The sequence below is a fragment of the Streptosporangium sp. DT93 genome (assembly GCF_049844535.1).
Lineage (GTDB): Bacteria > Actinomycetota > Actinomycetes > Streptosporangiales > Streptosporangiaceae > Streptosporangium.
The window spans coordinates 171,532-229,202 of sequence record NZ_JBNCLF010000009.1 but is presented as its reverse complement, the minus strand read 5'-3'; the positions used below and the strand labels follow the sequence as shown (position 1 = coordinate 229,202).

The 57,671-nt window shown below is 72.4% G+C and carries 43 protein-coding genes and 1 other RNA gene (2 of these 44 only partly in view); 27 read left to right on the top strand and 17 right to left on the bottom strand.

Annotation, left to right across the window (positions count from 1 at the left end):
• The 3 genes from ACLQ2R_RS21160 to ACLQ2R_RS21150 all read left to right on the top strand — a co-directional run.
• Positions 1-524, top strand: the 3' portion of a protein-coding gene (locus ACLQ2R_RS21160) for an HAD family hydrolase (RefSeq protein WP_425961866.1). It extends 97 nt beyond the left edge of the window; 524 of the gene's 621 nt are visible here — the last part of the coding sequence; its start codon lies beyond the left edge, outside the window; the stop codon is at positions 522-524.
• Between the two features lie 346 nt (positions 525-870).
• Positions 871-1,593: an HAD family hydrolase gene (locus ACLQ2R_RS21155; protein ID WP_425961864.1), complete on the top strand. Its 723-nt coding sequence runs from the start codon at positions 871-873 to the stop codon at positions 1,591-1,593.
• A 100-nt stretch (positions 1,594-1,693) separates the two neighbouring features.
• Positions 1,694-3,808 carry an acetoacetate--CoA ligase gene (locus ACLQ2R_RS21150; RefSeq protein ID WP_425961862.1) on the top strand — a complete coding sequence of 705 codons (2,115 nt, stop codon included), beginning with the start codon at positions 1,694-1,696 and terminating at the stop codon, positions 3,806-3,808.
• A gap of 160 nt (positions 3,809-3,968) precedes the next feature.
• On the opposite strand, the gene ACLQ2R_RS21145 is transcribed toward ACLQ2R_RS21150, so the two are convergent.
• The 5 genes from ACLQ2R_RS21145 to ACLQ2R_RS21125 all read right to left on the bottom strand — a co-directional run bounded on the left by ACLQ2R_RS21145 (position 3,969) and on the right by ACLQ2R_RS21125 (position 10,586).
• On the bottom strand, positions 3,969-5,570 hold the full coding sequence (locus ACLQ2R_RS21145) for an FAD-binding oxidoreductase (RefSeq protein ID WP_425961860.1): 1,602 nt from the start codon (positions 5,568-5,570) through the stop codon (positions 3,969-3,971).
• Positions 5,571-5,799: 229 nt separating this feature from the next.
• A complete protein-coding gene (locus ACLQ2R_RS21140; protein ID WP_425961858.1) occupies positions 5,800-7,401 on the bottom strand; it encodes an NADH-ubiquinone oxidoreductase-F iron-sulfur binding region domain-containing protein in 1,602 nt (533 codons plus the stop codon).
• Positions 7,402-7,450: 49 nt separating this feature from the next.
• Positions 7,451-8,272 (bottom strand): hypothetical protein, encoded by an 822-nt coding sequence (locus tag ACLQ2R_RS21135; protein WP_425961856.1) that lies wholly within the window; start codon positions 8,270-8,272, stop codon positions 7,451-7,453.
• 143 nt (positions 8,273-8,415) lie between these two features.
• Entirely contained in the window at positions 8,416-9,912 is a 1,497-nt protein-coding gene (locus tag ACLQ2R_RS21130) for a DUF1996 domain-containing protein (protein ID WP_425961854.1), read from the bottom strand.
• Entirely contained in the window at positions 9,909-10,586 is a 678-nt protein-coding gene (locus ACLQ2R_RS21125; RefSeq protein WP_425961852.1) for a DUF4142 domain-containing protein, read from the bottom strand. Before ACLQ2R_RS21125 ends, ACLQ2R_RS21130 begins: the two co-directional genes overlap by 4 nt.
• A 247-nt stretch (positions 10,587-10,833) precedes the next feature.
• Here ACLQ2R_RS21125 and ACLQ2R_RS21120 point away from each other — a divergent pair, with 247 nt between their 5' ends.
• The 3 genes from ACLQ2R_RS21120 to ACLQ2R_RS21110 all read left to right on the top strand — a co-directional run bounded on the left by ACLQ2R_RS21120 (position 10,834) and on the right by ACLQ2R_RS21110 (position 17,134).
• Positions 10,834-11,376: a sigma-70 family RNA polymerase sigma factor gene (locus ACLQ2R_RS21120; RefSeq protein ID WP_425961850.1), complete on the top strand. Its 543-nt coding sequence runs from the start codon at positions 10,834-10,836 to the stop codon at positions 11,374-11,376.
• Positions 11,376-11,582, top strand: a complete 207-nt coding sequence (locus tag ACLQ2R_RS21115) for a zf-HC2 domain-containing protein (protein ID WP_386235914.1) — start codon at positions 11,376-11,378, stop codon at positions 11,580-11,582. Before ACLQ2R_RS21120 ends, ACLQ2R_RS21115 begins: the two co-directional genes overlap by 1 nt.
• A gap of 638 nt (positions 11,583-12,220) precedes the next feature.
• Positions 12,221-17,134, top strand: a complete 4,914-nt coding sequence (locus ACLQ2R_RS21110) for an NAD-glutamate dehydrogenase (RefSeq protein WP_425961848.1) — start codon at positions 12,221-12,223, stop codon at positions 17,132-17,134.
• Positions 17,135-17,455: 321 nt separating this feature from the next.
• Here ACLQ2R_RS21110 and ACLQ2R_RS21105 read toward each other — a convergent pair whose 3' ends face one another.
• Positions 17,456-18,577 carry a hypothetical protein gene (locus tag ACLQ2R_RS21105; RefSeq protein ID WP_425961846.1) on the bottom strand — a complete coding sequence of 374 codons (1,122 nt, stop codon included), beginning with the start codon at positions 18,575-18,577 and terminating at the stop codon, positions 17,456-17,458.
• Positions 18,578-18,642: 65 nt separating this feature from the next.
• Here ACLQ2R_RS21105 and prfB point away from each other — a divergent pair, with 65 nt between their 5' ends.
• A complete protein-coding gene (gene prfB / locus ACLQ2R_RS21100) occupies positions 18,643-19,764 on the top strand; it encodes a peptide chain release factor 2 (protein WP_425961844.1) in 1,122 nt (373 codons plus the stop codon).
• Positions 19,765-19,933: 169 nt separating this feature from the next.
• Here prfB and ACLQ2R_RS21095 read toward each other — a convergent pair whose 3' ends face one another.
• On the bottom strand, positions 19,934-20,122 hold the full coding sequence (locus ACLQ2R_RS21095) for a hypothetical protein (RefSeq protein WP_425961843.1): 189 nt from the start codon (positions 20,120-20,122) through the stop codon (positions 19,934-19,936).
• 236 nt (positions 20,123-20,358) lie between these two features.
• On the opposite strand from ACLQ2R_RS21095, the gene ftsE reads away from it, so the two are divergent.
• The 5 genes from ftsE (at position 20,359) to ssrA (ending at position 25,116) form a co-directional block, all read left to right on the top strand.
• Positions 20,359-21,048, top strand: coding sequence for a cell division ATP-binding protein FtsE (gene ftsE / locus ACLQ2R_RS21090; RefSeq protein ID WP_012888192.1), 690 nt, complete (start codon positions 20,359-20,361; stop codon positions 21,046-21,048).
• A 31-nt stretch (positions 21,049-21,079) separates the two neighbouring features.
• Positions 21,080-21,988 carry a permease-like cell division protein FtsX gene (ftsX, locus tag ACLQ2R_RS21085; RefSeq protein WP_425961840.1) on the top strand — a complete coding sequence of 303 codons (909 nt, stop codon included), beginning with the start codon at positions 21,080-21,082 and terminating at the stop codon, positions 21,986-21,988.
• Between the two features lie 196 nt (positions 21,989-22,184).
• A complete protein-coding gene (gene smpB / locus ACLQ2R_RS21080) occupies positions 22,185-22,658 on the top strand; it encodes an SsrA-binding protein SmpB (protein WP_425961838.1) in 474 nt (157 codons plus the stop codon).
• Positions 22,655-24,544 (top strand): penicillin-binding transpeptidase domain-containing protein, encoded by a 1,890-nt coding sequence (locus ACLQ2R_RS21075; RefSeq protein ID WP_425961837.1) that lies wholly within the window; start codon positions 22,655-22,657, stop codon positions 24,542-24,544. Before smpB ends, ACLQ2R_RS21075 begins: the two co-directional genes overlap by 4 nt.
• A 187-nt stretch (positions 24,545-24,731) precedes the next feature.
• Positions 24,732-25,116: a transfer-messenger RNA gene (gene ssrA, locus ACLQ2R_RS21070) on the top strand.
• Positions 25,117-25,301: 185 nt separating this feature from the next.
• Here ssrA and ACLQ2R_RS21065 read toward each other — a convergent pair.
• Positions 25,302-26,639, bottom strand: a complete 1,338-nt coding sequence (locus ACLQ2R_RS21065) for an MFS transporter (protein WP_425961835.1) — start codon at positions 26,637-26,639, stop codon at positions 25,302-25,304.
• Between the two features lie 122 nt (positions 26,640-26,761).
• On the opposite strand from ACLQ2R_RS21065, the gene ACLQ2R_RS21060 reads away from it, so the two are divergent.
• Complete coding sequence (locus ACLQ2R_RS21060) at positions 26,762-27,781, top strand: LysR family transcriptional regulator (protein ID WP_425962003.1); 1,020 nt, start codon at positions 26,762-26,764, stop codon at positions 27,779-27,781.
• Here the strand turns inward: ACLQ2R_RS21060 and ACLQ2R_RS21055 are convergent.
• Positions 27,771-28,136, bottom strand: coding sequence for a hypothetical protein (locus tag ACLQ2R_RS21055; protein WP_425961833.1), 366 nt, complete (start codon positions 28,134-28,136; stop codon positions 27,771-27,773). The two genes, ACLQ2R_RS21060 and ACLQ2R_RS21055, sit on opposite strands and share 11 nt — an antisense overlap.
• A 331-nt stretch (positions 28,137-28,467) precedes the next feature.
• Between ACLQ2R_RS21055 and ACLQ2R_RS21050 the strand changes: the two genes are divergently transcribed.
• On the top strand, positions 28,468-29,436 hold the full coding sequence (locus ACLQ2R_RS21050; protein ID WP_425961831.1) for a hypothetical protein: 969 nt from the start codon (positions 28,468-28,470) through the stop codon (positions 29,434-29,436).
• 98 nt (positions 29,437-29,534) lie between these two features.
• Complete coding sequence (locus tag ACLQ2R_RS21045; RefSeq protein ID WP_425961829.1) at positions 29,535-29,903, top strand: roadblock/LC7 domain-containing protein; 369 nt, start codon at positions 29,535-29,537, stop codon at positions 29,901-29,903.
• A 131-nt stretch (positions 29,904-30,034) separates the two neighbouring features.
• Here the strand turns inward: ACLQ2R_RS21045 and glpK are convergent, their stop codons facing one another.
• From glpK to ACLQ2R_RS21030, 3 genes are all read right to left on the bottom strand, one after another.
• Complete coding sequence (gene glpK / locus ACLQ2R_RS21040; RefSeq protein ID WP_425961827.1) at positions 30,035-31,552, bottom strand: glycerol kinase GlpK; 1,518 nt, start codon at positions 31,550-31,552, stop codon at positions 30,035-30,037.
• Positions 31,553-31,645: 93 nt separating this feature from the next.
• Positions 31,646-32,464 carry an MIP/aquaporin family protein gene (locus ACLQ2R_RS21035; RefSeq protein ID WP_425961825.1) on the bottom strand — a complete coding sequence of 273 codons (819 nt, stop codon included), beginning with the start codon at positions 32,462-32,464 and terminating at the stop codon, positions 31,646-31,648.
• A gap of 327 nt (positions 32,465-32,791) precedes the next feature.
• Positions 32,792-33,184 carry an STAS domain-containing protein gene (locus tag ACLQ2R_RS21030; protein WP_425961824.1) on the bottom strand — a complete coding sequence of 131 codons (393 nt, stop codon included), beginning with the start codon at positions 33,182-33,184 and terminating at the stop codon, positions 32,792-32,794.
• Positions 33,185-33,483: 299 nt separating this feature from the next.
• Here ACLQ2R_RS21030 and ACLQ2R_RS21025 point away from each other — a divergent pair, with 299 nt between their 5' ends.
• On the top strand, positions 33,484-34,239 hold the full coding sequence (locus ACLQ2R_RS21025; RefSeq protein ID WP_425961822.1) for a GAF and ANTAR domain-containing protein: 756 nt from the start codon (positions 33,484-33,486) through the stop codon (positions 34,237-34,239).
• A gap of 71 nt (positions 34,240-34,310) precedes the next feature.
• Here the strand turns inward: ACLQ2R_RS21025 and ACLQ2R_RS21020 are convergent, their stop codons facing one another.
• Both ACLQ2R_RS21020 and ACLQ2R_RS21015 read right to left on the bottom strand, forming a co-directional pair.
• Positions 34,311-35,621 carry a PP2C family protein-serine/threonine phosphatase gene (locus ACLQ2R_RS21020; RefSeq protein WP_425962001.1) on the bottom strand — a complete coding sequence of 437 codons (1,311 nt, stop codon included), beginning with the start codon at positions 35,619-35,621 and terminating at the stop codon, positions 34,311-34,313.
• 168 nt (positions 35,622-35,789) lie between these two features.
• Positions 35,790-36,284: an STAS domain-containing protein gene (locus ACLQ2R_RS21015; protein WP_425961820.1), complete on the bottom strand. Its 495-nt coding sequence runs from the start codon at positions 36,282-36,284 to the stop codon at positions 35,790-35,792.
• A gap of 196 nt (positions 36,285-36,480) precedes the next feature.
• On the opposite strand from ACLQ2R_RS21015, the gene ACLQ2R_RS21010 reads away from it, so the two are divergent.
• Both ACLQ2R_RS21010 and ACLQ2R_RS21005 read left to right on the top strand, forming a co-directional pair.
• Complete coding sequence (locus tag ACLQ2R_RS21010) at positions 36,481-37,221, top strand: GAF and ANTAR domain-containing protein (protein ID WP_425961819.1); 741 nt, start codon at positions 36,481-36,483, stop codon at positions 37,219-37,221.
• A gap of 209 nt (positions 37,222-37,430) precedes the next feature.
• Positions 37,431-38,498 carry a polysaccharide deacetylase family protein gene (locus tag ACLQ2R_RS21005; RefSeq protein ID WP_425961817.1) on the top strand — a complete coding sequence of 356 codons (1,068 nt, stop codon included), beginning with the start codon at positions 37,431-37,433 and terminating at the stop codon, positions 38,496-38,498.
• Positions 38,499-38,595: 97 nt separating this feature from the next.
• Here the strand turns inward: ACLQ2R_RS21005 and ACLQ2R_RS21000 are convergent, their stop codons facing one another.
• Both ACLQ2R_RS21000 and ACLQ2R_RS20995 read right to left on the bottom strand, forming a co-directional pair.
• Positions 38,596-39,663: a S1C family serine protease gene (locus ACLQ2R_RS21000; protein ID WP_425961815.1), complete on the bottom strand. Its 1,068-nt coding sequence runs from the start codon at positions 39,661-39,663 to the stop codon at positions 38,596-38,598.
• A gap of 112 nt (positions 39,664-39,775) precedes the next feature.
• Positions 39,776-41,239 carry an AMP-binding protein gene (locus ACLQ2R_RS20995; protein ID WP_425961813.1) on the bottom strand — a complete coding sequence of 488 codons (1,464 nt, stop codon included), beginning with the start codon at positions 41,237-41,239 and terminating at the stop codon, positions 39,776-39,778.
• 135 nt (positions 41,240-41,374) lie between these two features.
• On the opposite strand from ACLQ2R_RS20995, the gene ACLQ2R_RS20990 reads away from it, so the two are divergent.
• The 8 genes from ACLQ2R_RS20990 to ACLQ2R_RS20955 all read left to right on the top strand — a co-directional run bounded on the left by ACLQ2R_RS20990 (position 41,375) and on the right by ACLQ2R_RS20955 (position 55,727).
• Positions 41,375-42,841 (top strand): hypothetical protein, encoded by a 1,467-nt coding sequence (locus ACLQ2R_RS20990; protein WP_425961812.1) that lies wholly within the window; start codon positions 41,375-41,377, stop codon positions 42,839-42,841.
• Between the two features lie 319 nt (positions 42,842-43,160).
• On the top strand, positions 43,161-45,389 hold the full coding sequence (locus tag ACLQ2R_RS20985; protein WP_425961810.1) for an acyl-CoA dehydrogenase: 2,229 nt from the start codon (positions 43,161-43,163) through the stop codon (positions 45,387-45,389).
• Between the two features lie 152 nt (positions 45,390-45,541).
• Positions 45,542-46,306 (top strand): FkbM family methyltransferase, encoded by a 765-nt coding sequence (locus tag ACLQ2R_RS20980; protein WP_425961809.1) that lies wholly within the window; start codon positions 45,542-45,544, stop codon positions 46,304-46,306.
• 236 nt (positions 46,307-46,542) lie between these two features.
• Complete coding sequence (locus tag ACLQ2R_RS20975) at positions 46,543-48,222, top strand: hypothetical protein (RefSeq protein WP_425961807.1); 1,680 nt, start codon at positions 46,543-46,545, stop codon at positions 48,220-48,222.
• Positions 48,223-48,384: 162 nt separating this feature from the next.
• On the top strand, positions 48,385-48,516 hold the full coding sequence (locus ACLQ2R_RS20970) for a hypothetical protein (RefSeq protein WP_362804353.1): 132 nt from the start codon (positions 48,385-48,387) through the stop codon (positions 48,514-48,516).
• Between the two features lie 228 nt (positions 48,517-48,744).
• A complete protein-coding gene (locus ACLQ2R_RS20965; RefSeq protein ID WP_425961805.1) occupies positions 48,745-50,013 on the top strand; it encodes a glycosyltransferase family 4 protein in 1,269 nt (422 codons plus the stop codon).
• A gap of 6 nt (positions 50,014-50,019) precedes the next feature.
• The gene (locus ACLQ2R_RS20960) at positions 50,020-54,324 is read left to right on the top strand and encodes an alpha-(1->3)-arabinofuranosyltransferase domain-containing protein (RefSeq protein ID WP_425961803.1); all 4,305 of its coding nucleotides are present in this window, start codon (positions 50,020-50,022) and stop codon (positions 54,322-54,324) included.
• A complete protein-coding gene (locus tag ACLQ2R_RS20955; protein ID WP_425961802.1) occupies positions 54,321-55,727 on the top strand; it encodes a DUF3068 domain-containing protein in 1,407 nt (468 codons plus the stop codon). The genes ACLQ2R_RS20960 and ACLQ2R_RS20955 overlap by 4 nt, the downstream gene beginning before the upstream one ends.
• On the opposite strand, the gene ACLQ2R_RS20950 is transcribed toward ACLQ2R_RS20955, so the two are convergent.
• Complete coding sequence (locus ACLQ2R_RS20950) at positions 55,660-56,856, bottom strand: acyltransferase family protein (protein ID WP_425961800.1); 1,197 nt, start codon at positions 56,854-56,856, stop codon at positions 55,660-55,662. The two genes, ACLQ2R_RS20955 and ACLQ2R_RS20950, sit on opposite strands and share 68 nt — an antisense overlap.
• Before the next feature lie 162 nt (positions 56,857-57,018).
• On the opposite strand from ACLQ2R_RS20950, the gene ACLQ2R_RS20945 reads away from it, so the two are divergent.
• Positions 57,019-57,671, top strand: the 5' portion of a protein-coding gene (locus ACLQ2R_RS20945; RefSeq protein WP_425961799.1) for a DUF3068 domain-containing protein. Its footprint extends 265 nt past the window's final position; 653 of the gene's 918 nt are visible here — the first part of the coding sequence; the start codon lies at positions 57,019-57,021; its stop codon lies beyond the right edge, outside the window.

The following is a 57,671-nucleotide window of genomic DNA, read 5'->3' as shown; positions in this document are numbered from 1 at the left end:
CCGACCGCTTCCGTGCCGTGTACACGCGCCCGATCTGGGCCGCCTACGAGCGCATGCTCGGGCGCCCCCTCCGCGAGGGCGAGTGGGAGGTCCTCGACCTGGGCTTCCACGACGCCTACCACCGCCTGATGCTGGAGTGCGGGCTGGCCGAGGACGCGCTCTCCGCCCTGGACGCCTGGAAGGCCGCGGGCGGCCGGCAGTCACTGCTGTCCATGTGGGAGCACGAGCGGCTGGTGCCCAAGATCACCGAGCTCGGCATCGACCGTCACTTCACCCGGATCGACGGCCTGCGCGGCGTCACCGGGGGGCACAAGGCCGAGTGGATGGTGGCCCACCTCGCCGCGCTCGGCGTCGACCCGGCCGACGTCCTGGTGATCGGCGACAGCCTGGACGACGCGCACGCCGCCCGGCACGTCGGCGCGCGGGCGGTGCTCTACACCGGCGGCATGACCGGCAGGGCCGACCTGATGGCGTGCGGGGTGCCGGTCGTCGACACCCTCACGGACGCCCTGAACCACGCCTGACACCCGGTCCGGAGCCCGCGACCTGCCCCGCCCCGGTCTCACCCGGCCTGTTCCCGCTCCGGTCCGGTCCTGCTCCGGCTCCGACCCGGGCCGGTCCCGCCTCGATCCCGATTCCACCTCGGACCCGATCCCGGTCTCGCTCCGGCCCGGTCCGGGGCCGGCCCGGTCCCGCTCCGGCCCGGTCCCGCTCCGGCCACGGGACCCGCTCGGGTCGTCGCCGGATACCACCCGGTGTCGGGAAAAATCCTGAAACCGGGGCTTTCGGCATCGGAGGCGGTAGCCGGGCGTCCCGGGCCGTACCCTGGGCATCCGCACCCATTCCGGGAGGCCCCCGATCGACCGCCTCGTGCTCTGGAACATCGACCTCACCCTCGTGGACGTGTCCATCGTCACCCGTGAGGCGTACGCGGAGGCGTTCCGCGCCGTCACCGGACGTCCCCTGGTCAAGCTGACCCAGGCCAACGGCCGCCCGGACTCGGAGATCGTCTTCGAGATGCTGGCCATCAACGGGATCGTCGCCCGGGACGAGCACCTCCCCAGGTTCCTCGACGCGCTGGCCACCTCCTTCGGGGCCCGGCGCAGGCGCCTGGCCAAGGAGGGCCGCATGATGGCCGGGGCCCGTGACGCGCTCAAGGCGGTGGCGAGGCTGGACGGCGTGGTCCAGTCGGTGCTGACCGGGACGATCAAGAGCAACGCCGCGCACAAGCTGGCCGCGTTCGGGCTGGACAGGTACGTCGACATCGAGATCGGCGGCTACGGCGAGGAGGTCTACCCCAAGGCCACCCTGCTGCAGGTGGCGCAGGGCCGGGCCGGCCGCAGGCACGGGACGGTCTTCGACGGGCGCAACACCGTGCTGGTCGGCGACTCGGCCAGGGACGTCCAGGCGGCCAGGATCGCCGGGGTCTCGATGATCGGCGTGGCCTCGGGCAGGTCCCTCCCGGCCGAACTGCACGAGGCCGGGGCCGACCTGGTGCTGCCCGACCTCTCCAACTCCTCCGAGGTCGTCGCCGCCGTCGCCGCCCTCACCTCACCGGCCCGCGGCGCCGGCCGCTTCCCCGCGAACCGCTGACCTCCACGGGACCTCGTACGTGGAGCGCCCACACGCCCCCGGGGCGTGCTGTGTGCCCCCCGGGGATGACATTTGGAGGGGGCGTCGAGAGGATGGGGGCATGGTTGAGGAAGGTGCGCTGCTCTGGGAGCCCTCCCCGGAGGTCGTGAAGGACGCCAGGATCACCCGCTACGCGCGATGGCTGGGCCGGAGCGCCGACTACGAGGCCCTCTGGCTGTGGTCGGTGGAGGCTCCGGCCGAGTTCTGGACGTCGATCTGGGACTACTTCAGGGTCGTGGGAGAGCGTGGCGACGGGCCGGTCGTCTCGGGAGAGATGCCCGGCACCGAGTGGTTCGGCGGGTCGACGCTGAACTACGCGGCCAACGCGCTGCGCAGGGCCGCCTCCGAGCCGGAGCGGCTCGCGGTGGTCTTCCGCGACGAGGCGGGCGGGCGGCGGGAGCTCACCCTGGGCGAGCTGGCCGACGAGGTGGCCCGGGTCCGCGCGGGCCTGGCCGCGCTGGGCGTCGGCCGGGGGGACCGGGTCGCGGCCTACCTGCCGAACATCCCCGAGGCCCTGGTCGCCTTCCTGGCCACCGCCTCCCTGGGGGCCGTCTGGTCCTCCTGCTCGCCCGACTTCGGCGCGCCCAGCGTGATCGACCGCTTCACCCAGATCGAGCCCAAGGTGTTCCTCGCGGTCGACGGCTACGACTACAACGGCAGGCACTTCGACCGGAGCGCCGTCGTGGACGACATCGCCGGCAGGCTGCCGACCCTGGTGGCGCGGGTACGCGTCCCCGCCCCGGGCGTCCACACGACCCCGCAGGACCCCGCGACCCCGCAGAACTCCGCGACCCCGCAGAACCCCGCGACCGCGCAGAACCCCGCGACCCCGGAGAACCCCGGCACGGAGGGCACGCCCGCGACCCCGGACGGCTCCACCCCGCGAGACCCCTCCGCCTCCCCGGACCCCGCCGGCACGCGGGACGGGTCGGACTCCCCGGACGCCGGGGTCCGCGCCCTGGACTGGGCCGCGTTGCGCGCGGTCGCCGCGCCGCTCGACTTCGAGCCCGTGCCGTTCGCGCACCCGCTCTGGATCGTCTACTCCTCGGGCACCACCGGGCTGCCCAAGCCGATCGTGCACGGCCACGGCGGCGTGGTGCTCGAACACCTCAAGGCGCTCTCCTTCCACCAGGACCTGGGCGAGGACGACGTCTTCTTCTGGTACACCACCACCGGCTGGATGATGTGGAACTACCTCGTCGGCGGCCTGCTGGTCGGGTCGACGGTGGTGCTCTACGACGGGTCGGCGACCCACCCCGGCACCGACGCGCTCTGGCGGCTGGCCGCCGAGGAGGGGGTCACCTACTTCGGCACGGGCGCCCCGTACCTGATCGCGTCCATGAAGGCCGGCCTGAAGCCGTCGGGCCTGGACCGGTTGCGGGGCCTGGGATCGACGGGCTCGCCGCTGCCGCCCGAGGGCTTCGCCTGGGTGCACGACGCGCTCCCCGGTATCCCGCTCGGCTCGTTCTCCGGGGGCACCGACGTGTGCACCGGCTTCGTGGGCGCCGTACCGCTGCTCCCGGTACGGGCGGGCGTGATCCCCTGCCGCTGCCTGGGGGCGAAGGTCGAGTCCTTCGACCCGTCGGGTGAGCCGGTGGTCGGCGAGGTCGGCGAGCTGGTGCTGACCCTGCCGATGCCGTCGATGCCGGTGATGTTCTGGAACGACCCCGACGGGTCGCGCTACCGGGACAGCTACTTCTCCGAGTACCCCGGCGTCTGGCGGCACGGCGACTGGATCAAGATCCTCCCGGACGGGGGCTGCGTCATCTACGGCCGTTCCGACTCGACCCTGAACCGGGGCGGCGTGCGGATGGGCACCAGCGAGTTCTACCGCGTGGTGGAGCGCTTCGAGGAGATCGCCGACAGCCTGGTGATCGACACCGGACAGCTCGGCCAGGAGGGACGCCTGCTGCTGTACGTGACCATGACCGAGGGCGCCGTCCTGGGCGACGACCTCGTCGCCCGGCTGCGCAAGGAGCTGCGGGAGGCGCTCTCCCCCCGCCACGTGCCGAACGAGATCGTCGAGGTTCCCGGCATCCCGCGCACCCTCAGCGGCAAGAAGCTGGAGGTGCCCGTCCGCAAGATCCTCCTGGGCATCCCCCCGGAGAAGGCCGCCAACCTCGACGCCATGGCCAATCCCGAGGTGCTGTCCCACTTCCTGCCGCTCGGCGACTGACCCTCGGCGCCCGGCACCCGATGTCCGGCGCCCGGTATCCGGGAGTGAGACCGGGGCGGGCGCCCGGAGTGCCGATCCGACCGGCACCGGGGGCCGGTCGGATGCGCCGGGGTGCCGGTCGGATGCGCCGGGGGACCGGTCGGGCGCCCCGGGACGCCGGTCAGATGCCCTGGGGCAGGCGGAACAGGCGGCCCGGGTCGTAGGCAGCCTTGACGCGGGCCAGCCGGGCGGCGTTCGGCCCGTAGTAGGCCGAGCGCCAGCCCGACAGGCCCGCGTCGATGTAGTTGACGTAGGCGTGGTCGCCGAAGTGGGGCCGCATCGCCGCGCGCGCGGTCCTGGTCCAGGTCGCGGCCCCGGCGTGGTGGGCGTAGTACTGCACGCTGTAGAGCGCGGCCCGGTGCGGGAAGGCCGTGGCGTCGGGGCGGACCCGGGCGACGGCGCCGCCCAGGGCGTCCAGGAGCACCGTGTGGTCGCCGGCGCGGGCGACCTGGGCGACCAGCGTCCTGGCCCCGGCCTCCGACAGCGGCCGGTAGGCCATGTGGGAGGCGGCCTTGAAGGTGTCGCGGGACAGCCTCCCGCCCCGGGTCTGGCCGGGCAGGGACCCGCCCAGGTGGCACCGGTCGACCGAGAGCGAGCCGCAGCCCGCCATGGTCAGCATGGCCTGCCGGTAGGAGGTCTGGCGGACCTGGCTGGACGAGGGGGAACCGGCCGCGTCGGCCAGCCGGTCGAGCAGCCGCTCGCATTCGGCCCTGCCGCCCAGGTAGAGCCCCACGACCTGCACGTCCATGCCGCCGTCGCGGCTGAGGTGCATGCCCGACCACATCGCGTCCGGCACCGAGGGGGCCCACGCCTGCCAGGCGCGCAGCGTCCCGACCGCCCTCGACCACGGCCAGTGCAGGAAGAACACGGTGACCTCGCGGGCCGGGTGGGTGCGGAACTCGAAGGAGACGGCCACCCCGAGGTTGCCGCCCCCGCCGCCGCGCGAGGCCCAGTACAGGTCGGGGTGGTGGTTCGCGTCGCAGGTCAGCAGCCGCCCGTCGGCCGTGACGATCCGGACCGACTCCATCACGTCGCAGGTCAGTCCGTACTTCCTGGAGACGACCCCGATCCCGCCGCCCAGGGCCAGCCCGCTCACCCCGACCGTGGCGCAGGTCCCCGCCGGGACGCTCACCCCGCTCGCGGCGAGCCTGTCGTAGACGTCGACGAGCCTGGCGCCCGCCCCGACGACCGCGCGCCCGGAGGCGTGGCGCACCGTGCTCATCCGGGACACGTCCAGGACCAGGCCGGTCCCGGTGGACCAGCCCGCGTACGAGTGCCCCCCCGACCGTACGGCCAGAGGCACGCCCAGCCGGCGGGCGAAACCGACGCATTCGGCGACGTCGGACGGGTCGGCGCAGTAGGCCACGCCCGCGGGCCGCACCGCGTCGAAGGCGGGGTTGAACAGCCGCCGCGCCCTGTCGTACGCGGCGTCGCCCGGCCGGACGAGCGAGCCCTTCAGTCCCTCGGCCAGCGCCCGCCAGTCGGCGGGCCGTGGCGCGCCCGCCGCTCCCTTCCCGGCGGCACCGGCGGCGGCTCGCCCGGAGGCGCCCGCGGTGTCCCGCCCGGCGGTACCGGCCCCGCCGCCCGCACCGGAGGCGTCCCGCCCTGACGTGCCGGTGGCGCCCAGGGCGGGGGTGCCCGGGGCGCCGAGTGTCGCGCCGAACGCGAGGGCGGCCAGGCCGCCGGTCCGGAGGAAGGCCCGCCTGTCCGGAGGGGTCCGCATGTCGTTCTCCCCGAGGGTTCGTGTCAACTGCTCGATAGGACGACCGATCCGCCGGTCCGGTTGGTCACATTCGCGTCACCATTCGCCGGGTGGGGGAGCCGTTCCCACTCCCCGCGCCGGGTGGGGGAGCCGTTCGCACTCCTCGCGCCGGGGGGAAGCCCGTTCACGCTCCCCGCGCGGGGTGAGGGACCGTTCACGGTCCCCGTGCCCGCGGCGGGTGAGGAGTCGTTCACACCCCCTGTGCCACGCGCAGTGCGAGGGCCGGGCACATCTCCACGGCCCGGCGCGCCATCCGGCGGAACTGGGCGGGCACGGTGTCGTGGCCGAACACCGGGTAACCGTGCTCGTCCAGGTGGACCAGGTCGGGGGCGAGCCGGGCGCACAGGCCGTGGCCCTGGCAGCGGGTCCAGTCCACGGTCAGTCTCACCTCCGGCTCGTTCTCCTGCGGCGGCAGCGGGAGCACGCCGTGCACCGGGCGCCCGCAGGTGCCGTGCAGCAGGTGCTCCTCGATGTCGTCGGGGAAGGCGTCCAGGGCCGAGAGCACGAACCGGGACGTCCCGTCGGGGTGGAAGCAGGCTCCCCTGCCCTTGACCCCCGCCGCCCTGCTCCGCAGCTCGTCCAGGGCCGGGGCCGACCCGGCCATGACCTCGGCCAGCGACCGCGCGACGTCCGGCAGGCCCAGGCGGCACGGGCCGCACTGGCCCGACGACTGCGCGGCCAGGTACCGGGCGACCCTGAGCGTCTCACCGAGCGGGCAGGTCTCCCCGCCGAGCGGCACGATGATCCCGGCGCCGAGCTGGCCACCCGCCTCGGTGATGCCCTGGCGGGAGACGGTCGCCACGGCCGCGGCGTCCGCCGACAGCCACGCGCCGTGGTACCCGCCGACCAGCACGCCGTCGCCGGTGGTCGCCTTGCAGGCGTCCAGGACGGCGTACAGCGGGGTGCCGGTCGCGACCTCGACGACGGCCGGCGCCTTGGCCGACCCTCCCACGGTGAGCAGGACCGTCCCGGGTTCGCGCGCGGTGCCGACGTCGGCGTACCGCTCCGCGCCCAGGGTGGCCAGGACCGCGAGCTGGGCGTAGGTCTCGGCGTTGGACAGCAGCGTGGGCAGGCCGTTGACCCCGCTCTCCACGGCCCTGACCTTGCGGCCCGGAGGCTCCCCGATCTGCCCGTTGACCGACCGGACCAGGGCGCCGCCCTCGCCGGAGATGAACCGCTCGACGATGCCCGCGACCCGGACCCGGTCGCCGATGCCGCGCTCCTCGACGGCGGCGGACACCGACGCGTGGCCCATGCCGCCCTCGACGGTGGCGATCACCACCTGCCTGGCGCCGATCGCGTTCGCCGCGAGCAGGGCGCCCTCGATGACCAGGTGGGGGGTCCGGGTGAGCAGCATGGTGTCCTTGCTGCTCGCGGGCTCGCCCTCGGCCGCGTTGACCAGGACGATCTTGTCGGCCCTCTTGCCCATCACCGCGCGGAGCTTGCGGGCGAAGGGGAACGCCGCCCCGCCCCGGCCGCGCATGTCCACCTCGTCGGCCAGCGAGGCCAGTTCCTCGCCGCTCATCACCGGCGCGGTGCCGTGCATGTCGCGGTGGGCCGCCAGGTCCATCCGGCGGCAGTCCTCCAGGCCGGCCGTCAGCCGGGCCGGGCCGAGCTGCCGGACGGGAGGGACGCGGTAGGGGATCATCGACGGCGCCCCGGCCGCCCCGGCCGCCCCGGCCGCCGGGATCACCCCGATCACCCCGATCGGCGCGGTCGTCGCGGTCGTCGCGGTCGTCGCGTCCGGGGCGGCGGCCGCGTTCTTCTTGGTCCTGGTGGTCAGTGTGATCATCGAACACCTCCGGTGGGGAGACGCTGGGGTCCGGCCAGGGGGGAGGTCGTCACCCGACGCCTCCGATACGGCGAAGTTCCGGTGGGTCCTCCCGCGCCTGGCGCGGGATGCGGCCGACGATGCTCGTGGGCGGGGTCAGCTCCGCGACGGCGGGACGCTCGACGGCGACCTCCTCGCGTACCGGGACCTCCCTGGGCTGCAGCTCGGAGATCACCCGGATCAGCAGGGCCGCCCCCACCGCGACCAGGCAGATCACGTAGCTCCAGGTCACCCACTCGGCGGGACGGCGGCCCGCGGTGAGGCCGTGCAGCACCGACAGCGGCCACGCCAGGTAGGCCGAGCCGTGCAGCAGGCGCCACATCCAGGGCCTGCGGTTGTCGGCGAAGCGGGCGCGGGCGACGCCGGTGAGGAAGACCACGATCATCAGGTCGGAGGCGAGGGCGCCGAAGCCGACGTAGAGGCCCTGGCCGCTCGTCCCCAGCGGGATCACCGCGGCCGCGGGGGAGGCCCTGTTTTCGATGATCTTCATCAGGACGTGGACGACCAGGAAGCCCATGCCGAGTACGGCGGCGGCCCGGTGGGCGAGCTGGGAGCGGATCCTGCCCACCACGGGCAGCACGATCCGGTCGGCGGACAGCAGGCCGAGCGCCACGGTCGTGGTGAGCGACACCAGGGCGATCACGCCAGCGAAGAACGAGAAGACTCCACGGACGGCGGCGGCGACCTCCATGCCGGGCGCGGTCCGCCCGAGCATGAGGAGGCCGACCACGGAGACCGTGATCGCGACACCGAGACCGATCCTGGAGGGCCTCTCGTCGAGGCGTATCCCGGCCTCCGACCGTGTGTGTCGCGGAGTCCGTCTGTTACCCACCTGGGGCTCCTGTCTGCGAAGCGGCTCGACGGCGTGTGCGTGCGAGGGTGAAGGGACTCTGGTACGGCGAGATGCCGCTCCCCGGTCCTCGCGGGATCGTGGAAGAGGCGCGAGGACGGGGAGCGGCGGTTTTGGGCGGGGCGTCAGCAGCGACGGCCCCGGTTGATGCAGTCGACGGCGAACCTCATGAGCCGCTCGGGCATCACGTTCGCGAAGTCGGCGTGGTCGGTGACGGGGTTGTGGCGCTGCTCGGGGAAGGCGTCCAGCGCGAAGGACGGGGTGCGCGGCGTGGAGTAGACCAGGGTCATCCGCAACTGCGGGATCGCCCGGGTGCCGGAGGGGCAGGTGCCGTTCCCGTCGGGGAAGAGCACGTGCGTGCGGTGGTTGGCGCTGTCGTTGTTCTGCCCGTCCCAGCAGCTCGGGAAGTCCAGGATCCGCAGGAGCTGGCTGCCCCGGGGGCAGAGGGGGTACTTGGTGGTGATCCGGTTGGTGAAGCCGGTGCAGCTCCACTTGGCGAGGGCGTTCGCGCCGCCGTTCGTGGCGGCCTTGGCGTCACCGGTGAGGATCCTGATGAAGCGCGGCATGGCGGTCACCCTGGAGGCCGGGTTGCCGCGGAACTGCAGGCTCACCTGGCGGGCCCGCATGATGGTGCCCACGTTGCCGTCGGGGTCGTCGACGTTGGCGTCGGAGGTACGGTCGCGCAGGACCGGCCAGAAGTAGGTCGAACGGTCCCCGAGGGCGCACGTGGTGCCCGCGGCCGCCAGGGACTGGTCGGTGCTGAACGCGTCGGTCGACAGGTTGCCGACGTAGTCGTGGATGTGGTGGGCGCCGTTGCTGACCCCGGGGGCCACGATGAAGTTGTCGGGGTTGCGGTGGCCGTTGCCGTTCGTGCCGCACCGGGAGGTGAAGGTGCCGCGCGAGCCGCCGCGCCGAGCCCGGGGCTCCTGGACGTTGCGCTGGACCTGCCGGATGTCGATGAAGTCCTCGGGGAACGGGCCGAGGTCGGCGCACTCCTCCTCGTCCCCGTCCCCGGGGGGCGCGGTCTCGCCCGGTGCGGGGCTCTCGCTCGGGGCGGGGGTGCGGGTGGGGGACTGGGTGGGCCGGCGGCGGGCGGTGTCCTGGTCCTGGTCCTGCCGGGCGCCCTGCTGATCCTGCTGCTGGTCACCCTGCTGGTCCTGCTGGTCCTGCTGGTCCTGCTGGTCACCGCCCTGCTGGTCGTCCTGCCCGGGGGCGGGCGGCTCGGTCGGGGAGGCGGGGATGAGCGCCCCGGCCGGGGGAGGCACGTCGGCCGCCCCGTCCTCGCCCTGCTGGTCCTGCGCCGGCCGGTCCTGGGGGGCGTCGGCCGGCGCGTCCTGCGCGGGGGGCGCCTGCTGCTGGTCACCCTGCTGGTCGCCCTGCCCACCCTGCTGATTCTGCTGGTCCTGAGGGGGCTGGTCCTGCTGCTGTCCCTGCTGGTCCTGGGGCGGGGCGTCCTGCTGGTCCTGCTGCCTCTGCTGCCGGTTCTGGCCCTGCTCGGCCGGGTCGCAGTGGTCGCCGTAGGCGGGGGTCGTGCTCGCCACCGTGAACGTGATCGTGGTGAGCGTGCCGGCGGCGAGTGCCAGCGCCGACAGGGAGACGAGCGAGCGTTTCATGCGTTTCATGCGTGTTCTCTCCTCACAGGTGTGTCGAGAGCGGCCGCGACGGGAGGCGGCGGCGAGGGCACCGGAGGCTCGGGCAGGGCCGAGTAGTCGACCAGTCCCGTGCTCTCCAGGAGGGTCATGTGCTTCATGACCACCTCCACGGCCCGCTGGGCGAACGTCCGGACCAGGTCGTTACGGGTGCCGGCGCGTACCGCGGCGACCACCGTGAAGACCTTTCCGTGGGCCTTGCGCAGCAGGTCGGCGAAGAGCAGGTCGTACTCGGCGCCGGCCGGGACGGCCGCGAGCTGCGCCATCCACTTCTGCTGGTCGGGGCTGGCCTGGCTGGGCAGCGTCACGTTCAGCTTGGCGGCGAGCGCGCGGACCTCCTCGTCGAGCTTGAGGTGGTCGGTCATCAGGTGCATGCCGACCTCCTTGACCCGCTTGCTCGCGGCCCGTTGCTGGGCCTGCTGGCCGCTGGGGATCTCCCAGAGCCCCGCCTGCCTGACCTTGATCAGCAGATCGCGGTCGGCCGGGCCCAGCGGCCCCTGCGGGGTCTGGGTCCAGCCCTCGGTAGCCAGGGAGGGGGAGCCACCGGGCGGCGTGATCAGGACGACCGCCACCGCGGCGACCGCGATGAAGACCCCGAACAGCAGGGGCTCGCCGTTCTTGAAGCGGCGGAACAGTGATCGGAACATGACCCGGCTTCCGCTCTCAGAGAATGACCGTCACCGGAGCCGTGAGGAGGACGGGTCCGACCGGCCACGGGATGTGCCGCTCTGCCATGCCGTTTCCTTTCCCCGAGGCCCGCCGGTGCGGGCGCACTTGGAGGGAGGTACGCGGCGCTCGCCGGGGTGGTTCAGAGGAAGTGATGAGATAGTTAGAAATGACTGGAGTTGTGAAAGTTACAGACGTGACGCATAACGAAGGTGTAAAGATGTGCCCGTGCGTCGTCAACTCGACAGTCGTTTCGCGAGCACGGACACCGATGTCGCCCTGGTAGAGGACCTGTACCGGGAGTTCGGTGTCCCACTGCTCAGGCATGTTCGCAAGGCCACAGGTAACGATCTGCAATGGGCGGAGGATGTCGTCCAGGAGACGCTCGTCCGTGCCTGGCGCAACGCAGGGAGGTTGCAACGAGAGCCCGGCCTGCTGTGGGCCTGGCTCCTCACGGTCGCCCGCCGTATCGTCATCGACGGTCGTCGCAGGCGGGGGACCAGACCGCAGGAGGTCGAACCGGCCGACGCAAACGCCGTACCCGTCCCCGACGGGTCCGATCGGGCGCTGGAGGCGATGATCGTCGCCGAGGCGCTCCGCGAATTGTCACCGGAACACCGCGAAGTCATCGAGCAGACGTACCTGCGGGACCGTACGATTAACGAGGCGGCGGAGATCCTCGGGATCCCGCCGGGTACGGTCAAGTCTCGGCTCTACTACGGGATCCGGGCTCTTCGTAAGGTCCTGAAGGAGAGAGGTGTCGCGAGCTGATGTTGCCCTCCCCGCATCATGACGTGGCGGCGTATGCCCTCGGTGTGCTCGACGAAGAGGACCACGAGGTGTTCGAACGCCACCTCATGGAGTGCGAGGAGTGCCAGATCGAGCTCCGGGAGCTGAGTGAGGTTCCCGGCCCGCTCGACGCTCTGCGACGGGACCGCTCCAACAGTGTGGACGAGGGCCGGACGTCGTCACATTGACGTTTCGCCGGTTTTCAGGTGGTATCAGGGACGGTGGTGTGTTCCGGTCAACGGGGACCGTGACAGACGGCCACTGGAGGTGCCGTGCCACGGGCCATGCCCGATGGGCGGAGCACGGGCCGCGAGGTCCGGCCCGCCGGGCGACGGGCCGCAGGCGAGCGCGGACTCGCCCGGCTGCGCCACGACCTCTCCGAACCGACCCTGTGGGATGATCGCCGTACCGCCGTCTCGCGGGAGGAACCGGCCGTCTCCGAACGGACGACCCGCCGTTTCCCGCCGGCAGCGGCCCACGGCCGTGTTTCCCACGACGAACCGCGGCGGCCGGCCGCGGACGTGCCCGCCCGCGGCGCTGTCCACGGCGTCGTCCACGACCCTGTTCACGACATCGTCAAGGACCTCGTCCACCACCCTGTTCACGACCCCGTCCGCGCCGGGGCCGTCACCTCGCACCGGGCGTCCTGCGCCCCGGTGCCCGCGGGACCACAGGCGCCGGGCGTACCCGGCGCACGGCCCGGTACGGGCGTCGCGTCCCTTCCGAGGCGCGCGACGGCATCACCTTCTCCGCGATGGGCACGATAAGTCCGGTCATGGATTTCCGCCCCAACATGCAAAATCCCTCACAAAGGAGTGAGAGCGACATGCCGCTCGACGAGGCCAAGGACGAGCTGCTGAGGAGTGCCGCCGAGACGTGCGCGCGCACCCCCGGCGGCGACCACGCCGGCGTGGAGGAGGTGCTCGCCTTCCTGCGGCGCTACTACCGGCATGTCGCCCCGGAGGACCTGCTCGGCCGCGAGGCCGCCGAGGTGTACGGCCCGGCGATGGCCCAGCGGCGGCTGGCCGGGAACCGCCCCCAGGGCCGCGCCCTGGTACGCGCCTACACACCCGAGCCCGCCGGATCCCCCAGATCCCCCGGGTCCGCCGGGTCTCCGGAGCAGGGCCGGGACGCCGCCTTCTCCGTCGTGGAGATCGTCACCGACGACATGCCCTTCCTCGTCGACTCGGTGACGATGGAGCTCGACCGCCACGGCATCGCCGTCCACCTGGTCGTCCACCCGCAGATGCGGGTGCGCAGGGACATGACCGGCACGCTGCTCGACGGCGACCGCCAGGACGTCACCGGGCAGGTGCTCGCCGAGTCCTGGATGCACCTGGAGATCGACAGGCAGTCCGACCCCGAGGTCCTCGCGCGGATCGAGAACGACCTGCAGCGCGTCCTGGAGGACGTGCGCAACGCCGTCGAGGACTTCGTCAAGATGCGGGCCATCGCGCTGCGCACCGCCGAGGACGTCGAGACCCTCCCGCCGCCCCTGGACCCGTCCGGCGTCGAGGACAGCGTGGAGCTGATGCGCTGGCTGGCCGACGGGCACTTCACCTTCCTCGGCTACCGCGAGTACCGCCTGGAGGAGAGCGACCAGGGCGACAGGTTGCACGCCCTGCCCGGGACCGGGCTCGGCATCCTGCGCCACGACAGCACCGACTCGGGAAGCTTCGCCGCGCTCCCGCCGGAGCTGCGCGCCAAGGCCCGCGAGAAACAGCAGATGCTGATCATCACCAAGGCCAACACCCGCGCCACCGTCCACCGCCCGGCCTACCTCGACTACGTCGGCGTGAAGCTCTTCGACGCCTCCGGCGAGGTCGTCGGCGAGCGGCGCTTCCTCGGCCTGTTCACCCACGTGGCCTACAACGAGTCCATCTCGCGTGTGCCGGTGCTGCGGCGCAAGCTGGCCGAGGTGCTCGAACTCGCCGGGCTGGACGCCGACAGCCACGACGGCAAGGACCTCATCGAGATCCTGGAGACCTTCCCCCGCGACGAGCTCTTCCAGACCTCGGTGGAGCAGCTCCTGCCGATCGCGCTGGGCGTCCTGCGGCTCCGCGAGCGCAAGCAGGTCAAGCTCTTCCTGCGCCCGGACGACTACGGCCGCTACATCTCCTGCCTGGTCTACCTGCCGCGTGACCGCTACACCACCAAGATCCGCCTCAGGATGCAGGAGATCCTGCTCGGGGCGCTGGGCGGCACCTCCTTCGACTACAGCGCCATGATCGGCGAGTCCGCCTTGGCCAGGCTGCACGTGGTGGTGCGCGGCGAGCGCGGCAGGCCGCTGGCGCTCGACGGGGTGAACGTCGAGGAGCTGGAGACGCGGCTGGCCGAGGCCACCAGGACCTGGGAGGACGAGCTGGCCGGCGCCATCGCCGAGCTCTGCCCCGAGCGGGACGCGCCCGTGCTGGCCCGCCGCTACTCCGTGGCGTTCCCCGAGGGCTACAAGGCCGACTTCCCGCCCCGCACGGCCGTCGCCGACCTGCGCCGCCTGGAGGAGCTGGCCGCCTCCGGCGACGAGATCGGGATGAACCTCTACGAGCCCTACGACGCCGCCGAGGGGGAGCGCCGCTTCAAGGTCTACCGCCTGGGCGCTCCGGTCTCCCTCTCGCACGTGCTGCCGCTGCTCCAGCGGATGGGCGTGGAGGTGGTCGACGAGCGGCCGTACGCGATCGACCGGGACAACGACCCGGCGACCAAGGACGCCTGGATCTACGACTTCGGCCTGCGCTACACGCCCTCGCCCGAGGTGGACAGGGACGAGTTCAAGCGGCTCTTCCAGGACGCGTTCGGCGCCCTGTGGGCCGGGCGGGTGGAGAGCGACGGGTTCAACGCCCTCGTCCTGTGCGCCGGGCTGACCTGGGAGCAGGCCGAGATCCTGCGGGTCTACGCCAGGTACCTGCGCCAGGCCGGCACCGCGTTCAGCCAGGAGTACATCGAGCGGGTGCTGAACGGCAACGTGCGGCTCGCCCGCCTGCTGGTCCGGCTGTTCGACGCCAGGCTCAACCCCCGCCGCCCGGCCGAGGTCCGCGCGGACCTGTCCGAGGCGCTGCGCGAGGAGATCCTCTCCGCCCTGGACGACGTGGCCTCCCTGGACGAGGACCGCATCCTGCGGACCTACCTGGAGATGATCGGGGCCACCCTGCGGACCAACTACTTCCAGACCGTGGACGGCGCCCGCAAGCCGTACGTCAGCCTGAAGTTCGACTCGCCGTCGATCAGCGCGCTGCCGCTGCCCCGGCCGAGGTTCGAGGTGTTCGTCTACTCGCCCCGTGTCGAGGGCGTGCACCTGCGCTTCGGCAAGGTCGCCCGCGGCGGGCTGCGCTGGTCGGACCGGATGGAGGACTTCCGCACCGAGGTGCTCGGGCTGGTGAAGGCGCAGATGGTGAAGAACACCGTCATCGTCCCCACCGGCTCCAAGGGCGGCTTCGTGGTGAAGAACCCGCCCAGGTCGGGCTCGCGCGAGGACGTGCTGGTCGAGGGCGTCGCCTGCTACCGGATGTTCATCTGCGGCCTGCTCGACCTCACCGACAACCTCGTCGACGGCGCGGTGGTCCCGCCCGCCGACGTGGTCAGGCACGACGAGGACGACACCTACCTGGTGGTCGCCGCCGACAAGGGCACCGCGACGTTCTCCGACATCGCCAACGGCGTGGCCAAGGAGTACGGCTTCTGGCTCGGCGACGCCTTCGCCTCCGGCGGCTCCATCGGCTACGACCACAAGGCCATGGGCATCACCGCCCGGGGCGCCTGGGAGTCGGTCAAGTACCACTTCCGCACGATCGGCGTGGACGTGCAGACCACCGACTTCACGGTGGCCGGCATCGGCGACATGTCCGGCGACGTGTTCGGCAACGGCATGCTGCTGTCGGAGCACATCCGGCTGGTCGCCGCCTTCGACCACCGCCACGTCTTCGTCGACCCCGATCCCGACGTCGTCCGCGGCCACGCCGAGCGCGCCCGGCTGTTCGCGCTGCCGCGCAGCTCCTGGGCGGACTACAACCCGTCGCTCATCTCCGCCGGAGGCGGCGTCTGGCCCCGTACGGCCAAGTCGGTCCCGGTCTCGCCGCAGATGCGCGCCGCGCTCGGCATCGACGGCGAGGTGACGTCACTGGCCCCGGCCGACCTGATCAGCGCGATCCTGCGGGCCCCGGTGGACCTGCTGTGGAACGGCGGCATCGGCACCTACGTGCGGGCCTCCACCGAGTCCAACGCCGCCGTCGGCGACAAGGCCAACGACGGCCTGCGGGTCACCGCGGACGAGCTGCGCTGCAAGGTGATCGGCGAGGGCGGCAACCTGGGCTTCACCCAGCTCGCCCGGGTCGAGTTCGCCCGCGGCGGGGGGCTGGTCAACACCGACTTCATCGACAACTCCGCCGGGGTGGACACCTCCGACCACGAGGTCAACATCAAGATCCTGCTGGACCGGGCGGTCCGCGACGGGGAACTCACCGACTCCGAGCGCAACCAGCTCTTCCTCGACATGACCGACGACGTGGCCCGGCTGGTCCTGCGCGACAACTACGACCAGAACGTGGTGCTGGCCGCCGCGCGCGCCCAGGCCCCCGACATGCTGCACATCCACGCCCGCCAGCTGCGCAGGCTGGAGCGGGCCGGGCTGCTCAACCGGGACCTGGAGGCCCTGCCGTCGGACAAGATGCTCGCCGAGCGGCGCCAGGCCCGGCTGGGGCTGACCGCGCCGGAGTTCTCGGTGCTGCTCGCCTACACCAAGCTGGTCACCGACGCCGAGCTGCTGGCCTCCGACCTGCCCGACGACCCCTACCTGGCCTCCTGGCTGGTCTCCTACTTCCCCTCGGCGCTGCACGAGCGGGTCCGCACCTACATGGACTCCCACCCGCTGCGCAGGGAGATCATCACCACCGGTGTGGTGAACGACCTGGTCAACTCCAGCGGGACGACGTTCATGTTCCGCCTGGGCGAGGAGAGCGGGGCCTCCAGTCCCGACATCGCCCGCGCCTACCTGGTCACCCGCGAGGTCTTCGACATGCCCAGCCTCTGGCGCAGGATCGAGGAGCTGGACAACAGGGTCGACACCTCGACCCAGATCGCGATGGAGCTGGAGGCCCGCAAGCTCGTCGAGCGGGGCACCCGCTGGCTGCTGGGCAACCGGCGCCCGCCGCTGGACCTGGCCTCCACCGTCGGCTTCTTCGCCAAGGGCATGAACGGCCTGCTGCCGCACCTTCCCAAGCTGCTGACCGGGTCGGACCTGGCGGGGTTCGAGGAGCGGCGCGACGGCTTCGTCGCCCGGGGTGTCCCGGCGGAGCTGGCCGAGCGGGTCGCCGCGATGGTGCCGGCCTACTCCACGTTCGACCTGGTGGAGGTGGCCTCACGGACCGGCCGGCCGGTGCACGACGTGGCCGAGGTCTACTTCGACCTCGCCGACCGGCTCCAGCTCGCCCGGCTGCGCGAGCGCGTGGTCGCGCTGCCCAGGGACAGCCGGTGGAACTCGATGGCGCGGGCCGCGCTGCGCGACGACCTCTACGCCGCGCACGCGGCGCTCACCCACGACGTCGTGACGCACAGCACGCCCGGCCTGTCGCCGGAGGAGCGCCTGGCGCGCTGGACCGAGGCCAACTCGGCGGCGGTCGCGCGGGCCCGGCAGACCCTGTCGGAGATCTGGGAGAGCGACACCTTCGACCTGGCGACCCTGTCGGTGGCGCTGCGGGCGATCCGCACCCTGGTGGCCACCATCAACCTCCCGCACGCCGGGGCCTGACCGCCCGCACCCGGCTCTCCTTACGGCCGGCCCGCATCGGGCCCGCTCGCCGGACTCCCGTCACCGGGGTCCGGCGGGCGGGGTTCCCCCGTCCGGGGCGGCGGGCCGGGACGCCCGCGCTCGAAGTCCCGGCTCCCGAGTCCCGGCTCCCGGGTCCCGAGTCCCAAGCCCCAAGCCCCCGGACCCCGGACCCCGGACCCCGAGTTCTGAGCTCCAAGCCCCGGATCCCGGATCCCGGATCCCGGACCCGGGTTCTGAGCTCCAAGCCCCGGATCCCGAGCCCCGGCGAGTCCCCAGTCCCGAGCCCCGGATCCCGGCGGGTCAGTTCACGATGACCTTGGTGAGGCCGCCGAGGTGGCCGATGACCCTGGCCGAACGGCCGCTGCTCCTGGCCGGGACCGTGCTCACGTACTGCTGGGTCTCCACCAGGCGCATCTCCTTGGTGATGAAGTCCTCCGTGGTCATCTTCCGGAGCTCCTCCGGGACCTCGGTGGCCGACCCGCACGGCTCGATCTTGACGCTCCGGGTGGTGGTCCTGATCAGGGAGTAGACGATCAGCGCGCCGCCGTCGGCGGTGCGCAGCGCGTGCACCGGATAGCCGCTCGCCGCGAAGATCGAGTCATAGCCCAGGCACAGGCTGTACTTGTCCTTCATCCGCAACCTGGTGATCTCGTCGGCGTGGCCGGTGGTGTGCGGGCCCTCCTCGATCAGGTCCGCCGCGAACCCGCGCGCGCCCTCCTCGGCGGAGGTCGCGTGCAGCGGGGGCATCAGCCGGGGACTGATCACCACCGTCTCGTCCTGCTGGTCCAGCGCGGTCGCGTACCCCTCGTCGTCCACGGCGACCTCCGGCGCGGGGGCGCCCGCGTCGAGCAGCGAGGTCGAGCTGAGCCGCCAGGCCTCCCCCTCGTGCCGCAGCAGCGTCAGCACGGCCGTGTGGACCTGGCCGGAGGCGTCGGTGCACTCCACCGTCGCGGCGAACCAGGCCGGGCCGCTCTGCTCGCGCGGGACCAGCAGCCGGGGCGTGCCCCAGGTGAAGCGGGGCAGCCCCCTGGGGGAGCCGTTGAAGGCCGCCAGGGTGAGCGCCTCCTGCCCGTCGCGGGTCTGCGCCAGGATGAGCCTCTTCTCGGCGTCCAGGCGGGGTTCGGCCGTTCCCAGCACGCCGTCGGCGCCCAGGACGCCCGCCAGCGCCTTCGACGCCTCGTCCAGCGTCACCGCGGGGGCGGGGCGGGGGGTGGCCGTGATCGCGGGGGTGAGCGCGCCGGAGGCGCCGGCCGCGCGGCTCGGCTCGGGCCGGGCGTCGCCGGAACACGCGGCGCCCCCGGCGAGGGCCAGTGCCAGCGCGAGGGCGAGCGCGCGCCGCCGGCCGTATTGCCGTCCGTGTGGCCGTCCGTGTCCGCGCACCTTCACCTCCCGCGTCTCCCGCCGCTCACCGATGCGGGCCATGCTAGCCAGGGTGGGGGAGCGGGCCGTACACGACAGGGGCCCAGGGTCGCGTACCCTTTACAGACGTGGCACTCATCGATCCGGCAGAACAGATCAACGAGCTTACCGGGACGCTGAAAAGCATCCAGGACGTGCTCGACCTCGGCGCGATGCGCAAGCAGATCGAGGAGCTGGAGGACCAGGCCGCCGCCCCCGACCTGTGGAACGACCAGGACCGCGCGCAGAAGGTCACCAGCAGGCTGTCCTACCTCCAGGGCGAGGTCAACAGGATCGAGTCGCTGGGGCGGCGCCTGGACGACATCTCCGTCCTGTACGAGCTGGCCGCCTCCGAGGACGACGAGGACACCCTCGCCGAGGCCGAGCGCGAGCTGGCCTCCCTCAGGAGCGACGTCGGCGCCCTGGAGGTCCGCACCCTGCTCTCCGGGGAGTACGACGCCCGTGAGGCGGTCGTCACGATCCAGTCGCAGGCCGGTGGCGTGGACGCGGCCGACTGGGCCCAGATGCTCCAGCGGATGTACCTGCGCTGGGCCGAGCGCAGGGGCTACCCGACGGACGTCTACGAGACCTCCTACGCCGAGGAGGCCGGGATCAAGTCGACGACCTTCACGGTCAAGGCCCCCTACGCCTACGGCACGCTCCGCGGCGAGCACGGCACCCACCGCCTGGTCCGCATCAGCCCCTTCGACAACCAGGGCCGGCGCCAGACGTCGTTCGCGGGCGTGGACGTGGTGCCGGTCGTCGAGACGACCGACCACATCGACATCAACGAGGACGACCTGCGCGTCGACGTCTACCGCTCCTCGGGTCCCGGCGGCCAGGGCGTCAACACGACCGACTCGGCGGTCCGGCTGACCCACCTGCCCACCGGGATCGTGGTCTCCTGCCAGAACGAGCGCTCGCAGCTGCAGAACAAGGCGACCGCGATGGCCGTCCTGCAGGCCAAGCTGCTGGAGCGCAAGCGGCAGGAGGAGACCGCGGCGCTGAACGAGATCCGGGGCGAGTCGACCACCTCGTGGGGCACGCAGATCCGCAACTACGTGCTGCACCCGTACCAGATCGTGAAGGACCTGCGGACGGGCGCCGAGGCGGGCAACCCGAGCGCCGTCCTCGACGGCGACCTGGACTCCTTCATCGAGGCGGAGATCCGCTGGACGCGCCGCCTGGAGTCGGGCGTCGACGACGCCTGAGGGGTGGTGAGGCCGGGGCTCCCGGGGAAGCGCCGGAAGGCGTAGGAGGCCCCGGTGCGCCCGGGAGGACGCCGAGGCGTTCGTCGTAGGCCAGGGGAAGGCGGCCCGGGCCCGTCGTGACGGGCCCGGAGCGGGCGCCGTCCGGGCCAGGCGAGCCCGGAGGGGCCGGTCAGGCGCCGGAGAGCTGCTGCAACGCCAGGCTGAGCAGGAGCGCGATCAGCAGCAGTGAGACGATCACCGGGGTCATGCCGCCGAAGGCGTTCTGGTGCATCCGGTCGCGGTACGCGCGGCAGCGGGGGCAGCGGCCCTCGGCCACGGGGTGAGCGCACCCCGCGCAGACCAGGTCTTCACAGCTCATGCCGTCCTCCCTCGTCGAGGTCAGAACTACTTTATGCGGTCGTTGCCGGGCGCCGAATCGTTTTGTTTCCGTTATGGACGTTCCATGCCAGTCTTCCCCCTAGACTGGGGCACCGGCCAACCGGAGCGTCGGTCTGGACAGAAGACCGGGGCCCTCGGGCCGGAGAGAGGTGGAAGTGGCCCTCTGCCACTCCCGCGACCGTCCTAACCCCTAGACTGGCATGCCGTGATGCGCCCGTGATCCATTTTGATAATGTCACCAAGGTCTACGCGAACCAGAACCGGCCCGCGTTGGACCACGTCAGCGTCGATGTCGACAAGGGCGAGTTCGTGTTCCTCGTCGGCCCCTCGGGGTCCGGGAAGTCGACCTTCCTCCGGCTGGTCCTGAAGGAGGAGCGCCCCAACTCGGGCGCCATCCACGTGGCCGGCAAGGATCTCGCCCGACTCTCCAACTTCAAGATCCCTCATCTGCGCCGCCGGATCGGATGTGTCTTCCAGGACTTCCGGCTGCTCCCCAACAAGAACGTGTACGAGAACGTCGCGTTCGCTCTGGAGGTCATCGGCAAACCGCGCCGCTTCATCCGTAAGGTGGTCCCGGAGGTCGTCGAGCTCGTCGGCCTCGAGGGCAAGGCACACCGGATGCCCGACGAGCTGTCCGGCGGCGAGCAGCAGCGGGTCGCCATGGCCCGCGCGTTCGTCAACCGGCCGATGATCCTGCTGGCCGACGAGCCGACCGGGAACATCGACCCCGCGACGAGCATCGGCATCATGAAGGTGCTCGACCGGATCAACCGGACCGGCACCACGGTCGTCATGGCCACGCACGACGCGGCCATCGTCGACTCCATGCGCAAGCGGGTGGTGGAACTGGAGGACGGCAAGATCGTCCGTGACCAGTCGCGGGGCGTGTACGGCCAGGCGTACTGACACCAGGACCGGAAAGAGCGACAGGAAGAGCATGCGGGCAAACTTCATCTTCTCCGAGGTCTGGATCGGCCTCCGCCGCAATCTCACGATGACCATCGCGGTCGTCCTGAACGTGGCGATCGGTATGGCACTGCTGGGAGTCGGTCTGCTGATCAACTCCCAGATCAACGCCATGGGCGACTTCTGGACGGACAAGGTCGAGGTCTCGGTCTTCCTGTGCGAGAAGAACAGTCCCTTCCCGAACTGCAAGGGCAGCGCGGGCATCAAGGAGGACGAGCGGGCCGAGCTCGAGGCGATGATCAAGGCTCTGCCCCAGGTCGAAAAGGTGACCTTCGAGAGCCAGGCCGAGGCCTACCAGAACTGGAAGGCCCGCAACAGCGACCCGGTCATGACCTCCGCGATCGGTGCGGCCGACATCCCCGAGTCGTTCCGGGTCAAGCTCAAGGACCCGGACACCTACGAGGCGGTGATCGACGCCGTCCAGGGCGCCAAGGGCGTCTCCAACGTGATCAACCAGAAGGCCCTGCTGGACAAGGTCTTCGGGCTGATGGAGATGCTCCGCTGGGCCGCGATGCTGGTGGCGATCATCCTGGTCTTCGCCGCCACGCTGCAGATCGGCAACACGGTCAGGCTCTCGGCGTACAACCGCAGGCGCGAGACCGGCATCATGCGCCTGGTGGGCGCGTCCAACCTGTACATCCAGCTCCCGTTCGTGATGGAAGGCGTCATCGCCGGACTGCTGGGCGGTGTGGTGGCCGCGATCCTGCTGATCGTCAGCAAGGTCTTCCTCTTCGACACCGTGCAGCTCTACATCGCCGCGGGCAACAGCCAGCTCTCCTGGGAGACGGTCGCCTCGGTGATCAGCTTCACCATGGTGATCGGCGTGCTCATCTGTGTGCTGGCCTCCTTCTTCACGCTCCGCCGCTACCTGCGGGTGTGACGCTCCGGTGCCCGCGCTCTCGGCGTACCAGGCGTCCTCGCCGTTCCTGACGACCCTGACGTCCCCGGCGCTCCCGGCTTCCTCGGTGCCTTCGAGGTTCCCGGCGGACGTGGCGCTCCCGGCGTCCCCGGTTCTCCGGGGGCGCCGGGAGCGTTCGGGCGCGGCCCGCGGGCCCGGTCACCGGTAGGCTCCAGACATGCCACGTGAGACCGGGCGGAAGGTCATCGCCCAGAACAAGCGTGCCTGGCACGATTACCACATCGAGGACACCTACGAGGCTGGTCTCGTGCTCCAGGGCACGGAGGTGAAGTCGTTGCGGCTCGGCCGTGCGTCCCTCCTCGACGGGTACGCGGTCATCAAGGACCGCGAGGCCTGGCTGATCAACGTCCACATCCCCGAGTACACGATGGGGACCTGGACCAACCACGCCGCGCGCCGAACCCGCAAGCTCCTGCTGCACCGCAAGGAGATCGAGAAACTGGTCTCCAAGACCAAGGAGGGCGGCCTGACCCTGGTGCCGCTCGCCATCTACTTCAAGGACGGCAAGGCCAAGATCGAGATCGGCCTGGCCAAGGGCAAGAAGGACTGGGACAAGCGGCAGACGCTGGCCGAGAACCAGGCCAAGCGGGAGATGGCGCGCGCGTTCAGACACAGGAACAGGGGATCGTGAGGGGGAAGGCCCGGCGTGCCGGCACCGCGGCGCTCGCGCTGGCGGTGACGGCCCCCATGCTGTCGGCGTGCTTCGAGGAGCCCTCGGCCCACGAGGCGGTGCGCGACTTCCTGATCGGCTGGCAGACGGGCGACTACGACTACGCCGCCAGGCGTACGGACGGCGACGAGAAAGCGGTCGGCCGGGCGCTGGAGAACGCCACGTTCGATCTCGACGCCGCGTCGTTCCGCTTCACCGTCACGGGGATGCGCCGCGCCGCGGACGAGGTCGAGGCCGACTTCGACGCCGAGGTCGACCTGGGGGAGAACAACCCCCTGTGGGAGTACCAGGGCAAGATCCCGCTCCACCTGGTCGACGGCCGCTGGAAGGTGCGCTGGTCGCCCAGCGTGCTGCACCCCAAGCTCGCCGAGGGGCAGCGCTTCGCGGTGGACGTCGACCCCGAGGGCCGCCAGCCCATCCTGGACCGCAACCGCGACCCGCTCCAGGAGAAGGCCGTCCTGCACGTCGCCCAGGTGGTCCCCGCCAACCTGAAGAGCGGCGAGGCGGAGAAGCTCTGCGAGCGGCTCTCGAAGATCACGGGCTTTCCGCAGGACCGGCTGCTCAGCCGGATCCGCTCGGCGCCGCCCAACGTCCAGGTGCCGCTGGTCACCTTCGGCCGCACCAGGTTCGGGCAGCTCAGCGCCGACCTGCGGGCCGTGCCCGGCATCACCCTCACCGAGCAGGAGCAGGAGCTCGCGCCGGCCTCCCCCAAGGCGATCGTCGGCACCGTCACCGCCGTGACCCAGGAGGCGGTGCAGCAGCTCGGCGGCCCGCAGCGGGCCGGGGACACGGTCGGCAGGGGCGGGCTGCAGAAGGCGTACCAGGAGCACCTGACCGGCTCGACCGACACGCGTGTGATCACCGTCGACCTGAAGACGCTCAAGGAGGTGGCCGAGCTCAAGAAGTGGCAGCCCGACCGGTCCACCTCGCCGGTGCAGACCACGCTCGACCGCGCCTACCAGAAGGCCGCCGACACCGCGCTGACGGGCGGGATCCCGGGCATGGTGGTCGCCGTCCAGGCCTCCACCGGTGACATCCGGGCGGTGGCCAGCACCGAGGAGTACGACCAGGAGAGGCACGCCCTCGCCGGGAGGTTCCCCGCCGGGACCACGTTCTCCATCATGTCGGTCGGCGGCATCCTCAAGGCGCGGATCAGTCCCGGTCAGCGGCTGGCCTGCCCCGCCGACCGGAGCGTCGGCGGGGCGCCGTTCCACCAGGAGGGCTCGCCCGCGGGGACCTCGCCGACCCTCCAGGCCAACTTCGCGGGCGCCTGCGTGACCGCGCTCGCGTCGCTGGCCCGCAGGATCGGCGGCGCGGAACTGGCCGCCGAGGCCGAGAAATTCGGCATCGCGGCGAAGTGGAGCCTGCCGCTGAAGGCGTTCAGCGGGGTGGTGCGGCCGCTCAACGGCGACGCCGCCACGGCCAAGGCGATCGCCGGGCAGAACGTCCTGGTCAGCCCCCTGTCCATGGCGCTGGTCGCCGGGGCCGTGGCGTCGGGCACCTGGCGTCCCCCGGTCCTGGTGACCGACCCCAAGACCGTCGACCCCACGACCGACGCCGAGCCGATCAAGGCACCCGACCCGATCAGGCTGGACGACAGGACGGTCCAGACCCTCCGCGGCTTCATGCGCGCGGGGGTCGTGGCGGGATCCGCCCGCGCCGCCGCGGCCCCCGGCGACCCCGTCCACGGCATCACGGCCACCGTGCTGCAGAAGCGCAAGCCGTACGCCTGGTTCGTCGGCTGGCAGGGCGACGTGGCCGTGGCGGTGCTCATGCAGAGCTCCGACCCGGCCGCGGGCGCGGCCGTCGCCGGGCGTTTCTTCCAGGGCCTGAGCGTCACGCCGTGAGCCCCCGCCCGCGGGGGCTCCGGGATGGTGACGTCGGCCATGGGCGGGCGGACCCGCCGGCGGACCCGCGTGAGCCCCCGCCCGCGGGCCTCCGGCGGGTCCGCCGGGAATTCGATTGGCGTTGACCCTGTTGTAACGGGTATCTTCGGATGGCCTGGCCCCGCGGGGACGGGTTGAAAACTCAACAGGGGGTGACTGGTTTCGACTTTGGCTTTGCAAGTCAGGTGAAGCGGGTCGAGGACTGCGGACATAACCTCGTTAATACTGTGACCGCGACCAACAAGTGCCAATAAGACGCACTCCGAAGTCAGCCAGGGCAACCTGGCACTCGCCGCCTAAGCAGCGAGTGACTTCTGCCGGCCCGGGAGCGCCTCCGGCCCGGATCCGGCATCGCTAGGAGGCTCAACCGATCGACCCGGCCACGGGGAAGATCGGGAAATCAAACAGTGGCTGAGCCCGTCGGCGTCTTGCCTGCGTGATCGCCGGGGCTGAGAAAAGCACAGCAGGCTCCACCCGGAGAAGCCCTGTCTTGGAGTTGAAGGACGCGGGTTCGATTCCCGCCACCTCCACCCCCGTTCCACGTTCGAACGCGTGGAACAGATCGCCGGAGGGCGGTCGGAGCGGCTCGACGCCGCCCCGGCCGCCCTTGGTCTTTTTCCGCCGCCCGCCGGGGGCTCGCCGTTTCCCCGGGCGATCCGCCGTCGTCCCAGGCCCGTGCTCGTTCCCTGATCCCGGGGTCCGGTGATCGGGACGGTGCTCATGCGGGTGTCCTTCCTTCCGATGACGTCCGGCCGGTGTTCCGGGGCCGGGGCGTGCGGTCGTGCCGGGGCAGGAGGAGCGGGGTCGCCAGGAGCAGGAGGCCCGCGACCGCGATCGCGACGCGGGGACCGGTGAGGCCGGCCAGCAGGCCCCACGCGCCGGTCATGGCCGCGACGGAGGTCCTGCCGGTGATCGACCAGGCGGCGAGCGTGCGGGCGATCCGGTCGGAGGGGAGCCGTTCGAGCCGGTAGGTGGCGAACACCGGATTGAACACGCCCGCGCAGGTGATCAGCCCGAGTTCGAGGACGATGACGAGGAGGAGCCCGGCGGGGCCTGGCCCGACGAAGGCCAGCCCGAGCGGCCAGCACGCGCGCAGCGTCCCGGCGGTGAGCATGACCCGGTGCCGTCCGAACCGCGCGACGAGCGGACGGGCCAGCCGCGAGCCGATGAGGCCGCCGGCGCAGGGGACGCCGAAGGCGAGGCCGTACTGCCAGGGGGCGAACCCGAGGTCGCCGAGCATCAGCACGGCGAGCAGCGGCGAGGACGCCATGATCAGGCCGTTGACCAGGACGGTGTTGAGGAACAGCGGGCGCAGTTCCGGGGTGGCGAGGATGTACCGCCACCCTTCCAGCATGTCGCCGGCCCTGGCCCCGACCCCACCCCCGGCTCCGGCTGCGGCTCTGGTCGTGGCTTCGACTTCGGCTTCGGCTCCGGTTCCGGCTTCGGCTCCGGACGGGGTGGCGGTTCGCGTGGGGTGTGGCTCCCGTCCGCCGATGGCGCGGATCCCCGCGGCCGAGAGCAGGAAGCTGACCGCGTTGGCCGCCACGCTCACCACCGGGCCCAGCAGCCCGATCGCGGCGGTACCGAGCGGCGGCCCGAGCGCGGTGGCGGTCCAGGTCGTGGCCTCGAGGCGCCCGTTCGCGACGAGCAGGTCCCCGGGCCGGACGAGCGCCTTCAGGTACGCCCCGCTCGCGGCGGTGAAGGCGATGTCGGCCGCGCCGACGACGACCGCCACGACCAGGAGTTGCGCGAGGCTCAGCCGGCCGAGCAGATGGGCGGCGGGAACGCTCATCAGCGCCGCGAACCGGACCAGGTCCATCGCGATCATCACCGGCCGTTTGCGCCGGAACTCCACCCACGGCCCGAGCGGCACCGCGACCAGCGCCCCGACCGCCGGCCCGGCGGCGGCCAGGAGCGACACCTCGGCCGGCCCCGCGTCCAGGGCGAGAATGGCGATCAGGGCGAACGCGTCGAACGCGAGCCACGTGCCGAACGCACTGACCGCGTACGCGGCCCAGAACCACCTGAACCGCCGTCCCGGCGACCTTCCCACCACGCACCCGCGATCTCCGAAGAACAACCGTCCGTTGACTCAGCAGATCAAAACGCGCGGCCTTCGCGCACGTCAAACAACTTGTGGATGAGAGAGAAACAACCATGAGTTGTGCGTTAAGGTCGGTGGCCGTGGATCTCGATGCCGTGCGCACGTTCGTTGCCGTCGTGGAGACCGGCCGGTTCCAGGACGCCGCCGCGGAGCTGTCGGTCACCCAGCAGGCCGTCTCCAAGCGCGTCGCCGGGCTGGAGAGGGATCTCGCCGTGCGGCTGTTCACCCGCACGGCACGCGGGGCCCGGCTCACCATCGACGGGCAGGCGTTCCTGCCCCACGCGCGCGAGCTGCTGCGCGTCGCGGAGCGCGCGGTCGCGTCGGTGCTCCCCGGCACCCGCCCGCTGCGCGTCGACGTGATCACCTCACGCAGCGGGCCCTCGGGCCTGATGCGCGGCTTCCATCGCGCGCACCCCGAGATCGAGCTCGACGTGGTGATGCTGTTCGACATCGAGACGGCCGTCGCCGCCGTCCGGTCCGGTGCGATCGACGCGTCCTTCCGCGCCGTCGCCGTGCCCGGCCGCCCCCTCCCCGGGGACGTCGCGTCCGCCAGGGTGCTCGACGAGGCGCTCCAGCTCCTCACCGGGCCCGCCCACGCGCTGGCGGACGCCCGGTCGGTGACCGTCGCCCAGCTCGCCGGGCACCGGATCTGGATGCCCGGCATCGTCCCCGGCACCGAGTGGGCGGCCTACTACGACGACCTCGTCGCCGAGTTCGGCCTCACCATCGAGGCGACCGGCCCCAACTTCGGCTCCGACGCGCTCCTCGACACCGTCGCCGACACCCCCGCCCTGGCCACGTTCATGGGCGATCGGACCCGCCTGGTGTGGCCCGCCGGATACGACCTGCGCCGTATCCCGGTGACCGGTCCGACGCCCGTCTACCCGCACTCGCTCCTGTGGCGCCGCGACAACCCCCACCCGGGGCTGGCCGCCCTCCGCGCCCACCTCGCCGCCGCGACGGCCGGCCACGGCGGTTCCGGAGGGACCTGGACGCCGCGCTGGGCGGCTCCGCGTCGAAACGCGGTTCCCGGGCCCCTGTCCGGGGCGCGCGTACGCGGGGACGGTTTCCCGGGGGAGGGTCCTAGACGGTGAGGGCGCCCTCGATGCGGCGCAGGTGGTGCCGGGCCAGGGCCAGGTTGGCGCGCTCGCGGTCGAGCACCAGGTAGAGGAAGATGTGGCCGCCGCTGTCGGCCAGCAGCCTGATGATGTGGTACTGCTTGGCCAGGGTGATCAGGATGTCCTCGACGGTGTCGTCGATGTTCAGCGCGGACAGGGTGCGGACCTTGGCGCGGACGACCTCGGTGTTGCCCGCCGCCGCCACCTCGAGGTTCAGGCTCCGGTCGCTGCCGGTGGTCCCCAGGCACATGCCGCTTTCGTAGTCGACCAGCGCCGCGCCGATCGCGCCGTCGATCGCCATGGTCTCCTTGAGAGCGGTCTCGATGTTCATGAACGTCTTCCCCTGTGATCGCATATGTCCCGGCGCCTCGCCGGGTGGAATTATGGAAACGTGGCGGGTCCGTTTGTGGCGGTAGATACGTAAAGTACACTCCTTTACTACCGTTAGTGAAGTGCCGTATGGTGTAATAACCGACGTAAGGGTCTATTGGGGGACAAAAGCCCTATCTTGTGATCGGAGTGTGATCCGCTCCGTTCGTGGGACGGGGCCGTGCCGACCGGCCGTCCACGGCTGCCTTCCGGACGCCGGTACGGGCGCGGGGCGCGGTCCGGGACGTCCCCTCCCGGCCCGGCGCGCTCGGGGGAGAGGCGAGGGAGAACGAGTGGTGAGGACCGCGTCCGAGGAGACCGGCCCTTCCGGGGAGAGCGACTCCTCCGCGGAGAACCCGGCGGCCGGTGGCGCCGGGACGATCGACGAATTCCTGCCCAGGCTCGTGCGGGAGGGGTTCTCCGGGGTGCTGCGCGCCGACGGCGGCCCCGGCGGCGCGCTCTGGGTCAGGAACGGCCTCGTGGTGGCCGCCACGACCCCCGCGGCCCCCGGCCCCGAGTCACTGCTGCTGCGTTCGGGCCGCGTCTCGGAACAGGACTGGACCGAGGCGTACGCCGTCGGCGCCCCCGCCGGGCGGCTGGCCGCGGAACTCGCCGCGCGCGGCGCCATCGGCACGGCGGGCCTGGAGGCGGTCTGCCTGGCCGCGACCTTCGACGCGGTCTTCGCCATGGCCCTGTACGGCGTCGAGTCCTGCCGGGTCGAGCCCGCCGGGGCGGACGACCGGCTGCCGCTGCTCCCGGTCCTGCCGGGCATCGAGGTGGGGCGGCTGCTGCGCGAGACCACCCGCCGCATGACGCTCCTGGCGGCCTGGCGGCGGCTCGGCCTGTCGGTGCGGGTCAGGCCCGTGCCCGTGGCCGTCCCCGCGCCCACCCTGCTGGGGACCGACCGCATCCGCCGCGCCGTCCTGGAGCGGGCCAACGGCCGCCGGACGCCCCGCGACCTCGCGTTCGTCCTGGGCAAGGGCCTGTTCGCGGTGATGAGCGAGGTCGCCAGGATGGCCGAGGAAGGCGTGCTCGACCTCGGCGCCCCCGGGCGGGCCGCGGGCGACCCCGCCCCGGAGCCGGAGGCGGACGGGCAGATCCCGGACACCCCCTCCGGGCTGCCGCGCCGCCGTCCCGGCACCAGCAGGATCAACGAGGTCCTGGCCGCCGCCGGGGGAGGGCCGATCACCTCCCGGCCCCTGCTGGCCCTGCGATCCCTGCCCCCGCAGTGGGCGGGCGACGCCGGCCCGGCCGGCGAGTGAGGAACCCGTTCACGACCCGCCGGACGGTATCCCCGCCGTCCCGCCGTCCTTCCCCTCCCGGAGCCGAGGCGCCGGGACCGTACGCCGGAGGTGTCCCGATGGGCAGACAAGAGGTTCTCGCCGAGCTGAAGCTGCTGCGCGAGCAGGTGGCAGGGGTGATGGAGACGGCCGTCGCGTCGGTGGACGGGCTGCTCGTCGCGGCCGACAGCGAGGGCGACAGGCCCGAGGTGCTGGCCGCCCTGGCCGCGGCCTCCCTGGGACTGGGCAAACGTACCGGCCACGAGGTCGGCATGGGGGAGCTGCGCGAGGTGGTGACCCGCTGCCGGAGCGGGTACATCGTCGTCTACGCCGTCCGCCAGGCGGCGCTGCTGGTCGTGCTCGCCGACGAGGGGCTGGACGTGGCCCGGCTGCACGTGGAGTCCCGGCCCACGGTGGAGCGGCTGGGCGCGATGCTCGCCGGAACCTGACCGCGCAGGCGGCCCGAGCACCGGCCGGGCCCCTCCCGGCGGCCGGACCGCCGGGGGGACCTGGATCGCTCAGAGGGCTCCGGCGACCGGGAGACCTGGACGCCGGTGAGCCGCCGGGAGACCCGGTGCGCTCAGGAGACGTCCACCCAGTCCAGGGTGCGCTGGACCGCCTTCTTCCACCCGGCGTACCCTTCGGCCCGCTGCTCCTCGGACCAGCTCGGCTCCCAGCGCCGGCCCTCGTTCCAGTTCTGCTTGAGCTCGTCGGTCGACTTCCAGAACCCGACCGCGAGCCCGGCCGCGTAGGCGGCCCCCAGGGCGGTCGTCTCGGCCACCACGGGCCGGGAGACGGGCACGCCGAGCACGTCGGCCTGGATCTGCATGCACAGGTCGTTGGCGGTGACGCCGCCGTCCACCCGCAGGACGTCGAGGGCGACGCCGGAGTCCTCCCGCATCGCCTCGACCACGTCGCGGCTCTGGTAGCAGATCGCCTCCAGCGTGGCCCGCGCCAGGTGGGCGTTGTTGTTGAAGCGGGACAGGCCCACCACGGCGCCCCGGGCGTCGGAGCGCCAGTACGGCGCGAAGAGCCCCGAGAAGGCCGGTACGAAGTAGACGCCGCCGTTGTCCTCGACCTGGCGGGCGAGCGCCTCGCTCTGCGCCGCCCCGGAGATGATGCCGAGCTGGTCGCGCAGCCACTGCACGGCCGAGCCGGTCACCGCGATGGAGCCCTCCAGCGCGTACACCGGGGCCTCCTCGCCGAAGCGGTAGCAGACGGTGGTGAGCAGGCCGTTCTGGGAGCGTACGAGCTCGGTGCCGGTGTTGAGCAGCAGGAAGTTGCCGGTGCCGTAGGTGTTCTTGGCCTCGCCGACCTCGAAGCAGACCTGCCCGACGGTGGCGGCCTGCTGGTCGCCGAGGTCGCCCGACAGCGGCACCTCGCCGCCCAGCGGCCCGCCCGGCCGGGTGGTGCCGTACAGGCCGGGGCAGGAGGAGGGCTTGATGGCCGGGAGCATCGAGCGGGGAACGCCGAAGAACGACAGCAGCTCGTCGTCCCAGTCGAGCGTCTCCAGGTCCATCAGCATCGTGCGGCTGGCGTTGGTCGGGTCGGTGACGTGCACGCCGCCGTCGACGCCGCCGGTGAGGTGCCACAGCAGCCAGGTGTCGGTGTTGCCGAAGATCGCGTCCCCGGCCTCGGCCGCCTGGCGCACCCCGTCGACGTTCTCCAGGATCCACTGGATCTTGCCGCCGGAGAAGTACGTCGCCGGCGGCAGGCCCGCCCGGCGGCGGATGACGTCGCCTCTGCCGTCGCGGTCCAGGGCGGAGGCGATCCGGTCGGTGCGGGTGTCCTGCCAGACGATCGCGTTGTGGTAGGGGCGCCCGGTCCTGCGGTTCCAGACCACGGTGGTCTCGCGCTGGTTGGTGACGCCGAGCGCGGCGAGGTCGGAGGCGGTCAGGCCCGTCCTGCTGAGCGCGGTCTCGATCACCGCCCTGGTCCGCTCCCAGATCTCGACGGGGTTGTGCTCGACCCACCCGGCCCGCGGCAGGATCTGCTCGTGTTCGAGCTGGTGACGGCCTATCTCGTTACCGCCGTGATCGAAGATCATGAAGCGGGTGCTCGTCGTTCCCTGGTCGACTGCTCCGACGAAGTCAGGCATTGAGGTGCCTCCTCTGTGAGACTCTCCGGGGGATCGGCTCTCCCCGGTGGTGTTCCCGGCCGCGGCCCGTGACCCGCGCCCGCCCGGGCGGCGTCAACGCGTCTCGTCGGGCATCCGCCCCACCTCGAGTTCGGCCTCCTCGGGGGGAAGGAACCTGGCCACCAGTGTCTGGTAGAGGAACGCCCCGAGCACGCCTCCGATGAGGGGGGCCACGATCGGCACCCAGAAGTAGAGCTGACCGTACTGATCCTGCCAGGCGGTCTCGTACCCGGTGAGGAACGACGCGAGCCGCGGGCCGAAGTCCCGGGCGGGGTTGATGGCGTAGCCGGCGTTGGTGCCCCAGGCCATGCCGATGGCCACGACGATCAGGCCGATGACGAACGGCGCGAGGTTGGCCACCGGTGCGGTGTTGCGCGCGTCGGAGACGGCCAGGACCAGCAGGAGCAGGATCGCGGTGCCGATGATCTGGTCGCGGAAGGCGCCCCAGGTGCCGACGGGCAGGGTGCCGTTGCCCGGCAGGGTGGAGAAGACCCCCTGGGTCTTGATCGTGAGTCCGGGGTCGGCCTTGTGCAGCACCTCGGTGTAGTTGAAGCGGACGATGAGCGCCGCCACGAACGCGCCCGCGGTCTGCGCCAGCGCGTACGGCAGCACCTTGCGCCAGGAGAAGCCCTTGAAGACGGCCAGCGCGAGGGTGACGGCGGGGTTGAGGTGCGCGCCGCTGGTGCGGGCCGCGACGTAGACGCCCAGCGTCACGCCGAGCCCCCAGGCCCAGGCGATGCTGTCGTGGTCGCCGATCTCGGCCGCGGCCACCTGGGCCACCACGCCCGCCCCGAACAGGATGAGGATCAGGGTGCCCGCGAACTCGGCCGCCAGCTCACCGAGAAGACCGGGTCTCTTCAGGCGTTCCGTCATCTGTTCCCCCTCGCGATGCCGCCCGGATTCCCGGAACGTAAGCGCCAAACGCAAGGTCGTCAACGGTAATGTGATGCGATTGTTGAATAATGGTCAGAAATATAGGCCCTCTGCAACATTGCCGAAATAACGGAAAGCGCCCGTAAGCTGGGACGTGTTCACCGAGTGAGATTCCCCTACGGAGTGGGTTTTTCCTTTTTGGTCATTTCCCTCGCTCCGGGCGGCCGAGCACACCCGGCCCGTTCTCTCCCCGGTGCCCGGGGCGGCACATCGGCGATGCCCGTCACCGAGCGGCTGTGGTGATCGGTGACGGCGATCGGCGGTTCGTCAGGACGGGCCCGTACCGGCCGGCGAGGAGAGCCGAAGGTCGATCTCGTCCCGCAGGGCCTGGGCCAGGGTGGGGTAGATCCTGATCCCCTCGGCGGGTGGATCGGCCCGCGGTGGTGGCGTCGACGCCAGCGATCGCCGCAGCGCCGGGGAAGGTCCGGCGATGATCAGGGTGCCGCCGGTGGCGGTCATGATGGTGTGCACGCTGGCCAGCACCCGCGGGTCGCAGGAGCGCAGCCGGTCTGCGGCGATGATCAGGCGGCGGACGCCCTGGCCGGGCAGCGGCAGCAGGATCGCGTCCAGCAGGGCGACGGTGGAAAGATCGAGTTCACCGTCGACGGCGACCACGGCCGCGTCCGGGCCGATGATGCTCAGCTGGACCGACAGCCTCATCGCACGCTCCCGGCGGCCCCGCGCCGTTCGGCGGTGATCTTCCGGTCGTCGCGCCGCCGGGAACGGCGACGGGAGAGCGTGGGGGGCTGGGAAGAGAACACGAGGCGGTTACCTCCGCGGGCATGACGCGAAAGCGGCCTCGTCTCTGGACCACCACCAACTCTACCCCCGCCCGTGGTCGAGCACCGCCCGGGGTGTGCGATGGTGGAAGGGTTACCGAGGGCACCTTGTACCCGTCATCTGGACGTCTCGTCGCCGGTGGCCGTTGGGCCGTAGCCCCGGGAATTCGCAGGCACGCCATGCCGTCGCCTTTCACGGCTACCACCTCCGACCCCACCTGGCCGGACCCGCTGTTGTCGCTGTTGTTGTCGACGCGGACCTTCGAGACGTTCCTGCACGAACTGGCCGTGCTGACCGCCGAGGCCCTGCCACAGGACAGCATGTGCGGTATCACCGTCACCCGCCCCCCGCACGCGGCGACCATCGCCGGCAGCGACGATCTCACCCTGGCCGTCGACCGGATCCAGTACCGCACCGGTCAGGGACCGTGCCTGGACACCCTGGCCGATGGCGGGGTCCACCGCATCGCCGACACCTCCGTCGAGTCGCGCTGGCCGGCCTTCTGCGCCGAGGCCTTCGCGCACGGGGTGCGCAGCTGCCTGTCGATCCCGATGCTGCTGGTGCTGCCGGAGCCGGCCGGGGTCAGGAGCTGTTACAACCTCTACAACCCCCGTCCCGGCGTCTTCGACGAAGCCGTACAGGCCCGGATGCACGTCCTGGCCGCCAATGCCGCCGGCTCGGTCTCCCTGGCGCTGCGTATCGCCGGCCAGGCGCGGTCGAGCGAGGACCTGCGCGCCACGCTGGCCTCCCGCAGCGTCATCGACCAGGCCATCGGCATCGTGATGAAGCAGGGGTGCCCGCCCGGCGAGGCCTTCGCACTGCTCAGCCGCGCCTCGCAGAACCGCAACCTCAAGATCCGCGTCCTGGCCGCCGAGATCGTCGCCACCGCCGGCGGCCGGGCCCCCGGCCCGGGCACCACCGGCCCGTCCGAGTAGATCGTCGCGTTCCGGCGTTCACGGTGTTCCCGCCCCGGCGTCCGGGACGGTACGCCGGAGACGGTCGCCCGTCAGCCGAGGGCCGGGGCCACCGATTCGGGCGCCGCGTCCGCCTGACGCACCCGCTCCTGGGCGTTGCCGTGCCATTCCACCATCAACACCGTGGCGTCGTCCTGGAGACGGTCGTCGTGGTAGTCCAGCACGCCGCGCACCAGGCGGCGCAGGGTCTCGGGCGCCGGCAGGCCGTCGGCGGTGTGGCGGATGACGAAGTCGACGAAACGGCTCAGGCCGAACTCCTGGCCTGCGGCGTTACGGGCCTCGGTGACGCCGTCGCTGTAGAACACCACCCGGTCCCCGGGCTCCAGTTGCGTGTGGCACGCGGTGACCGGCAGGCCCAGATCCAGGCCCAGCGGGTGAGCCGGCCGGCACTGCAGCATGGTGCTCCAGCGGCCACCGCGGATCACCACCGGCGGATGGTGCCCGCGGTTGACCCAGGACATCACCCCGGTGCGGGTGTTCAGATCGGCCAGGATCGCGGTGACGAACCGCGTGGCCTGGCCGAACTCGGTGATCAGGACCCGCTCGATGGCCTCGCTGGTCGTGATCAGGTCGGCGCCCTGGCGGCGGTTGTTGCGGCAGGCGGCCACCGCGAGGTTGGCGGTCAGCCCGGCCGACGCGTCGTGGCCCATCGCGTCGAAGATCCCCAGATGGACGATGTCGCCGGCCAGCGCGTAGTCGAAGGCGTCCCCGCCGACCTGGTAGGCCGGCTCCAGCGCCGCGGCGATGCTCACCCGGTGGTTGGCGAAGGTCATCGGCGGCATCAGCGTCCACTGCATCTCCGCGGCCACGTGCATCGGCCGGGTGCGCACCAGGCGGGCGTAGGAATCGCTGTAGGGGCGCTTGTCGACCAACAGCAGCGCCACCAGCGACGCCAGGTCGCGCATGTTGTCCTGCCCCTGGGCGTCGAGGCCGGCCTTGGCGCCGACCCCCAGCACCCCGAGGCGTTCGGTGCCGTTCAGCAGCGGCACCCACCACCGCCGGGCATCCTCGGCATCTTCGGCGCCCTCGGCGCCCTCGTCGACCTCGCCGCCCCCCTCGGTCCCGGCCAGGACCCGGATCTCCTGGAAGGCCCGTCCGGCCAGGGTGGCGTCGACGCCCAACTCGGCGATCTCCTTGCTCGCGCCCTCCCCGGCGCTCGGCCCCTCACCGGTCAGCAGGCGCAGCACGCTGTGCTGCAGATCCGCCAGATAGATCCGCACCTCGTCCAGGCCCGCGGACGCGGCGTGCTCGGCGACCAGGTCCGGCAACTGCTCCAGGGCCGCCAGGTGACCGGCCCGCAACAACCCCACCAGCATCCGCTCGGGACCCGGGGAGAAGGTCACCACCGCGCTACCGCCGACATGCGCTCATCCACCTTGACCGACCCTTCGTTCCTGTTGCCGTACGACAATTATCCGCTTTGCCGGAGGATCACCCTGGATCGGCCCACCACTGCGGCAGAGGTCTACGGCCTGCTCGCCTGCCCCGGATCGCCGCCCCGCGGACGCCCCTCACCCCTCGCCCCGGGGCCGGTCGGCGGGCGGCGGGGACGGCGGCGTCGCACCGGTCGCCCCGGGCGGGACCGGGTCGTCCTCCGCCTGCCGCAGGGCGTGTACCGCCTGCCGCAGGGTGGACGCGGTCTCGAAGTGATCGACCATGCGGGTCAGCTCGAAAAGCCGCCGGGGATGGCTCCGCGCGGCGAGGACCACGACCATGCGTCCCGCGCGCCCGCCGACCCGCTGCCGGATCTCCACCAGCAGGCCCACTCCCGCCGAGGCCATGAAGGTCAGATGTGTCAGATCCACGACCAGCAGGGGCCGGTGGCGGTCGGACAGCACCTCGTCCAGGGTGACGCGCACGCGGGAGGCGGTGAGGGCGTCCAGTTCGCCCACGAGGCGAAGGATCCGCAGTGACTTCAGCCGCCAGGTCCGCACCTCCAGCAGCGCGTCAGGACCATCGGCCGTCGGGTGCGGCGTCGGGGAGGGAGTGATCGGGTCGAGAGACACCAGGCATTAGACTTTCGCGGGCGCAGCAGACAAAGGCCACGTCTCTGGACCGGTCTTCATCATACTCTCTGCGGGCTCGAGTACCACCGTCGGCATGTAAAGGTGAGGGGGTCACCGTGGGCACTTCGCACGCGTCGGTCAGACGTCTCGTTCCCGGCGACCGTTGGGACGTAGACCCAGAAACCGCGGGCGAGCCGTGTCTTCGCCACAGATCCCCCCTCCCGACGCCACCTGGTCGGACGGACTGCTGTCACTGCTGGTCATGACCGAGACCTTCGAGGACTTCCTGCACGAGCTGACCACGGCCACCGTGGCCGCACTGCCCCCGGGCAGCATGTGCGGCCTCACCGTCGTGCGCGACGAGCGCGCCGTGACGATCGCCACCAGCGACACCCTGACGCTGACCGTCGACCAGATCCAGTACGGCACCGGCGAGGGCCCGTGCCTGGACACCCTGTCCAGCGGGCAGGTCAACCACATCGCCGACACCTCCGCCGAGCCGCGCTGGCGCTCGCTCTGCGCCGGGGCCCTCGCCCACGGCGTGCGCAGCTGCCTCGCGCTGCCGCTGATGGCCCCCGGCGGCCAGGTGGGCGGCTACAACCTCTACAACCCCCGGCCCGGCGTCTTCGAGGGCGTCCAGGCGCGGATGGGCCTGTACGCCGGCACCGCCGCCGGTGCCGTCGCGCTGGGCCTGCGCCTGGACGACCAGTCCAGGCTGAACGCCGACCTGCGCGCCACCCTCGCCTCACGCAGCGTCATCGACCAGGCGATCGGCATCGTGATGGCCCAGCAACGCTGCTCGTCCGGCGACGCCTTCGCGCTGCTCAGCCGCGCCTCCCAGAACCGCAACCTCAAGGTCCACGACCTGGCCACCGAGATCGTCGCCACCGTCGGCGGCCAGGCCCCCGGCCCCGGCGTCTTCCAGCCGCACGAATGACGACCGGATCGTGCCGGTCCGCGCCCAAGGACGACCCGGGCCGGGGCCGGTAGGCCGTCGTGTGGAGGGCGGCCCGCCGGATGCGGGGGAAATCGCCGGGGACCCGTTCCGCCGAGGGGAGCCGTAGCGCGAACCTTTGCCCCTCCTGGGGATCGAGCCGCAGGTCAGAGGGGATGACAAGCGTATCGTCGGTGCGCTTGGAGGATTCGATGGGCCGTCTTGGATTGGGCAGGGCCGGTGTGGTGGTCGTCGCGGCCGGGACAGTGCTGGCCGGGTGCTCATCGGGGCAGGACGAGGGGGACGCACGCAAGGCGCAGGTGGGGGCCTCGTCCAACGCGTCGGCCGCCGGGGCGACGCGGGCGGACGCCCTGAAGGCGAAGGCGCAGGCCGCCGCCAAGGTCAAGGCCAACGAGCTGGGCCAGGTGCCCGTGCTCATGTACCACCGGGTGGTCGACAAGCCCACCACCCAGGACGACCGTACCCCCGCGCAGTTCCGCGCCGAGCTGGAGCGGCTGGCCAGGGAGGACTACGTGCCGGTCACGGCGGCCGAGTTCGTCGCCGGGCGCATCGACATCCCGGCGGGGAAGCACCCCGTCGTCCTCACCTTCGACGACTCCTCGCCCACGCAGTTCGAGCTGGACGGGATGGGCGTCCCCATGCCGAACACCGCCGTGGCGATCCTGCAGGACGTGGCCAGGACCCACCCGGGATTCCGCCCGGTGGCGACGTTCTACGTCACGCGCGACATGTTCGGCAAGGCGACCCCCGAGGAGGGGGCGCAGATGCTCCTCTGGCTCACCCAGAAGGGCTTCGACGTGGGCAACCACACCCGCGACCACCTCAGCCTGGGCGGCAAGCCGAGGAAGCGGGTGCACGAGGAGGTGGCGGCGGGCCACCGGCTCATCACCGACCTGATCAAGACACCCCCGTCCACGCTGGCGCTGCCGTACGGCAACCAGCCCGACGGCAAGGAGTGGGGCCTGAAGGGGGCCTCCGGCGACGTCTCCTACGACTACGGCGGCGTCTTCCTGGCCGGGTACACGCCCGCGATGTCGCCGTTCAGCAAGAAGTTCGACCCGCTCGGCATCCCGCGCATCCGCTCGATGGACAAGAAGGGCGACTGCGCCAAGTTCTGCTCCACCGCCTGGCTCGACTGGCTGAAGACGAACGCCGACGAGCGCTACACCTCCGACGGCGACGCCCAGACGGTCGCCTTCCCCAAGTTCAAGGCGCCCTTCGTATCCAAGACCTTCACCGACCGGCTCCTGCCCTACTGACGTTCCCCGGGTCCCGCCGGCCCTGCCCGGGACCCGTCGGCACCTCTGCGGTCATCGCCCCGGGGCCGGTCGCGCGGCCGGTCCCGGGGCGGACGTCTCAGCCTCCGGAGAGTTCCTCCAGCGGGACGGCGACGGTGGCCCGCTCCCCGTCGGGGCGCAGGATCTCCACCTTCGCGTCCTCCCCGGGCCGCAGGGTGGCCAGGACGGAGGAGAGGTCCTGGGAGGCCGGGGTGGGCCTGCCGTCGATCGAGACGATCAGGTCCCCGGCCCTGAGCCCGGCCCGCTCGGCGCCGCTGTTCCTCAGCACCCGCACGACGCCGACCCCGGCGGGCTGCCCGTTCATGTCGATCACGGTCCGTACGACGGCGCCGAGCGTCGCCCGGCGGGTGTTGGTGACCCTGCCGTCCTTGATGATCTGGGCGGCGACGTCCTTGACGGTGTTGGACGGGATCGCGAACCCGATGCCGGGCGCCTGGGCGTTGTCGAGCTCGGGGTTGACGGCGGTCAGCGTCGGCACGCCGATCACCTCGCCCGACAGGTTGACCAGCGCGCCGCCGCTGTTGCCCGGGTTGATCGGGGCGGAGGTCTGGATGGCCCCGCTGATCGTGGCTCCGGGCCTGCCGTCGGTCGCGGGCTCGTTGACCGTACGGCCCAGCGCCGAGATGATCCCCTCGGTGACGCTGCCGGACAGGCCCAGCGGGTTGCCCATGGCCATCACGACCTGGCCGACGCGCAGCCGCGAGGAGTCGCCGAAGACGGCGGGCCTGAGCCCGGCAGGGTCGTCGACCTTGATCACGGCCAGGTCGCCCAGCTCGAAGCTGGCGACCAGCCTGGCCGCCCGCGAGGTGCCCCCGGTGGCCAGCGTGACCTCGAAACGGCGTGAGCTGCCGACCACGTGGGCGTTGGTGATGATGTGCCCGAGCGTGTCGTAGACGACCCCCGATCCCAGGTCGTCGCCGGTGGTGATCTGCACGATCGACGGCATCACCCGGGTGATGGTCCGCTCGTAGGCGTTCTCCAGGTTGCCCGGGTCGCTCCCGGGCGTGCCCGTCCCGGACGGGGCCGGTGCGGAGGAGCCGGGGGAGGCCCCCGGCGGTCCCGGGGGGGAGCCTCCGGTCGGGGTGCCGGGGGAGGCCGGTGCCGAGGGACCCGGGGAGGCGGCCATTCCGAGGGGCCGCCCACCCCCCTCGTGGCCGCAGCCCGCGAGCGCGACCGCGGTCGCCGTCAGTAGTGCGACACTTGCCTGTGATGCCCCCATACGGGGGTATATCCCCAGCTCAGCCGGGAAGATACTTCTCGCGGAGGGCGCTCCGGCTGAGCTTGCCCGTGGGGGTGCGGGGCAACAGGTCCCGGTACTCGATCACCCGGGGGTGCTTGAGGCGGGCCAGGCGCGGCGCGCAGTGGGCCAGCAGCTCGCCGGTGAGCCCATCGCCCGGCGCGACCCCCGGCGCGGGCTGGACCAGGGCGACGACGCGCTGCCCCCACTCGGGATCGGGGACGCCGATCACGGCCACGTCCGCCACCGAGGGATGCTCCTGGAGCACCGCCTCGACCTCGGCCGGGTAGATGTTGACCCCGCCGGAGATGATCAGATCGGTGCGCCGGTCGCAGAGGAACAGGTAGCCGTCCTCGTCCAGGTAGCCGATGTCGCCGGGCGTGTAGAGGCGGCCGAGCATCGCCGAGGCGGTCTTGGACGGGTCGCGGTGGTACTCGAAGCGGTTGATGCCGCCGATGTAGACCAGGCCGGGCTCGCCGGGCGGGAGCGCGGCGCCGTCGTCGCCGACGATCGTGAACTCCATGCCGTCGATCGCCCGGCCGACCGTGCCGGGCCGCTCCAGCCACTCGGCGGAGGAGACCATGGTGGCCACGGCCGCCTCGGTCGAGCCGTAGTACTCCCACAGCACCGGGCCGAGCCAGTCGATCATCGCCCGCTTGGTGGCGGGCGGGCAGGGCGCGGCGCCGTGGTAGAGGTGCGTCAGGGACGACAGGTCGTATTTCGACCTGGTCGACGCGGGCAGGGCCAGCAGCCGGTGGAACATGGTCGGCACCATGAACGCGTTGGTCACCCGGTGCCGCTCGATCAGCCCCAGGGTCTCCTCGGCGTCGAACCGCTCGGTCACCACGACGGTGTGGCCGAACTGCAGGGCCATCATCGCCTGCCCGTACGGGGCCGAGTGGTAGAGCTGCGACAGCAGCAGGTGGACCCCCTCGGAGGGCAGCCCGAAGTGCCGCCAGCTCTTGCGCATCAGGATCGGGTGCAGCTCCTCGGGGCTCAGCTCCAGCAGCCGCCGCCGCACCCCCTTGGGCTTGCCCGTGGTGCCGGAGGTGTAGAGCATCATCGACCCGGCCCGGCGCCCCTCGGGCGGGCCGGACGGCCGCCCCTCGGCGAGGGCGGAGGTCTCGACGAACCCGCCCGGCACCGTGTGGCCGTACCGCTCGGAGCTCACCACCGTCCGCGCCGCGCAGTCGGCGACGATGTAGCCGATCTCCTCGGCGGTGTAGTGCCAGTTGACCGGCACGTGGTAGGCGCCGATCTGGTACGTGGCCAGCATCATCGTGATCGCGTCGACGCCGTTGGGCAGGACCGTCACGACCGTGTCACCGGGCCGGGTGCCGCGCGCCAGAAGGCCGTGCGACACCCGGTCGGCCCTCTCGCGCAACTCGCCGTAGGTCAGGGTGACGTCCGCGACGACGGCGGTGCGTCCAGGGTCGGCGTTCGCGATCTCGTAGAAGCCCCTCATGGCGGCGACCTTACAGAACGACATTCTGTTGATGGAAGGGGAGACGCGGTCACCTGGGCTGATGCACAGCCCGTGGCCGAAGCGTAATAAACGACGATGTGCTGAATCTTTCGCCGGTGACATAACCTGGCGCGTATGGCGGACGTCGGCGGCAACTCCTCCGGGCGCTCTCACGAGCCGTATGTTCCCTCCTACGACGCGCCCACGGCGCCCATACCCGCCATCCCCGCAGAAGACGGTTCGATCATCAGTCCCCGGGTTCCCCGGAGGTTCCCCATCGGGGACGGCGAGGAGACCGCACTGGTCTCCAGGCCCAAGATCCCTGGATCGTTCCCTCCGTACTCCGACCGCCCCGACCGTCCTGGCTCCGACCGCTCCGACCGCTCCGACCGCTCTGACCGCCCTGGCTCTGACCGCCCTGGCTCTGACCGCTCCGGCCGTTCTGGCTCCGGCCGGCCGGGCGCGGCCTCCGGCGACCGCGACCGTGAGGGCGAGCCGGACGAGCACGCCGACCGGGTACGCGAGTCCGGCGGGCTGGGCACGATCCCGGTCAGGCAGGTGGGCGGCTCCGCCGGTCCCTGGCGCGCCGACCGTCCGGGCGCGGCCGACCCCGCCGACCTCGCCGACGCGCCCCCCTGGCCGGACGCGGGCCGGGGTGCCCGGCCGGGCGCGGAGTCCCGGCCGGACGCGAGGCCGCTCCCGGCGTCGGGGACCGCGACCGGATGGCCCGGCGCCGCGGAGCGCCCCGCGGTCTTCGGTGACCCCGGCGCGCGGAACGGCGCCGGTACGCCCGGTGGCGCCGGTGTGCCCGGAGCCCCGGGTGTGCCGGATGACACCGGGACGCGGCGGCCGGGCGGGGGCGCGCGGCACGGCGGCCTGCTGATGCGGATCGGCGACATCCCGATCCGGGTGGCCTACAGCCTGGGTGCCGCCGTCGTCACCGGCCTCGTCGTGGTCCTGATCTTCGTCCTGTTCTCCGGCGACGAGCCCTCCGACCCGGCGAGCGCCGGCCGGGGCGTGGCGCCCACGGTCAAGGCCTCGCCGACCGCGCCGCCGATCACGCTGCCCGCCCTGCCCGGCGCGACCGCCCTGACCGTGCTGCCCGGAAGGCCGAGCGCGGTGCTGGGCGCGGTGACCGACACCAGGTCCGCGCTGACCTACCCCAGCCTGGGCGCGCCGTGGGTGACCAAGGCGGTCGCCTCCTTCTCCGTCGGCCAGCAGGTGGGGGCGGCCCGGCTGCCGCGTACCGTGATCGCCTCCGGCCCGCTCCCGGGTGCCACGCCCGCCAAGGCGCTCAAGAGCGACGCCGACTACCGCAAGGCCGCGCTGGGCGCGGTGCGCTGGACGATCCGCAACCACCATCCCGCGGGGAGCAAGGTCGAGTGGACCGCCTCGCAGCGTCCGGCGGGCGGCAAGGGGTGGGTGCTCGGCTACCAGGTGACCTACCAGGTCAAGGGCAAGAAGCGCACCTCGCACGCGGCGCTCGCGGTGATCGACGTCGGACGCCGCAAGCCGTCGGTGCTGTTCGTGACCGTGCCGGACACGCGCAAGCGGCTCTGGGCGGACATCGCCCCCCTCGTGGCCGGCGTCCGCGCCCTCTGACGGTACGCCTCTTCCGGTGGGTCCGCCGTTCTCCGCCGGCGCGCTCTTCGGCTCGTGGCCCCTGTCCGCGTCCTCCTCCGGCACTCTCCTCGGCCGATCCCTTCGGGTGGGTCGGCCTTCTTCCGCCGGGCCACGGTCCGGTGCTTCACGGTCCGGTACCCCGGACCGTCCCCCCGTTGTCCGTCGCCCCGGTCCGGTACCCCGTGATCCGTCGCCCGGTGATCCATCACCCGGTGGTCCGCCATCCGAGACGGGCGCGTTGTGATGGAAGTACCTTCTAGAATATGGTTCTGTCATTGAATCGCGTCTGGAGGCTGTCATGGCGATCGGGTTGAGTGAGGAGCACGAGGCGCTCCGCGAGTCGGTGACCGGTTGGGCGGTACGCAACATCCCGTCCGAGGTCGTGCGCGCCGCCATCGCGGCGGAGGGGGAGGAGCGCCCCGGCTTCTGGTCCGGGCTGGCCGACCAGGGCCTGCTCGGCCTGCACATCCCCGAGGAGCACGGCGGCAGCGGCTACGGCCTGCTGGAGACCGCCGTCGCCGTGGAGGCCCTCGGTGAGCGGGCCGCCCCCGGCCCCTACGTCCCCACGGTGCTCGCCAGCGCCGCGATCCTCGCCTCCGACGGCAAGGCCCACGCGGAGCTGCTGCCCGGCCTCGCCGACGGAACGCTGACCGGCGCGGTCGCGCTGTCCGCCTCGATCACCGGCACCCGTGGCGAGGACGGCGCCCTGACGATCGGCGGATCCGCGGAGTTCGTCCTGGGCGGCGCCCTGGCCGGCGTCCTGGTGCTCCCGGTGAGCACCGACCGCGGCGAGGAGTGGGTCGCGGTGGACGCCTCCGCGGCGACCGTCACCCCGGTCAGGTCGCTGGACGTCACCCGCGGCGTGGCCAAGGTCGAGCTGGACGGGGTCGTCGTACCGGCGGGCCGGGTCCTGGACGGGCTGCAGGGCCCCGAGGTCCTCAACCTGGCCGCGATCCTGCTCGGCGCCGAGGCCGCGGGCGTGGCCTCGTGGTGCGTGACCGCCGCCGCCGAGTACGCCAAGGTCCGCGTGCAGTTCGGCCGTCCGATCGGGCAGTTCCAGGGCGTCAAGCACAAGGCCGCCCGGATGCTCGTCGCCCTGGAGCAGGCCCGCGCCACCGTGTGGGACGCCGCCCGCGCCGCCTCGGGGACGGGCTCCGGCGACCGGGTCACGGCCGACGAGCTGGCCTACGCCACCGCGATCGCGGGCGTGGTCGCGCCCGACGCGGCCGTGCACTGCGCCAAGGACGCCGTCCAGATCTTCGGTGGCATCGGCTACACCTACGAGCACGACGCCCACCTGTACTACCGCCGGGCGCTGACCCTGCGCGCGCTGCTCGGCTCCTCGGGCGAGTGGGCCGAGACGGTCGCCGAGCTGGCCCTGAACGGCGTGAGCCGGGAGCTGGAGGTCGAGCTGCCCGACGAGGCCGCCGAGCTCCGCGAGCGCATCCGCGCCGAGGTCGCCGAGTTCGCCGCGCTGGAGGGCGCTGAGCAGAAGCGGGCACTGGCCTCGGCCGGGTACGTCATGCCGCACCTGTCCGGGCCGTGGGGCCGCGACGCCAAGCCGCTGGAGCAGGTCCTCATCATCCAGGAGCTCAAGGCCGCCAAGGTCAAGCTGCCCCAGATGATCATCGGTGCCTGGGTGGTGCCGTCGCTCGCCACGTACGGCACGCCCGAGCAGCAGCAGCGTTTCCTGCCGCCCACGCTGAGCGGCGAGATGATCTGGTGCCAGCTCTTCTCCGAGCCCGGCGCGGGCTCCGACCTGGCGAACGTGCAGATGAAGGCCGAGAAGGTCGAGGGCGGCTGGCGGCTCAACGGCCAGAAGATCTGGACCTCGGTGGCGCACTTCGCCGAGTGGGGCATCTGCATCGCCCGTAACTCCTCCGAGGGCTCCAAGCACGAGGGCATCACCTACTTCCTGGTCGACATGAAGGGGGCCGGCGTCACGGTCAGGCCGCTGACCGAGATGACCGGCGAGAACCTGTTCAACGAGGTCTTCCTCGACGACGTGTTCGTCCCGGACGACCTGGTCGTGGGCGAGGTCGGGCAGGGCTGGAAGGTCGCCAGGAACACCCTGTCCAACGAGCGGGTCTCGCTCTCGGCGGGCTCCGGCGGCACCGGCGCGTCCGTCCCCGACCTGCTCGGGCTGGCCGGGCGGCTCGGCCGCGAGCTGACCGCCGCCGAGAGGCAGGAGGTGGCGCGGGTCGCCTGCGAGGGCCACTCGATCGCCGCGCTGGGCCTGCGGGTGACGCTCAAGCAGCTCACCGGCGTCGAGCCCGGGGCCGACGCCTCGGTCCGCAAGCTGCTGTCCACCTCGCACGCCCAGCACGTCTCGGAGACCGCGGTCTCGCTGCTCGGCTCCTCGGCCGTCATCGCCGCCGACATGAAACTCGGCGACGCCGGCTACTGGAACCGGGCCGTGCTGGCCACCCGGGCCATGACGATCTACGGCGGCACCACGGAGGTGCAGCTCAACATCATCGGCGAGCGCATGCTCGGCCTGCCCCGCGACCCGGAGCCCGGCAAGTAGCGGAAGGGCTTCACCGGCAGTCTCACCGGCGCGGTCTCACGGGAGTCCTCCGGGACTCCCGTGAGGCACGTCCCGCCGTCTCCGCGTGAGCCGGGGGCGGCAGGGGCGTTCGAGGAGAGCACCTGGCAGGGGCGTTCGGTTAGGCTTCGCGCATGTCGATGCGGTTCAGGCCAGGGGTGGCCGTCCGGAGCGCCGTCGCCGGCGCGGTCCCGCCGCGCTGGTTCGGCGCAGCGATCCGCCGGGTCTACCCCCGGCTGGACGCCGAGCTTGCCCGTGCCGGGGAGTTCGTCCCACGTGGCGGCACCGCCGTGGACGTGGGCGTCTGGTACGGGCCGTGGACGGCCACGCTGCGGCGCCTCGGCTCCGAGGTGGTCTCGATCGAGGCCAACCCCCGGCTGGCGGCCCTGCTCGCGAGCACCTTCCCCGACGTGCGGGTGATCGCGGCGGCGGCCTCGGACCGCTCCGGTACGGCACGGCTCTGGATTCCCGGGGGCGGGCGGGGCGCCGAGGCCACGGCCTCGCTGGTGCACGGGGAGGGCGTGCCGGTGGACGTCCCGGCCGTCACCGTCGACGAGCTAGACCTGAAGGACGTCCGGTTCATGAAGATCGACGTGGAGGGTCACGAGCTGGCCGCGCTGCTCGGGGCCGAGCGGACCGTCCGCCGCGACCGGCCAGTCCTGCTGATCGAGCTGGAGACCCGCCACCAGGACATCGGCCTGGTCGTGGACCGGCTCGCGGAGTGGGGCTACACCGGCTCCGTCCTGACCGGCGGCTCGTGGCGTCCGCTGGACGGCTTCGACCTGCCGGCCCACCAGGAGGAGGCGGTCGGCGAGGTGCGGCGGAGCTTCATCTCCCGCCTGCTCGTTCCCGGCCGGGAGTACGTGAACATGGTGCTCTTCCGTCCCTCCGCGCCGTAGTGCGCACTCCCGGAGCGGGGGAGGACGGTCCCGCCCCGGCGGCCCGGAGAGGGGACCGGCGACCGGCTCGGACCTGGACGCGGTGGTCCCGAGGCCGGGACAGACGCTGGTCCCAAGGCAGGGAAGGGCGCCGGTCCCGGGGCCGGGACGGGCGGTGGCTCCGAGGCCGGGACGAGCGCCGGTTCCGGGGATGGGGTGTTCACGCGCTGCCCGCGCTGGCGGGGCTGCTGCTGGGGGTGCTCGCGCTCTGGCCCGCGCTCGGTCCCGGCTTCGTCCTCCGCTACGACATGGTGTTCGTACAGGACCCGCCGATCCTCCCCGAGGGCGGCGGTTTCCCGCGTGCCGTGCCGAGCGACGCGGTGGTGGCCCTGCTCTCGTCGGTCCTGCCGGACCAGGTGGTGCAGAAGGCGATCCTGCTGGGCGTCTTCGTGCTCGCCGCGACGGGCGCGGCGGCCCTGGTCCCCGGACGGCTCGGACAGCACGGACGGCTCGGACAGCACGGAGAACGCGAGAACCGCCAGGAGCTCGGGGAGGACCGGGATCGCGGCGAGGATCGGGAGCGCGGGGCGCTCGTGGTCGTCCGGCTGGTCGCCGCCGTGTTCTACGCCTGGAACGTCTACCTCGCCCAGCGGCTGCTGCTGGGCCAGTGGGCCCTGCTGCTCGGGTACGCCGCCCTGCCGTGGGCGGTGCGCGCCGCCGCCGGGCGGCGGACCGGCCCGATGATCCTGGCGCTGGTGCCCGCCGCCGTCGGGGGCTTCCAGGCGATGCTGGTCTCGGTGATGACGGTCGTGCCGGTGGCGGGCCGCCGGGCGCCGCGGGTCCTGCTGATCGCCGCCGTGCTGAGCCTGCCGTGGCTGATCCCCGCGCTGGGCAGTGCCGCCGTCACCGATCCGGCCGGGGTACGGGCCTTCGCCCCCCGGGCGGACGGGCCGCTGGGGACCCTCGGCAGCCTGCTCACCCTGGGCGGGGTGTGGAACGCCGGTGCGGCCGTACCCGGGCAGGAGACCTGGTGGTCGGCGCTGGTCCGGCTCGCGGTGACCGTGACGGCGGTGGCGGGATACGCCCTGCTCGCCCTGGAACGGAGACGGCACGGGGAGCGGGGCCAGGGACGGCAAGAACGACCGGAACAGAGTCGGGACCAGGACCAGGACCAGGGCCGGGACCAGGACCGGGACCAGGGGCGGGGCCGGGGCCGGGGACGTGGGTGGGTGGGAGGCCTGGCGGTGGCGTCCGTGGCGGGGCTGGCGGTCGGGTGCGCCGGGGCCTTCCTGCCGGGGGCGGTGGAGGCGCTGGTCGGTCTCTGGCCCGGCTTCGGGCCGCTGCGCGACGGGCAGCTCTACCTCGCCCCCTTCGCGTTGCTCCAGGCGGTCGGCCTGGCTGCGGTGGCGGGGCGGCTGCCTTCGGCGATCCGGCCGGGCATGATCGTGGTCCCGCTGCTGGTGCTGCCGACCTTCGCCCTGGGGGCGTTCGGCAGGCTGGCCGCGGTCGACTACCCCTCCGACTGGGCGCGGGTGCGGGAGATCGTGGACGCCGACCCGGCGCCGGGGGCGCTGCTGACGCTGCCGTGGAGCGCCTACCGGGCGTTCGACTGGAACGGCGGGCGGGTGGTGCTGGACCCGGCGGTCAAGTCCTTCCACCGCCGGGTGGTGTGGAACGACGGCCTGACCGTCGGCCTGGGGGGCGGTCCACAAGACGGCCCGGGGGAGGGGAGCACGCTCGTCCTGGGGGCCGAGGACCCGCTGGCGCGCGAGGTCGGCCCGATCCTCGCCGGACCCGGTGTCCTGACCGGTCCGCTGAGCGAGCTGGGGATCGGCCACGTACTGATCCAGCGGCCGAACGAGAACATGTTCCGTTCCAGGCTGCCGGGCGCGCGGCTCGTCTTCGCAGGTCGGGAGCTCCTGCTCTACCGCCTCTGAGCTCCCGCTCCGCCGTCCCTGAGCTCCCGATATGCAAATATTTCGAGATTTACCCAACGGTAACTTTATTTATCACGTTTTGACCAATTTACTGGCTGGCGGCCTGTATCACGTTCTACTCTCGGCAGACTGCACGATCCACGCGTTGGAGGGAGAGCTCGGATGTTGCGAGTGTTGGCCGCTCTGGCGGTAGGGGCTGTGCTGGCGGTCGGAGCCTCGGTGGCGGTCGTGAACGTCGCGGCGCCGACCCCCGAGCCGCCCAACAGGCCGCTGTACAACTACGGCAACAGGTGACGGTCCGGGGCCGTCGACGTCGCCGACCGGTCCCGGCGCCCACCTGATCCTCCGGGTCCCCGCGCGAGAGGGCCGTCCCGGATCACCTCGACGAGACAGGGGCCGGCCTCGGCATGCGCCGGGGCGGCCCGGCGCCGTCGTCCCCCATGCCGTGCGGAGAACACTCGTGCCGCGCGGAGGACACGTGTGACGTGCGGAGACGCGTGCCGTACGGAGATAGGAGTGCTCGTGGCAGGACAGGGCGCCAGGGCGATCCCGCGCACCCCCGCGCCGCCCGCCGGCCTGGTGGCCGCGACCGGGTCGCGGCGGCTGTCCCTGCGCGGGGTGCGCGTCGCCGTCCTGAACTTCCGCGAGCCGTCGCAGTCCGTCGCCGGGGGCGCCGAGGAGTACGCCTGGCAGGTCAGCCGCTACCTCGCCGGCCAGGGCGCCGAGGTGACGTTCGTCACCTCCAGGGAGGACGGGCAGAGCGCGGCCGAGGAGCGCGACGGCATCGCGCTGCGGCGGATGGGCAACCCGTTCCTGGTCTACCTGCTGGTCCCGCTCTGGATGCTGCTGCGGCGCAGGCGCTTCGACGCGGTGATCGACTGCATGAACGGCATCCCCTTCTTCGCGCCCCTGGTGGTGAGCCGCAGGACCGTCGTCGTCTCGCTGGTGCACCACGTGCACGACCGCCAGTTCTACGCCTTCTTCCCGCGCTGGCTGGCCCGCATCGGCTGCTTCGTCGAGGGGCCGGTGGCCCGGCTGGTCTACCGGCGCCGCCCGACCGTCACGGTGTCGGAGTCCTCCCGCGCCGAGCTGCGCGAGCGGCTGGGCTGGATCGCGCCCATCCAGGTGATCCCGAACGGCAGCCCGGTGGCGCGCCCGGTGGCCGACCCGGGCGGGGTGGCCGGCGATCCCGCGGTGGTCTACCTGGGCAGGCTGGTCGGGCACAAGCGCGTCGAGCGGGTGGTGGACCTCGCCCGCGACCTCGCCGTCGCCTGGCCGGGCGCGCACGTGCACGTCGTCGGGCGCGGCCACGAGCAGGAGCGGCTCGCCGCCCACGCCGCCGGCCTGGGCGTGGGCGAGCGGGTCCACCTGCACGGCTTCCTGCCCGAGGGCGCCAAGAACGCGATCCTGGGGGCCGCGCGGCTCAACGTCACCGCCTCGGAGTTCGAGGGATGGGGGCTGACCGTGATCGAGGCCGCCGCGCTCGGCGTCCCCACGGTCGCCTACGACGTGGCCGGGCTGCGCGACTCGGTGCGCGACGGCGTCACCGGCTGGCTGGTCAGGGAGGGGGAGACGCTGGCCGACGTGGTGGACCGCGCCCTGGCCGAGCTGTCGGACCCGGTCCGGCGCGAGGAGATCCAGCAGGCGTGCCGGCTCTGGGCCGCCGAGTTCACCTGGGGAAGAACCGGCGATACGATGACCGGACTAATCACCACAGAATTATCTAAAAACGGTCGTCACCTTCATGCATCCGATCTCTGTCTCGCCTCGGGTGAGACCGACCCGCCGTAAGCGCCCGTGACCCCTGAGACGTGGATCGGCCGCCTGTCGGCGCCCGTCGCCGAGTTCGGCGCCTCCGACACCGGGCTCCGGCGCAGGCTCAGGCTGCTGGCCGGGTGTCTCCTCCTCGCCGTCGTGTCCTTCCACACGGCGCCGGGCAGGCTCATCGCCGAGACCAAGCTGGACATGCCGGTCAACCCGATCGGCTTCCTGGCCCAGGCGCTGAACATGTGGGACCAGGACTACCTGGGGCACCTGCAGAACCAGGCGTACGGCTACATCTTCCCGATGGGCCCCTTCTACACGCTGCTGATCAACTCGGGCATGCCGCCGTGGGTGGTCCAGCGCCTGTGGGTGACGCTGATCCTGTGCGCGGCCTTCGTCGGCGTCGCCCAGGTGGCGCGGGCCCTGAGGATCGGCGGGCAGCTCGCCGGGGTGCTGGCGGGCCTCGCCTACGCGCTCGCCCCGCACGCGCAGGCCCTGATGGGGTTCAACTCCGTCGAGTTCGCCCCCAGCGCCGTGCTGCCCTGGACGCTGCTCTTCCTGATCAGGGGCGCGAGGGGGGAGACGAGCCCGCGCCGGGCCGCCTGCCTGTCGGCGCTGGTCTTCCTGTTCGCCGGCGGCATCAACGCCGCCGCCGAACTGGCCGTGCTCGTCATACCGATGATCTACCTGCTGACCCGGCGGCCGGGGCCGCGCAAGCGGCGGCTGATCGCCTGGTGGCTCGGCGCGATCGCCGCGGTGTCGTTCTGGTGGCTCGTCCCGCTGGTGATGCTGGGCCGCTACGTCTTCTCCTTCATGCCCTTCACCGAGAACGCGTGGACGACCACCGTCGTCGGGTCGCTGACCAACGTGCTGCGCGGCATGAACCACTGGGTGGCCTTCCTGCCGGTCGACGGCCGCCCCTACCTGCCCGCCGCCTACGAGCACGCCACCGTGCCCTGGCTGGTGGTGGTCACCGCGCTCCTGGCCGGGCTGGGACTGGCCGGCCTCACGCTCTCGCGCACCCCCGAGCGGCCCTTCCTGATCCTGACCGCCCTGGCCGGTGTGATCATCCTCGTGGCGGGCCACGCCGGGCCGCTCGCCGAGCCGATCAGGGTGCTGCTGGACGGCCCGCTGGCCCCCTTCCGCAACCTGCACAAGTTCAACGCGCTGCTGCGGCTCCCGCTGGTGCTCGGCCTGGCCGCCCTGGTCTCCCACGTGGGCGCGGCCAGGGCCGCCGTCCGCCTCCCCGCGACGGTGGCCGTCGCCGCCCTGGCCGGGCTGACCCTGATGCCCGTCGCGACTGCGGGCATCGCCCCGGGCGGCGCGTTCGACGACGTCCCCGAGCACTGGCGGCAGGCGGCCTCCTGGCTGGACGAGCGGGCCGACCAGGGCACCGTGCTGGTCCTCCCCGGGGCGCGGCGCGGCGAGTACACCTGGGGGCGCCCGCTGGACGAGCCGTTCCAGCCGCTGCTGAAGAAGGCCAGGTGGGTGAGCAACACGATCGTCCCCTGGGGCACGGCCGGGTCGAACCGCCTGGTCAAGGCGATCGACGACCGCTTCGCCAACGGGCAGGGTTCGGAGGGGCTGACCCGTGCCCTGCGCCGGATGGGCGTGCGCCACCTGCTGGTCCGCAACGACCTGGACCGCGTCGCCTTCGGCGACGCCTGGCCCGCCCGGGTGCACGAGGCGCTGGACCGCTCTCCCGGGCTGAGAAGGGTACGCGGCTTCGGGCCCACCGTCGGCTACGAGGAGTCCCAGACCGCGGGGGGCTGGCTCGACCAGCCGTACGCGTCCCTGGAGGTCTACGAGGTGACCGGGGCGAGCCCGGTCGTCGGCACGGTCCCGGCGGCCCGGCCGCTGCGGGTCTCCGGCGCCCCCGAGGCGCTGCTGACCATGGCCGAGGAGGGCGTGCTCGCCGACGACCGCCCGGTGATCCTCGGCGACGACCCCGGCGCGGACGCGATCCCCCCCGAGGACACCGTGCTCACCGACACCATGCGCCGGCGCGAGCTGGTGGTGAGCGACCTGCGCAGGCCCTACACCGAGACGATGACGCCGGACGAGCCCTACGAGGGGCGCGGCACCTCCCACGACCTTACCGACCCCGCCTGGGACGAGCCCAGGACCGTGGCCGTCCTCACCGGGATCGAGTCGGTCACCGCCTCCTCCTCGCAGTCCAGGCTGGGGGCGACCCCGGGCACCCGCGATGCCGGGGAGCAGCCGTACGCGGCGCTGGACGACAACCTGCGCACCGGCTGGCGCTCCACCGGCTGGGAACCGGCCGTCGAGCAGTGGCTGGAGGTCCGGCTGGCCGAGCCGATCGCGGTGCCGTCGATCCAGGCCGTGTTCGAGCGCTCCGACGAGGCGGTGACGGTCTCGGAGGTCATGGTGGAGACCGACACCGGCCGGGTCCGCACCCGGCTCGGCCTCACCTCGATATGGGAACGGCTCAACGTCCCGGCGGGGAAGACCTCCAGGATCAGGATCCGGGTCACCGGCGTCCTGCGCGACCCCAACCCGCGGGTGGGCATCACCGAGATCGCCATCCCGGGCGTCCGGGCCGGCCGCACCCTCGTGGTGCCCGCCGCCGTCCCCGCGGACTCCCGTAAGGACTCCGCGGCCTCCTCCGCGGACTCCTCGAACTCGACGGACTCGACGGACTCCTCGGGCTCGTCGGAGGCGTCGGGCTCGTCGGGCTCCCTGACCTCCTCGACCTCCTCGGCGGACTCCCCGGGCTCGGCGGACTCCCCGGACGCCTCGGCGCCGGGGCGGACGGTCGTGACCAGCAGGACCGACGCCGCGCCCGGCTGCATGCTCGGCTCCTACATCTGGACCTGCGCCGACCGGCTGAGCTTCGTGGGCGAGGACGGCTACGCCTTCGACCGGTCCGTCCCGGTCGGCACCGGCCGGCGCGTGCTGGAGGGAAGGGCCGTGCTCGCCGACCAGCGCGTGGCCGAGAACGTGCTGATGCCCCCCGGTGTCCTCCCCCGCGTCACCGCCTCCTCCACCACGGCGGACATCCCGGCCACCGGGGCGTACGCGGCGTTCGACGACGACCGCAGGACCGTCTGGTACGCCGGGCGGGCGGACCTCGCGCCCACCCTCACCGCCGAGCTGGGCCGGACCGTGACCCTGTCCCGGCTGCGCGTCGACTTCCCCGACACCCGGCTGGGGGCGCCCCCGGTCCGGATCACCGTCACCACCCGCGACGCCGTCAGGTACGCCTGGGCGTCGCGGGACGGCTGGATCGACTTCGCGCCGCTGAGGACCGACCGGGTCCAGATCACCTTCACGGCCCTGGGCTCCTGGCGGATGGAGGTGCTCGGGGTGGGCATCCCCGGGATCCCGCCGCTGCCGGAACCGGGCGCGCAGCCGGTGAGGATGCCCTGCGGGTTCGGCCCCACGCTCACCGTCAACGGCGTCGAGACGCCCACCGAGATCCGTGGCGGCACGCTGGGCGACCTGTTCGCCGGACGCCCGGTCCCCTATCGCACCTGCGAGGCGGTCTGGACGCAGGAGGGCACGCTGCGGGTGCGCGCCGCCCCCTCCCAGGGCTTCCGGGTGGACTCGATGGTCCTGCGCGCCACCGGCGGCGCGGGCGTCGCCGGTGGCACGTCGCGGGCGCTGCTGCGGCCGGCCGCGGTCGAGCACTGGGACGCCGGGGAGCGGCGGGTCCGGGTCTCCACGACCGAGCCCTCCTACCTGGCGCTCGGCGAGAACTTCAACGCCGGCTGGCGTGCCACCTTCGGCGGGCGCGTGCTGGAGCCGGCCCGGCTCGACGGCTGGCGGCAGGCGTGGCTGCTGCCGCCGGGGGACGGGACCGTGGTGATGACGTACGCCCCGGACGGGCTCTACCGGACCGCGCTGATCGTCGGCTGGGCGCTGGTGGCGCTGGTCGCGGCGCTCGCCCTGGCCCGGTCGCGCCCGGCGGTGACGCTCGCCCCGGCACCGGCCGCGCGGGTGCGGGCGGCCTGGCTCTGGCCGCTGGTCCCGGTGCTGGGCCTGGTGGCCGAGGGCTGGGCCGGGGCCGTGCTCGCCGGCGCGGTGGCGGCGCTCGCGCTCTGGCTGCGCGGCGTGGCCGGGGCCGCGCACAGCGCGGGCGGCAGGGCGTACCGGATCGGCCGGGTGCTCCTGACGCCGTTCCCGGTGGTGGCGGTGCTCGGCGCGGCCGGTCTGGCCCTCGCGTACGGCGGGGAGGGCGGGGCGGTCGTGGCGCAGTACCTGTGCCTGGTGGTGCTCGGCCTGCTGTTCGCGGCGGTGCGCGTGCCCCCGCCGCCCCGCCCCTGGCTCCGGACGCCCGCCGAGGCGGCCCCGGCACGGCCCGCGGAGCGGCCATGACCGGCCCCGCGACGAACGAGCCCATGGCGAACGGCCCCGCGACGAACGAGCCCATGGCGAACGGCCCCGCGACGAACGGCTCCACGGTGACCGGTCAGGGGACGACGGGCCGGGTGGTGACGGGCCGGATGAGCGGCAGGAGGCTGCGGGGGGTGCTCGTCCTCGTGGCCGGGGCCTTCCTGATCACGCTGGCCGCGCTGACGCGCTTCTACGTCCACCCCAGCGGCCTCGTACTGCCCGCCGAGCAGGACCGGATCACCGTGCTGAACGCCGAGTCCGGCTCCTACTTCGACGCCGCCACCCTGCGCGTCCGCAGCGGGGTCCCGCTGCAGCAGGCCGTGGCCAGGTACGGCGACACGGTCAGGTCCACGCCCGACGTCGCGGTCTGGACCGAGTTCGTCTCGCTCGCCACCCGCGACGGGAGGCGCGTCGACTACCACGAGCGGCGCCTGGCCTTCGACCGGCGCACGGCGCGGGCGTTCCCCTGCTGCGAGGACTACGTCGACGAGAACCCCGACCCCGCCCCGCGCGGGCTGCTCTTCCGCTGGCCCTTCGACGCCCGGCCGATCGCCTACCAGGTCTACGACCCGCTCGCCCGGCGGGCGGTCTCGGCCCGCTTCGACGGGATCGAGACCCTGTACGGCGTCCAGGTGTACCGCTACGCGCAACGCCTGGTCAACGAGCCGTACGCCCAGCAGCCCATGCGGCTGCCCGGGTCCGTCCTGGGCCTGGGCGAGCCCGGCACGCCGAGGAACCCGGGGCGTTCGAGGGGTGCGGCGGCTCCGAGGGCCTCCGCGGAGCTGTTCCCGGTCCAGGCCTACCTGGACGGGACCCGCACCTTCTGGGTGGAGCCGACCAGCGGCATGGTCATCGGCGTCAGGGAGAACCTGGTCAGGACCCTGCGCACGCAGGACGGCCGGGGGCGGCTGGTCGCGCTCGCCGCCGACCTGCGCACCAGCGCCGGGGACGAGCGCTGGAACGCCGGGGAGGCCGAGCAGTTCCTCCGCCAGGCGACGCTGGTCAACTGGGTGATCCCGCTCACCGGGGGGTTGCTGGGCGTGGTCCTGCTGGCGGCCGGGCTGCGCCTGCACCTCCGCGCCGACCCCGCCGACTCCCCCGACCCCGCCGACTCCCCCGACCCCGCCGAGGACGGCCGCACCGGGGACGATCCCGGCGGCGACGACCCCACCGGCGAGAACCGCCTCGGCGAGGACGGCGCCGGCGAGGACGGCGCCGGCGAGGACCGCGCCGGTGAGCACCGCCTCGGTGGGGGAGACGCCGGTGAGGGTGACGGCGAGGAAGGTGACGGCGAGGAAGGTGACGGCGGGGGCGGCCTCAGCGGGAGCGGGAGCGGCGTAGCCGGTGCAGGCGCAGGGCCGGGGCCTCGACCAGCCGGTGGCTGAGATCGGCGAGCAGCACGGTGAGCGTGACGCACACCGCCAGCGTGGAGAGCAGGCCGCCGGTGAAGGACTCCTGCCCCGTCAGCTCGTACCAGCCCACGATCACCACGAACTGCCACAGGAAGACGCCGTAGGAGATGCGGCCCAGATAGCGCATCACCGGGTTGCCCAGCAGCGCGTTGATCGGCGACGGCCCGGGGGGCTGCAGGGCGACGGGGGAGAGCAGCGCCAGGACGAACACCGTGTAGAGGGTCATCTCGAACAGGTCGGTCCACAGGTCCTGCAGCTCGAACAGGCGGCCTCCCGCGATCGGGCTGGCCGCCACCGCGTAGACCAGGGCGGCGATGATCCAGCAGGTGACCCAGGACTCCCGGATGCCCCGGGTCAGGCGCCGTACCGGGGCGTCGGGGTCGGGTTCTGCGTGGACCCAGAGCGAGACGACCGCCAGCCCCATGCCGGTGGCGAAGTAGACCAGCGACCGGGGCAGCCAGAGACCCAGCTCGGGGCGGTGGACGGGGAAATGACTGAAGATCGCCCACAGCGGGGAGAGCGCCGCCAGCGCGCAGACGCCGCGCAGCAGCAGCCGTGCCCTGGCGACCGGGTCCGCGCCGCGCCGGGCGAGCGCGTGCAGGGCGACGGCGATCAGCGGCAGGGCGAGATAGAAGCTCATCTCGACCGAGAGGCTCCACATCTGCCCGAGCCCCGGCGGGCTCACCCCGCCCCACCAGGGATCGGGGACGTAGTTCTGCACCAGCAGCACCAGCGGAGCCCAGTTCCACGGGTCGGCCGCCTGCGGCCGGGACCACAGCGGCAGCGCCACGGCGAGCACCAGCCAGTACGCGGGCAGGATGCGCAGCGCCCGCTTCCAGAAGTAGTCCCCGACGTCCGGGGACGCCGCGCCCGTCCCCCGCACGGTCCGGCGCGCCCAGGGACGGTAGAGCAGGAAGCCCGACAGCAGGAAGAAGATCGGCACCCCGATGTCGCCCCGGGAGAGCAGCGAGGGCAGGAACCCCTCCCGCAGGGAGGCCCCGGTCGTGCTCGCCACGTGGTAGAGCAGGACGCCGAAGGAGGCGACCGCGCGGACGCCGTCCATGGCGTCCAGGTGCCCGCCGACCGCGGGGAGATCGTGCACGTCGTCGTCGGTGGGCCTCCGGTGAACCGGTATAGAACCTGTTTCGGTCACTTTTTGGCATCCCTGGTGACGTAGATGACTCCCAGCACTAACATATCGCGAAATGGAACTTGTTATAGGGCGATCGGCACACATCTATAGCGGACGGCCCCTGGAGGAGCGATGCGTCGCGTCATCGGTTTGGTACTGATCGGACTCGGGGCTTTCCTCCTTGTCCTCGCGCCTCTCGTGCGGTTCCAGGTGGCTCCCGCTCTGATCGCCGCCCCGGCCGACCAGTACAGGATCAGCAAGCTGGAGGCCACCGGCGCGCAGTACTTCAGCGTCGGCGACAAGGGCAAGGTGGTGACCGGTGATCTCGACATCACCGTGACCACCAGGGGGGACGTCACCGGGGCGCAGGGTGACCGGGTCGTCTGGGACGAGGTCATGGTGGTGAACGACGTCACCAACTCCACCCCCCTCATCTCCTACACCGAGCGCCGCAGCGCGTTCAACAAGTACACCGGCGAGGGCATCAACTGCTGCTCGGTCAAGATCAACGACGAGCCCGTCCAGCTCCAGGGCCAGATCTACAAGTGGCCGTTCGACGTGCAGAAGAAGACCTACAGCGTCTTCAACTCCACCACCGGCAAGGCGTTCGACGCCAAGTTCGTGGCCGAGGAGCAGGTCAACGGCCTGACGGCCTACCGGTTCGAGCAGGCGATCCCGCCGACCAAGACCGACACCCTCAACGCCCCCGCCTCCTACCTGGGCATGGACGAGACCGGTGACGTGCAGGTCGACCGCTTCTACGACGGCGTCAACACCTTCTGGAT

What these genes read in the sequence shown, in the direction of transcription:
- ACLQ2R_RS20955 (WP_425961802.1), top strand. Translation starts at nt 54,321, where the DNA reads ATGACCGGCCCCGCGACGAACGAGCCCATGGCGAACGGCCCCGCGACG.
- ACLQ2R_RS21115 (WP_386235914.1), top strand. Translation starts at nt 11,376, where the DNA reads ATGTTGCCCTCCCCGCATCATGACGTGGCGGCGTATGCCCTCGGTGTG.
- ACLQ2R_RS20980 (WP_425961809.1), top strand. Translation starts at nt 45,542, where the DNA reads ATGTCGATGCGGTTCAGGCCAGGGGTGGCCGTCCGGAGCGCCGTCGCC.
- smpB (WP_425961838.1), top strand. Translation starts at nt 22,185, where the DNA reads ATGCCACGTGAGACCGGGCGGAAGGTCATCGCCCAGAACAAGCGTGCC.
- ACLQ2R_RS21025 (WP_425961822.1), top strand. Translation starts at nt 33,484, where the DNA reads ATGCCGTCGCCTTTCACGGCTACCACCTCCGACCCCACCTGGCCGGAC.
- ACLQ2R_RS21055 (WP_425961833.1), bottom strand. Translation starts at nt 28,136, where the DNA reads ATGAACATCGAGACCGCTCTCAAGGAGACCATGGCGATCGACGGCGCG.
- ACLQ2R_RS20985 (WP_425961810.1), top strand. Translation starts at nt 43,161, where the DNA reads ATGGCGATCGGGTTGAGTGAGGAGCACGAGGCGCTCCGCGAGTCGGTG.
- ACLQ2R_RS20995 (WP_425961813.1), bottom strand. Translation starts at nt 41,239, where the DNA reads ATGAGGGGCTTCTACGAGATCGCGAACGCCGACCCTGGACGCACCGCC.
- ACLQ2R_RS21125 (WP_425961852.1), bottom strand. Translation starts at nt 10,586, where the DNA reads ATGTTCCGATCACTGTTCCGCCGCTTCAAGAACGGCGAGCCCCTGCTG.
- ACLQ2R_RS21105 (WP_425961846.1), bottom strand. Translation starts at nt 18,577, where the DNA reads ATGGCCCGCATCGGTGAGCGGCGGGAGACGCGGGAGGTGAAGGTGCGC.
- ACLQ2R_RS21095 (WP_425961843.1), bottom strand. Translation starts at nt 20,122, where the DNA reads ATGAGCTGTGAAGACCTGGTCTGCGCGGGGTGCGCTCACCCCGTGGCC.
- ACLQ2R_RS21110 (WP_425961848.1), top strand. Translation starts at nt 12,221, where the DNA reads ATGCCGCTCGACGAGGCCAAGGACGAGCTGCTGAGGAGTGCCGCCGAG.
- ACLQ2R_RS21130 (WP_425961854.1), bottom strand. Translation starts at nt 9,912, where the DNA reads ATGAAACGCATGAAACGCTCGCTCGTCTCCCTGTCGGCGCTGGCACTC.
- ACLQ2R_RS20970 (WP_362804353.1), top strand. Translation starts at nt 48,385, where the DNA reads ATGTTGCGAGTGTTGGCCGCTCTGGCGGTAGGGGCTGTGCTGGCGGTC.
- ACLQ2R_RS21005 (WP_425961817.1), top strand. Translation starts at nt 37,431, where the DNA reads ATGGGCCGTCTTGGATTGGGCAGGGCCGGTGTGGTGGTCGTCGCGGCC.
- ACLQ2R_RS21045 (WP_425961829.1), top strand. Translation starts at nt 29,535, where the DNA reads ATGGGCAGACAAGAGGTTCTCGCCGAGCTGAAGCTGCTGCGCGAGCAG.
- ftsX (WP_425961840.1), top strand. Translation starts at nt 21,080, where the DNA reads ATGCGGGCAAACTTCATCTTCTCCGAGGTCTGGATCGGCCTCCGCCGC.
- ACLQ2R_RS21035 (WP_425961825.1), bottom strand. Translation starts at nt 32,464, where the DNA reads ATGACGGAACGCCTGAAGAGACCCGGTCTTCTCGGTGAGCTGGCGGCC.
- ACLQ2R_RS21145 (WP_425961860.1), bottom strand. Translation starts at nt 5,570, where the DNA reads ATGCGGACCCCTCCGGACAGGCGGGCCTTCCTCCGGACCGGCGGCCTG.
- ACLQ2R_RS21150 (WP_425961862.1), top strand. Translation starts at nt 1,694, where the DNA reads ATGGTTGAGGAAGGTGCGCTGCTCTGGGAGCCCTCCCCGGAGGTCGTG.
- ACLQ2R_RS21000 (WP_425961815.1), bottom strand. Translation starts at nt 39,663, where the DNA reads ATGGCCGCCTCCCCGGGTCCCTCGGCACCGGCCTCCCCCGGCACCCCG.
- ACLQ2R_RS20990 (WP_425961812.1), top strand. Translation starts at nt 41,375, where the DNA reads ATGGCGGACGTCGGCGGCAACTCCTCCGGGCGCTCTCACGAGCCGTAT.
- ACLQ2R_RS21140 (WP_425961858.1), bottom strand. Translation starts at nt 7,401, where the DNA reads ATGATCACACTGACCACCAGGACCAAGAAGAACGCGGCCGCCGCCCCG.
- glpK (WP_425961827.1), bottom strand. Translation starts at nt 31,552, where the DNA reads ATGCCTGACTTCGTCGGAGCAGTCGACCAGGGAACGACGAGCACCCGC.
- ACLQ2R_RS21030 (WP_425961824.1), bottom strand. Translation starts at nt 33,184, where the DNA reads ATGAGGCTGTCGGTCCAGCTGAGCATCATCGGCCCGGACGCGGCCGTG.